Annotated in this window: 44 protein-coding genes and 3 pseudogenes (2 of these 47 only partly in view); 28 read left to right on the top strand and 19 right to left on the bottom strand. The window is 71.6% G+C overall.

Features of this window, described 5'->3' with window-relative positions; genetic code table 11:
* From lnt to ACH4PU_RS11915, 3 genes are all read right to left on the bottom strand, one after another.
* Nucleotides 1-886: the 5' portion of an apolipoprotein N-acyltransferase gene (lnt, locus tag ACH4PU_RS11925; protein WP_398269762.1), read on the bottom strand. 830 nt of this gene lie to the left of the window's left edge; the window shows 886 of its 1716 coding nt (coding positions 1-886); it begins with the start codon at nt 884-886; its stop codon lies beyond the left edge, outside the window.
* 524 nt (nt 887-1410) lie between these two features.
* Nucleotides 1411-3024 (bottom strand): amidohydrolase, encoded by a 1614-nt coding sequence (locus ACH4PU_RS11920; protein WP_398269759.1) that lies wholly within the window; start codon nt 3022-3024, stop codon nt 1411-1413.
* A gap of 250 nt (nt 3025-3274) precedes the next feature.
* Nucleotides 3275-3718, bottom strand: a complete 444-nt coding sequence (locus ACH4PU_RS11915) for an Lrp/AsnC family transcriptional regulator (protein WP_004948875.1) — start codon at nt 3716-3718, stop codon at nt 3275-3277.
* 200 nt (nt 3719-3918) lie between these two features.
* On the opposite strand from ACH4PU_RS11915, the gene ACH4PU_RS11910 reads away from it, so the two are divergent.
* Nucleotides 3919-4302 (top strand): hypothetical protein, encoded by a 384-nt coding sequence (locus ACH4PU_RS11910; protein ID WP_398269755.1) that lies wholly within the window; start codon nt 3919-3921, stop codon nt 4300-4302.
* A gap of 286 nt (nt 4303-4588) precedes the next feature.
* On the opposite strand, the gene ACH4PU_RS11905 is transcribed toward ACH4PU_RS11910, so the two are convergent.
* On the bottom strand, nt 4589-5761 hold the full coding sequence (locus ACH4PU_RS11905; RefSeq protein WP_398269752.1) for an acyl-CoA dehydrogenase family protein: 1173 nt from the start codon (nt 5759-5761) through the stop codon (nt 4589-4591).
* A 328-nt stretch (nt 5762-6089) separates the two neighbouring features.
* Nucleotides 6090-6719, bottom strand: a complete 630-nt coding sequence (locus ACH4PU_RS11900; RefSeq protein ID WP_398269749.1) for a TetR/AcrR family transcriptional regulator — start codon at nt 6717-6719, stop codon at nt 6090-6092.
* A gap of 89 nt (nt 6720-6808) precedes the next feature.
* On the opposite strand from ACH4PU_RS11900, the gene ACH4PU_RS11895 reads away from it, so the two are divergent.
* The 4 genes and pseudogenes from ACH4PU_RS11895 (at nt 6809) to ACH4PU_RS11880 (ending at nt 9710) form a co-directional block, all read left to right on the top strand.
* Nucleotides 6809-7423 (top strand): DUF6230 family protein, encoded by a 615-nt coding sequence (locus ACH4PU_RS11895; RefSeq protein WP_398269746.1) that lies wholly within the window; start codon nt 6809-6811, stop codon nt 7421-7423.
* Complete coding sequence (locus tag ACH4PU_RS11890; RefSeq protein ID WP_398269743.1) at nt 7414-8343, top strand: DUF6114 domain-containing protein; 930 nt, start codon at nt 7414-7416, stop codon at nt 8341-8343. Before ACH4PU_RS11895 ends, ACH4PU_RS11890 begins: the two co-directional genes overlap by 10 nt.
* 233 nt (nt 8344-8576) lie before the next feature.
* Nucleotides 8577-9206, top strand: a pseudogene (gene dhaL, locus ACH4PU_RS11885) (dihydroxyacetone kinase subunit DhaL); the annotation flags it as partial.
* Nucleotides 9207-9338: 132 nt separating this feature from the next.
* Nucleotides 9339-9710, top strand: coding sequence for a PTS-dependent dihydroxyacetone kinase phosphotransferase subunit DhaM (locus tag ACH4PU_RS11880; RefSeq protein ID WP_398269915.1), 372 nt, complete (start codon nt 9339-9341; stop codon nt 9708-9710).
* 10 nt (nt 9711-9720) lie between these two features.
* Here ACH4PU_RS11880 and ACH4PU_RS11875 read toward each other — a convergent pair whose 3' ends face one another.
* Nucleotides 9721-10467 carry a PIG-L deacetylase family protein gene (locus ACH4PU_RS11875; protein ID WP_398269740.1) on the bottom strand — a complete coding sequence of 249 codons (747 nt, stop codon included), beginning with the start codon at nt 10465-10467 and terminating at the stop codon, nt 9721-9723.
* A 145-nt stretch (nt 10468-10612) separates the two neighbouring features.
* Here ACH4PU_RS11875 and ACH4PU_RS11870 point away from each other — a divergent pair, with 145 nt between their 5' ends.
* From ACH4PU_RS11870 to ACH4PU_RS11860, 3 genes are read left to right on the top strand one after another with little or no spacing between them, the layout of a single operon-like run.
* Nucleotides 10613-11683 (top strand): ABC transporter substrate-binding protein, encoded by a 1071-nt coding sequence (locus ACH4PU_RS11870; RefSeq protein WP_398269737.1) that lies wholly within the window; start codon nt 10613-10615, stop codon nt 11681-11683.
* Complete coding sequence (locus ACH4PU_RS11865) at nt 11684-12754, top strand: FecCD family ABC transporter permease (RefSeq protein WP_398269734.1); 1071 nt, start codon at nt 11684-11686, stop codon at nt 12752-12754.
* Nucleotides 12755-12759: 5 nt separating this feature from the next.
* Entirely contained in the window at nt 12760-13572 is an 813-nt protein-coding gene (locus tag ACH4PU_RS11860; RefSeq protein WP_398269731.1) for an ABC transporter ATP-binding protein, read from the top strand.
* Between the two features lie 151 nt (nt 13573-13723).
* Here ACH4PU_RS11860 and ACH4PU_RS11855 read toward each other — a convergent pair whose 3' ends face one another.
* The 4 genes from ACH4PU_RS11855 to ACH4PU_RS11840 all read right to left on the bottom strand — a co-directional run bounded on the left by ACH4PU_RS11855 (nt 13724) and on the right by ACH4PU_RS11840 (nt 17479).
* Nucleotides 13724-14086 (bottom strand): hypothetical protein, encoded by a 363-nt coding sequence (locus tag ACH4PU_RS11855; protein WP_398269728.1) that lies wholly within the window; start codon nt 14084-14086, stop codon nt 13724-13726.
* Nucleotides 14087-14451: 365 nt separating this feature from the next.
* The gene (locus ACH4PU_RS11850; protein ID WP_398269725.1) at nt 14452-14946 is read right to left on the bottom strand and encodes a copper chaperone PCu(A)C; all 495 of its coding nucleotides are present in this window, start codon (nt 14944-14946) and stop codon (nt 14452-14454) included.
* Complete coding sequence (locus ACH4PU_RS11845; protein WP_398269722.1) at nt 14943-17246, bottom strand: heavy metal translocating P-type ATPase; 2304 nt, start codon at nt 17244-17246, stop codon at nt 14943-14945. The genes ACH4PU_RS11850 and ACH4PU_RS11845 overlap by 4 nt, the downstream gene beginning before the upstream one ends.
* Nucleotides 17246-17479, bottom strand: coding sequence for a hypothetical protein (locus tag ACH4PU_RS11840; RefSeq protein WP_398269719.1), 234 nt, complete (start codon nt 17477-17479; stop codon nt 17246-17248). Before ACH4PU_RS11840 ends, ACH4PU_RS11845 begins: the two co-directional genes overlap by 1 nt.
* Nucleotides 17480-17710: 231 nt before the next feature.
* Here ACH4PU_RS11840 and ACH4PU_RS11835 point away from each other — a divergent pair, with 231 nt between their 5' ends.
* Together ACH4PU_RS11835 and ACH4PU_RS11830 are read left to right on the top strand one after the other, a co-directional pair.
* On the top strand, nt 17711-18982 hold the full coding sequence (locus ACH4PU_RS11835) for a cytochrome P450 (RefSeq protein ID WP_398269716.1): 1272 nt from the start codon (nt 17711-17713) through the stop codon (nt 18980-18982).
* Entirely contained in the window at nt 18979-19920 is a 942-nt protein-coding gene (locus tag ACH4PU_RS11830; protein ID WP_398269713.1) for an L-tyrosine/L-tryptophan isonitrile synthase family protein, read from the top strand. Before ACH4PU_RS11835 ends, ACH4PU_RS11830 begins: the two co-directional genes overlap by 4 nt.
* A gap of 108 nt (nt 19921-20028) precedes the next feature.
* On the opposite strand, the gene ACH4PU_RS11825 is transcribed toward ACH4PU_RS11830, so the two are convergent.
* Nucleotides 20029-20622, bottom strand: a complete 594-nt coding sequence (locus ACH4PU_RS11825; RefSeq protein WP_004952195.1) for a sigma-70 family RNA polymerase sigma factor — start codon at nt 20620-20622, stop codon at nt 20029-20031.
* 76 nt (nt 20623-20698) lie between these two features.
* Here ACH4PU_RS11825 and ACH4PU_RS11820 point away from each other — a divergent pair, with 76 nt between their 5' ends.
* Nucleotides 20699-20875 carry a zf-HC2 domain-containing protein gene (locus ACH4PU_RS11820; protein WP_185945735.1) on the top strand — a complete coding sequence of 59 codons (177 nt, stop codon included), beginning with the start codon at nt 20699-20701 and terminating at the stop codon, nt 20873-20875.
* A gap of 235 nt (nt 20876-21110) precedes the next feature.
* On the opposite strand, the gene ACH4PU_RS11815 is transcribed toward ACH4PU_RS11820, so the two are convergent.
* Complete coding sequence (locus tag ACH4PU_RS11815) at nt 21111-21953, bottom strand: hypothetical protein (protein ID WP_398269709.1); 843 nt, start codon at nt 21951-21953, stop codon at nt 21111-21113.
* A 517-nt stretch (nt 21954-22470) separates the two neighbouring features.
* On the opposite strand from ACH4PU_RS11815, the gene aceE reads away from it, so the two are divergent.
* A complete protein-coding gene (aceE, locus tag ACH4PU_RS11810; protein ID WP_398269706.1) occupies nt 22471-25125 on the top strand; it encodes a pyruvate dehydrogenase (acetyl-transferring), homodimeric type in 2655 nt (884 codons plus the stop codon).
* Nucleotides 25126-25156: 31 nt separating this feature from the next.
* Here aceE and ACH4PU_RS11805 read toward each other — a convergent pair whose 3' ends face one another.
* Entirely contained in the window at nt 25157-25483 is a 327-nt protein-coding gene (locus ACH4PU_RS11805; RefSeq protein ID WP_398269703.1) for a holin, read from the bottom strand.
* Nucleotides 25484-25633: 150 nt separating this feature from the next.
* Between ACH4PU_RS11805 and ACH4PU_RS11800 the strand changes: the two genes are divergently transcribed.
* Nucleotides 25634-27157 (top strand): aldehyde dehydrogenase family protein, encoded by a 1524-nt coding sequence (locus tag ACH4PU_RS11800; RefSeq protein WP_398269700.1) that lies wholly within the window; start codon nt 25634-25636, stop codon nt 27155-27157.
* A gap of 535 nt (nt 27158-27692) precedes the next feature.
* On the opposite strand, the gene ACH4PU_RS11795 is transcribed toward ACH4PU_RS11800, so the two are convergent.
* Nucleotides 27693-28400 (bottom strand): TetR/AcrR family transcriptional regulator, encoded by a 708-nt coding sequence (locus tag ACH4PU_RS11795; protein WP_398269697.1) that lies wholly within the window; start codon nt 28398-28400, stop codon nt 27693-27695.
* Nucleotides 28401-28639: 239 nt separating this feature from the next.
* Between ACH4PU_RS11795 and ACH4PU_RS11790 the strand changes: the two genes are divergently transcribed.
* Nucleotides 28640-29227: a flavodoxin family protein gene (locus ACH4PU_RS11790; protein WP_398269694.1), complete on the top strand. Its 588-nt coding sequence runs from the start codon at nt 28640-28642 to the stop codon at nt 29225-29227.
* A 51-nt stretch (nt 29228-29278) separates the two neighbouring features.
* Complete coding sequence (locus tag ACH4PU_RS11785; RefSeq protein ID WP_398269690.1) at nt 29279-30268, top strand: aldo/keto reductase; 990 nt, start codon at nt 29279-29281, stop codon at nt 30266-30268.
* Nucleotides 30269-30420: 152 nt separating this feature from the next.
* Here ACH4PU_RS11785 and ACH4PU_RS11780 read toward each other — a convergent pair whose 3' ends face one another.
* On the bottom strand, nt 30421-31845 hold the full coding sequence (locus ACH4PU_RS11780; RefSeq protein ID WP_398269687.1) for a transposase: 1425 nt from the start codon (nt 31843-31845) through the stop codon (nt 30421-30423).
* Between the two features lie 296 nt (nt 31846-32141).
* Between ACH4PU_RS11780 and ACH4PU_RS11775 the strand changes: the two are divergent.
* Nucleotides 32142-32495 (top strand): annotated as a pseudogene (locus ACH4PU_RS11775) (transposase); the annotation flags it as partial.
* On the opposite strand, the gene ACH4PU_RS11770 reads toward ACH4PU_RS11775, so the two are convergent.
* The 3 genes from ACH4PU_RS11770 to ACH4PU_RS11760 form a co-directional block, all read right to left on the bottom strand.
* Nucleotides 32495-34240 (bottom strand): SpoIIE family protein phosphatase, encoded by a 1746-nt coding sequence (locus ACH4PU_RS11770; protein ID WP_398269685.1) that lies wholly within the window; start codon nt 34238-34240, stop codon nt 32495-32497. The pseudogene ACH4PU_RS11775 and the gene ACH4PU_RS11770 sit on opposite strands and share 1 nt — an antisense overlap.
* Nucleotides 34241-34480: 240 nt before the next feature.
* Complete coding sequence (locus ACH4PU_RS11765) at nt 34481-34753, bottom strand: hypothetical protein (RefSeq protein ID WP_398269683.1); 273 nt, start codon at nt 34751-34753, stop codon at nt 34481-34483.
* Between the two features lie 395 nt (nt 34754-35148).
* On the bottom strand, nt 35149-35391 hold the full coding sequence (locus ACH4PU_RS11760; protein WP_398269680.1) for a hypothetical protein: 243 nt from the start codon (nt 35389-35391) through the stop codon (nt 35149-35151).
* A gap of 260 nt (nt 35392-35651) precedes the next feature.
* On the opposite strand from ACH4PU_RS11760, the gene ACH4PU_RS11755 reads away from it, so the two are divergent.
* The 9 genes and pseudogenes from ACH4PU_RS11755 to ACH4PU_RS11715 all read left to right on the top strand — a co-directional run bounded on the left by ACH4PU_RS11755 (nt 35652) and on the right by ACH4PU_RS11715 (nt 50962).
* Nucleotides 35652-37664 (top strand): hypothetical protein, encoded by a 2013-nt coding sequence (locus ACH4PU_RS11755; RefSeq protein ID WP_398269677.1) that lies wholly within the window; start codon nt 35652-35654, stop codon nt 37662-37664.
* A 217-nt stretch (nt 37665-37881) separates the two neighbouring features.
* Entirely contained in the window at nt 37882-38292 is a 411-nt protein-coding gene (locus ACH4PU_RS11750) for a hypothetical protein (protein WP_398269674.1), read from the top strand.
* Nucleotides 38293-38414: 122 nt separating this feature from the next.
* Nucleotides 38415-39506, top strand: a complete 1092-nt coding sequence (locus tag ACH4PU_RS11745) for a hypothetical protein (protein WP_398269671.1) — start codon at nt 38415-38417, stop codon at nt 39504-39506.
* On the top strand, nt 39503-40291 hold the full coding sequence (locus ACH4PU_RS11740; RefSeq protein ID WP_398269668.1) for a methyltransferase domain-containing protein: 789 nt from the start codon (nt 39503-39505) through the stop codon (nt 40289-40291). The genes ACH4PU_RS11745 and ACH4PU_RS11740 overlap by 4 nt, the downstream gene beginning before the upstream one ends.
* Before the next feature lie 239 nt (nt 40292-40530).
* A pseudogene (locus ACH4PU_RS11735) lies at nt 40531-40710 on the top strand (DUF4158 domain-containing protein); the annotation flags it as partial.
* Nucleotides 40711-41796: 1086 nt separating this feature from the next.
* Entirely contained in the window at nt 41797-47511 is a 5715-nt protein-coding gene (locus ACH4PU_RS11730) for a PA14 domain-containing protein (protein ID WP_398269665.1), read from the top strand.
* A gap of 43 nt (nt 47512-47554) precedes the next feature.
* Nucleotides 47555-48658, top strand: a complete 1104-nt coding sequence (locus ACH4PU_RS11725; protein WP_398269662.1) for an RICIN domain-containing protein — start codon at nt 47555-47557, stop codon at nt 48656-48658.
* 125 nt (nt 48659-48783) lie between these two features.
* A complete protein-coding gene (locus ACH4PU_RS11720; RefSeq protein WP_398269659.1) occupies nt 48784-50070 on the top strand; it encodes an IS256 family transposase in 1287 nt (428 codons plus the stop codon).
* A gap of 77 nt (nt 50071-50147) precedes the next feature.
* Nucleotides 50148-50962, top strand: a protein-coding gene (locus ACH4PU_RS11715; RefSeq protein WP_398269912.1) for an IS5 family transposase whose coding sequence is annotated in 2 segments (ribosomal slippage) — nt 50148-50490 and nt 50490-50962 — 816 coding nt in all. Because the reading frame shifts where the segments join, the coding sequence is not laid out codon by codon here.
* Between the two features lie 1752 nt (nt 50963-52714).
* Here ACH4PU_RS11715 and ACH4PU_RS11710 read toward each other — a convergent pair.
* On the bottom strand, nt 52715-53992 hold the full coding sequence (locus ACH4PU_RS11710) for a PucR family transcriptional regulator (RefSeq protein ID WP_398269656.1): 1278 nt from the start codon (nt 53990-53992) through the stop codon (nt 52715-52717).
* Between the two features lie 698 nt (nt 53993-54690).
* Between ACH4PU_RS11710 and ACH4PU_RS11705 the strand changes: the two genes are divergently transcribed.
* From ACH4PU_RS11705 to ACH4PU_RS11695, 3 genes are all read left to right on the top strand, one after another.
* Entirely contained in the window at nt 54691-56223 is a 1533-nt protein-coding gene (locus tag ACH4PU_RS11705) for a flavin-containing monooxygenase (protein ID WP_398269653.1), read from the top strand.
* Nucleotides 56216-57172, top strand: a complete 957-nt coding sequence (locus ACH4PU_RS11700; RefSeq protein ID WP_398269650.1) for an alpha/beta fold hydrolase — start codon at nt 56216-56218, stop codon at nt 57170-57172. The genes ACH4PU_RS11705 and ACH4PU_RS11700 overlap by 8 nt, the downstream gene beginning before the upstream one ends.
* 228 nt (nt 57173-57400) lie before the next feature.
* A protein-coding gene (locus ACH4PU_RS11695; RefSeq protein ID WP_398269647.1) for an FAD-dependent oxidoreductase crosses the window boundary here: on the top strand, nt 57401-57671 show its 5' portion. 41 nt of this gene lie beyond the right edge of the window; 271 of the gene's 312 nt are visible here — the first part of the coding sequence; it begins with the start codon at nt 57401-57403; its stop codon lies off the right edge, out of view.

Genomic DNA, 57671 nt, shown 5'->3' with positions numbered 1-57671 from the left:
TGGCGTTGACGTGGTTGTTGAGGATCAGCATCGGGCGGCCGAGGAAGTCCATGCCGGGCTTCTGGACGTCGCCCTGGACGACGGCGATGTTCACCGTGTCGTCGGCCTTGGTCGGGACCGGCACCGCGTACCCGGCCAGGAGCACGGCCCCGGCCAGCGCCGCCGCCTCCACCGCCGGGAGCAGCGCCTTCACCGCGCGCGGGCCGCCGACGCCGCGCCGCCGCCACACGGTGAGCCCCGCGAAGGCGAGCAGGCCGCCGGCGAGGGCCACCGCGAAGGACACCAGCGGGGCGCCGCCCAGCGCGGCGAGCGGGGTGAACGGCGAGTGGGTGTTGGCGAAGGCCAGCCGGCCCCAGGGGAAGCCGCCGAACGGCACCCGGTCGCGCGCCCACTCCTCGGCCACCCACAGGCAGGCCCCCCACACCGGCCACCCGGGCAGCCGGGAGGTCCGGGCCAGCCCGGCGCCGAGCGCGGCGACGAACAGCGCCTCCGCCACGGACAGGCCGACGACGGCGTCGTACCCGACGACGTCCAGCCAGCGCAGCAGCAGCACGAAGAACGGCAGGGCGAGGACGAAGCCCGTCCACGCGCCCTGGCGGGCGGTCCGGCCGTGGGTCATCAGGACCAGCGCGGCGACCCCGAGGACGGACAGCGGCCACACGTCGTACGGCGGGAAGGCGAAGGCCAGCCCGACGCCGGTCGCGGCGGCCAGGCCGGTGCGGGCGGCCTCGCGGCGGGCCAGCGCGGCCAGCCGGGCGCGCCGGCCGGGGCGGGGCGCGGCGGGCGCCGGGGCGGCGTCCGGGCGGCTCGCGGCCGGGTCGCCGGCGGTCTCGGCGGTGGTGTCGGAACCCGAGGGCACGGTCGCGCCTTCCTGCAGCTCGTTCAAGGGTCACGTGACCGTACCTCGCGGTGGGTAGGGCTCGTGTCCAGGGTGCGGGAAAGCGGCGCGGAGGCCGAGAGGCGAAAGGCCCGGCCGCGATGCGCGGGCGGACGGGGACGGCGGGTGGGGCTCGGTGTCCTTCGGGCCGGCCGGGGAACCGCTGGCTGCGGGTCGCCCTGGAACCGTTGTCTACTGAACGTCCGGGCCCCACCCGGGTCACACCTGCCGACCCGGCGGAACGTCCCCCGCCCCCGTGCGCTGGACCTGGCTCCCAGTGGCGGCGCGCCCGTACGGCGCGCCACCCCATGGCCCAGCGGCGTTCGACGACTGCGTGGAGTTCTCCGGTCGGGCGTCCTGTGGTGGACCCGGCCGAACTTACCCGCCCCGGACCGCACCCTGTCAACAGCTGCTTGACCTGCGTCGTTGTGCCAAATCAGCAGGTCAGTGCGGAGGGGGTGACGCAGCGCGACAGGCCGACCGCACGTCGTTCGGCGGTACGCGCCGCGCGGACGTCACCCGTTCGGCCGGTCTCAGGCGGCGTACACGGTCCGTCCGGCGACCACCGTGCGGACACAGCGGGGCAGTTGGCCGCCGGGGACCAGCTCCGGCAGGCCCGGGGTGCCCGAGCGGGGGTCGGTGGACCAGTTGGCGACGCGGGCGTCCGGCACCTGCACCACCAGGTCGCCGGCCTCCCACACCGCGTAGTCGGCGGGCGCCCCCGGCACCAGCACCCCCGCGTCGTCCCGGCCGATCGCCCGCCAGCCGCCACGGGTGTGCGCGGTGAAGGCGGCACGGACCGAGATCCGGTGCTCGGGGGTGTGGTGGAAGGCGGCGGCCCGGATCGTGCCCCAGGGGTCGAGCGGGGTGACGGGGCTGTCCGAGCCGAGCGCCAGCGGGACGCCGGCGCGCAGCATCGCCGCGTACGGGTTGAGGGTGCGGGCCCGCTCCCGGCCGAGCCGCGCGGCGTACATGCCCTCGTCACCGCCCCAGGCGGCGTCGAAGGCCGGCTGGACGGAGGCCGTGAGCGCGAACTCCGCGAACGCGGCGATGTGCTCGGGCGTGAGCATCTCGGCGTGCTCGACCCGGTGCCGGGCGGCCCGGACACGGTCCAGCCCGACCTTCGCGGCCGCCGCCCGGACGCCGGTGACGACGGCGGTGAGCGCGGCGTCGCCGATGGCGTGGAAACCGGCCTGGACGCCGGCCTCGGTGCAGGCGGCGACGTGCGCGGCGACGGTGTCGGCGTCGAGATGCGCGGTGCCGGTGCCCTGACCGTCCGCGTACGGCTCGTGCAGGCAGGCCGTGTGGGAGCCGAGGGAGCCGTCCACGAAGAGGTCGCCGGCCGCGCCGTGCGCGCCCAGCTCCCTGACCTTCGCCACCTGGTTCGCGGAGGTGAACGCCTCGGCCCAGTAGCCGACGACGCGGGGGCCCGGCTCCTCGGCGGCCAGCCGCAGCAGTCCGGTCAGGTCGTCCTCGCCGGAGATCATCGGGCCGGCGCACTCGTGCACCGAGCCGATGCCCAGCGAGACCGCGCGCGCCAGCGCGGCGCGCTGCGCCTCGGTCCGCTGGGCGGGGGTGACGGCGGCGTGCGCGGTGGCCCGGACGGCGTGGTGGGCGTCATCCGTCAGGGGCCCGTCGGGGGTGAATCCGCGCAGGTCACGGACGTTGGGGACGAGGTCGAGGAGGGCGGTGGCGGCCACCGCCGAGTGCACGTCGACCCGGGTGAGGTAGAGCGGCCGGCCACCGGCGGCTTCGTCGAGCTCCGCCCGGGACGGGGGCCGGCCCTCGGGCCAGCGGGCGGCGTCCCAGCCGTGCCCCAGCAGGATCCGGTCACCGGGCCGGGCGGCGGCGTACGCCCGCACCCGCTCCAGCGCCTCCCCGAGCGTGGCCGCGCCGGACAGGTCGAGTCCGGTCAGCGCGAGGCCGGTGGCAGTGGTGTGCACATGTGCGTCTGTGAACGCCGGGGTGACGAGCGCGCCCTGAAGGTCGACGATCTCGTCCACCCCGTCGGCGAACGAGTCGGCCGCTCCTTCGGAGCCGACCCAGGCGATGTGGCCGCCTTCGACGACCATGGCGGTGGCGAAGGGGTCGGCGGGGCTGTGCACGTCGCCGTTGCGGAGGAGGGTGGTTCGGGGGCGCTCGCTCATGGGACAAGTGTGGCGTGGCGGGGGGTGCGGCGGGTGGGCGGGGGGTTGGGTGAGCCCCGGTCCCGCCCCTTCGCCGATTCCTGGGGCTGCGCCCCAGACCCCCCTTTTCGCGGCTTCGCCGCTCGTCCTCAAACGCCGGACGGGCTGGAAACCAGCCCGTCCGGCGTTTGAGGACAACCGCGCGAAGCGCGGTTTCGGGGGGTCCGGGGGGCTTGCCCCCCGGGAATCGGCGAAGGGGCGGGCCTGGGGCTCACCCCACTCGCGGCGGCCGCGCCTCGTACGGCGTCGAGAGGACGATCGTCGTCCGCGTCGACACCCCCGCCAACGACCGGATCCGCGCCAGCAGATGCTCCAGCTCCAGCGGCGTGGCCACCCGCACTTTCAGGATGTAGTTCTCGTCCCCCGCGACACTGTGGCACGCCTCGATCTCGGGGATCTCCGCCAGCCGGTCCGCGATGTCGTCCGGGGCGCTCGGGTCGAACGGCTTCACCGAGATGAAGGCGGTCAGCGGCAGCCCCACCGCCTCCGGGTCGACCACCGCGGCGTAACCGCGGATGACCCCGCGCTGTTCGAGCCGGCGCACCCGCTGGTGCACCGCCGAGGTGGACAGGCCGGTGGCCTTGCCCAGGTCGGTGTAGCTCATCCGCCCGTCCTTGACGAGCAGTTCCACGATCTCTTTGTCCAGCTCCTCCACACCGGCCAACCTACTGCGTCGCACGGCGCCCGGCACAGTCGGCGCCCCCCGCGGGCGCGCGGGACGCGTGACGAACGCCACAGGCCCGCGCCCGTGTCCCCCCGGCCGGGGCGATTACCCCGGACCGCCGACGGGAAGTGCTTGCTGTGGCCGGAGCCGAGACGCCCCGGCCAGGCCCAGCCGAGGGGGAAACGAAGATCATGCCGAGCCTGGAACGCCTGGAGAACGACGGCGACAGCAGCCCGTACGGCCTCGACGAGCCGGCGGACTTCACCACGATGTTCCGGGTGACCTGCCCGGACTGCGCCCGTCCGATCGCCCTGCTCGCGGACGAGGACGAGCTGCCGGAGCACGCTCTCTGCCCGTCCCCGTGGAACCCGTTCGGTCTCACGGTCTGCCCGGGCTCCGGGCGCGCCGTGGAGGACGCCGAGCCGGCCGGGGAGGACGAGGGCGCGCTGGAACTGGACACGGCCCTGCTGCTCACCCTGCCGGAGAGCCTGGACTGGCGGACGCAGCCGTTCTCGCACATCGGCGGGCCGGGCTCGCGGCCGGTGCGGGTGCCGGAGACGCGCCACAGGCCCTGAGGCGGAGCCCGACGCGCGAAGCAGGACAGACGCGGACCATCACCGTCGCCCGCCCCGACGGCGGCGGCTCGCGTACGCACGGCGGAGTGCCGGGGGGCGGTCCGGGCCGAAGGCGACGACGCCCGGGTGCGCGGCCGCGGGACCACCGGGCCGCGGCCACCCGGCGGCGTACGGGCCGTCGACGGCCGCAAGGTGCCGGGCGGTTCGGGCGCGGACTCCGTCCGCCCGCGCCGTCCCGGGGCCGCCGGCCCGCCACCGGCCGCGACGTACCGCCTACCGCGACCCGTTACCGCGACTCCGGCCCGGCCAGATGACGGGCGATCACCATCCGCTGGATCTGGTTGGTGCCCTCCACGATCTGGAGGACCTTCGCCTCGCGCATGTACCGCTCCGCGGGGAAGTCCGCCGTGTAGCCGTACCCGCCCATGAGCTGAACGGCGTCGGTGGTGACCCGCATCGCCGCATCGGTGCAGAAGAGCTTGGCCATGGCCGCCTGCCGGGAGAACGGCAGCCCCTGGTCGCGCAGCCGGGCGGCGGCGAGGTAGAGGGCCCGGCCGGCCTCGATCTGCGTGGCCATGTCGGCCAGCAGGAAGCGCAGCCCCTGGAAGTCCACGAGGGGACGGCCGAACTGCCGCCGTTCGGCGACGAAGGCCAGCGCCTCGTCCAGGGCCGCCTGGGCGACGCCGACGGCGCAGGCGGCGATGCCGAGCCGGCCGGAGTCGAGGGCCGACAGGGCGATGGTGAAGCCCTGGCCCTCCTCGCCGATGCGGCGCGCGTCCGGGACGCGTACGCCGTCGAAGTGCAGCTGCGCGGTCGGCGACCCCTTCATGCCCATCTTGCGCTCGGGCGCGGCGGGCGTCAGCCCGGGAGCGTCGCCGGGCACCAGGAACGCGGTGACGCCGTGCGCGCCCTCGCCGCCCGTCCGGGCCAGGACGGTGTAGAAGTCGGCGATCCCGCCGTGCGTGATCCACGCCTTGGTGCCGGTGAGGACCCAGTCGCCGCCGTCGCGGACGGCACGGGTGCGCAGGGACGCGGCGTCGGAGCCGGACTGCGGCTCGGAGAGGCAGTACGCGCCGAGGAGCCCGCCGCCGAGCATCGCGGGCAGGTGCTCCGCCCGCTGCTCCTTGGCGCCGAACCCGGCGAGGCCGTGGCAGGCGAGGGAGTGGACGCTGACCCCGAGGCCCACCGTCAGCCGCGCGGCGGCCAGTTCCTCCAGCATCTGGAGGTAGACCTCGTACGGCTGGCCGCCGCCCCCGAACTCCTCCGGATACGGCAGCCCGAGCAGCCCGGACGAGGACAGCAGCCGGAAGAGGTCCCGGGGGAAGTGCCCCGCCTCCTCCTCGGCCGCCGCCCGCGGGGCGATCTCCCGCTGCGCCAGGTCGCGCACCAGCGCGAGCAGGTCCTTGGCTTCCTCAGTGGGCAGCTGGCGCTCCACCGGCTGCGGGCCGTGGTCGGTCATGCGACGGCTCTCCTCCCTGTCGGGCGCTGGAACGGCGGGGGCCTGGGTGTCGGCCGGACCGCCGGCGATGCCCAGTCGACAGTCCCGTGCCGGATCGCGGAATGGGGATGACCTGCGGCTGTGGCGCTTGGAGTATGCCTGATCGTGGGGGCCTCGTCACGGGTTGACAGATCATGGCCGGACTGCAACTGGAGGGTCCGGCCGTGACTTTCAGGTTGATGTCCCGCATATACCCCGGTCTGCCGCAAACTTCACTGGCGGCGCTCCGAATGGGGGTGCGGGGGCCGCAGCCCCCGCGGGAAACGGGAAGGGGCGGGGCCGGGGCGCCTCACCACCGGGTCCGCTCCGGCGCCGGACACGTCGGCTCGTGTTCCTCGACCATCCGCAGCGCGTCCCCCAACGCTCGCACCAGCACCCCGCACACCATCTCCCGGGGCAGTTCACGGCGGACGAGCCAGTCCAGCGTCACCCCTTCCACCGCCGACAGCCAGCCGACGAGGGCGGTCCGCGCGACGGGCGGGAGGTCGGTGCGCCCCCAGGCGGCGCGGGCCATCGCGGTGAGGAGCTGTTCGCGGACGCGGTCGCGGATCGCGAGGACGTCGGCGTCGAAGCCGACGCCGCCGGTGACGATGGCGCGGTACGCGGCCTGGTGGTGCTGGGCGTAGCGGAGGTAGCCGTCGACGGTGTGGTGGACGCGTTCGGCGGGCGGCAGGTCGTGGGTGGAGCCGGCGCGCTGGACGAGTTCGGCGACGGCGTCCTCGATGATGGCGAGGTAGTAGCCGCGCTTGCTGCTGAAGTAGTAGTAGATCAGCCCCTTGGCGACGCCCGCGTGCCGGGCTATGTCGTCCATGGACAGGGCGTCGTAGGACGTGTCGGCGAACAGCTTCCGCCCGACGGCGATGAGTTCGGCCCGGCGCGCCCGCGCCCGCTCGCTTCCGCGCTGTTGACTATCGTTCAAAATCGGCCCTAGTCTCCAACTCCACGGGAACATCGGCAGTATGGCACCACCTGCACACCACGCACTTCCCTGAGTCGCGGGAGGAAGCAGTGAGCGGATCAGACCGAGACCTGCCGGAGGGCCGTACCGCCTGGCGGCGGACCGCCCTGATCGCCCTGCCGGCGGTGCTCGCGGTGGGGGCGATGGCCACGGGGATGGCGCAGGGCGTGCTCGCGGCCTCGTTCGCCGTCTCCGGCACGCATTTCCAGGTGTCGTCCGGCAGGCTGACCAGCGACGGGCTCGCCTCGTACGTGCAGACCGACAAGTCCGTCGACGGCAAGGGGCATCCGGTCGCCCTGCTGGGCATCGGGAACGCCCGGCTGAGCGACATCTGTCAGGCCGCGTCCGTGCCCACGCCGCTGGGCAAGGTCACGTTCAAGCTCACGGCCGGCGGGCGGGCCGGCGAGGTGACGGCGAGCGATCTGGTCATCGACGGCGAGGACCTCGTCGGGGACGCGGAGTTCGGTACGGCGCAGATCGGCCGGGACGCGTCGACGCTCGACCGGGTGCCGGGGGTGAAGAGCGACGCCGGCGCGTTCGGGCTCCAGGCGGGGAAGGTCACGGTGGCGGGCGTACGGTCGCACGCCTGGTCGGCCACCGGCGGCAACTTCCGGCTCAGGGGCCTGAAACTCCAGGTGAACCTGGACGGCGACCAGTGCTTCTGAGGCGGCCGCGGGCGTTCCCGACGCTGCCGGACGGGCCGGCCCGCCGCCGCTTCCGCGCCTGGCGGCGGACCCGGCCCTTCTGGGCCGGTGCCCTCCTCGTCCTCGGCGGGACGGAGCTGCTGGTGGTCCCGCTGTCACCGGTGACCGTGCTGGTGAGCCTGGGGCTGGGCGGGCTGGCCGCGCTGGGCATCGGGCTGGCGCTGATCGCGGCGGGGCTGTTCCTCTGGTTCCTGCCGTCGGCACGGCACTACGTGAGCGTCAACGCCCTGATCCTGTCGGTGCTGTCGTTCGCGGCCACCAACCTGGGCGGGTTCCTGGTGGGCATGGCCCTCGGCATCGCGGGCAGCGCGATGGGCTTCGGCTGGACCCCGAGGGGCGACCGTACGCTCGCCGTCGCGCTGCCGGCCGTCCTGCTGACGGTCCTGGCCGGGCCGTCGGCGGACCGGGCGGAGGCGGCGGAGGCGCCACCGGGACGGCCGGTGCAGTCGGAGCAGCCGGTCATCGCGGCCGCCACTCCCCCGTCCGTCACCGCCTCCCGCTTCTCCCCGCACGGCTTCACCCTGGCCGGCGTGCGTCACATCCCCACGGCCAAGGGCCGGTTGAAGGTCATCGTCCTCAAGATGCGGGCCGCTTCGCTGAGCGACTACCGGCTGCGGACGCGCGACGGACAGGCGGCAGGGCAACTCGCCCTGCAGGCCCGCGCCTTGGAGCTACGAGGCGAGGTGACGCTCCACCTCACCCGGTTCCACGGCTGCCTGGAGGGCCTCGTCTGCCTCACTTTCTCCCCCGACACCCTCCCCGCGCCCCCGGTGATCCCGCCTTTCGTCTTCATGACGGACGTCACGGCCGAACAGGCCCTCGTCACGGCGGACACCATCACGGCGGACGGGCTGGGGCTGCGCGCCCTGCCGGGAGCGTGAACGGCGTACACCCCGGCGCCCGGACGCTCCGGCCGTTCACTCTCGCGGCGGAGGCCGCTCGTCCGGTCGGATGAGGCCTCACCGTCGCCGTTCCGCCACGGGTGGAGCACGAGGCGTACGCCAACGGCCTGCAGAAGAACGTGTTCGACGTCGTCCGCTGACCCGGTCCGCCCGCGCCTACGCTGGCCGGGACGCAGCCGTCCGTCAGAAGCAACAGGAGCAAGGAGCCGCGCATGACCGCCGCCATCCCGCTTGACCTCGCCTTCTTCCGCCGCTTCCTCGACCGCGCCGTCGAGGTCGTCGTCGCCTCCGCCGACCGCCTGACCGAGCTGGACGCCGCCATCGGGGACGCGGACCACGGCGCCAACCTCAAGCGGGGCTTCACCTCCGCCGCCGGGGCGGAGGCGGTGGCGGAGGCGGGGACCCCGGGGGCGCTGCTGACCGCCGTGGGCGCGCATCTGACGAACACGGTGGGCGGAGCGTCGGGCCCGCTGTTCGGCACGGTGTTCCGGCGGCTGGGGAAGGTGCTGGGCGAGGACGCCGAGGTGGCTCCCGAGGCGCTGGGGCAGGGGCTGGCCGCCGCCGTCCGCAGCGTGCGCCGGCTGGGCGACTCGGCGCCCGGGGACGCGACGATGGTCGACGCCCTCCAGCCCGCCGCCGACGCCCTCGCCGCTTCCCTCGCCGGCGGCGACGACGTGACGGCCGCGCTGCGGGCGGCGGCGCGCGCCGCCGTCGAGGGCGCGGAGGCGACCGTCCCGCTCCGGGCCCGCCGGGGCCGGGCCAGTTACCTGGGCGAGCGGAGCGTCGGCCATCAGGACCCGGGCGCGGCCTCGTCCGCGCTGCTGGTCACGGCGCTGTACGAGGCCACGGACCCGGATCTCGCCCCGCGGCGGCAGGAGGAGCCGGGCCCGCCGGAGGAGCCGCAGGCCGCCGAGGCCGCCCCGGACGCCGCGCCCGCCCCCGCACCCGCCCCCGGCCGCGTCGGCGTCGTCCTCGTGTCGCACAGCCGCGAGCTGGCCGCCGCCACGGCCGGCCTGGCCGCGGCTCTGGTCGGGACCGGTGACCCGGCGCCCGTCGCGCTCGCCGGCGGGCTGCCCGACGGGGGCGTCGGGACGAGCGCCGAGCTGGTCAGGGCGGCCGTCGAGGAGGCCGGTGAAGGGGCCGGCGTGGTGGTGCTGTGCGACATGGGGAGCGCGGTGCTCACCGTGAAGTCCCTGCTCGGCACCGGTGAACTGGCGGACGCCCGGCTGGTGGACGCCCCGTTCGTCGAGGGCGCCGTGGCCACCGTGGTGACGGCCTCGGCGGGCGGCGACCTGGCCGCCGTCCTGGCGGCGGCCGAGGACGCCCGTACCTACCGCAAGCTCTAGCGGTCGCCGGTCACCTGGGGAAGAGTTCGAACGCGACCGCCGGCCGTCCTCCGAAGCGCTCCCCCGCCGCCGCCATGTTGCCCTCCAGGAAGGTCCGGCAGTAGCGCTCCGGCTCCTCGTCCGTGAGCGCCTCGATGTAGGTGCGGTGGCAGAGCAGCGACGCCACCGCGCGGTCGAGGCCGGCGCTCGCGTCCACCGCGTGGGTGGGCCGGGGCGAGCCGGCGACGGCCACATAGCGCACGCCGTTCCACGGGGTGAGGCCGTCGTCGACGAGCTCGGGGAAGATCCAGCGGTTCCCGGCGTCGGCGACGGCGTCCAGGGTGGCCCGGCCGACGGCCCGGTGGTCGGGGGTGTTCCAGGCGACCCCGCCCCAGGTGTCGTGGTGGTTGAGGGTGAGGACGAGTTCGGGGCGGTGGCGGCGGACGGCGGCGGCGATGTCGCGGCGCAGCGCGGTGCCGTACTCGATGACGCCGTCCGCGTGGTCGAGGAACTCGACGGTGTCCACGCCCACGGCGGCGGCGCTCTCCCGCTGTTCGCGTTCGCGCAGCGGTCCGGCCTCGGCGGGGCTCAGGGTGTCGATGCCCGCCTCGCCGCGCGTCGCCAGGACGTAGGCGCAGGTGCGTCCCTCGTCGAGCCAGGCGGCGATGGCGGCGGACGCGCCGTACTCGAGGTCGTCGGGGTGGGCGACGACGGCGAGGGCGCGCCGCCAGTCGGTGGGCATGGGCTGGAGCTGCTGGGGGGTGGTGTGGTCCGGCATCGGTGGTCCTCCGCGGTAGTTGATCTTCCGCAGCCTATGCCGCACATCTCGCCGCCCGCCGGGAACCCGACCGGCGCGCGGTCCGACTACTGGTCAGGGCCCGCACCAGCGGTCCCCGCTGGAACGACCCCCTGGAGTGTTTCTCATGCGCCCTCGTGCGTGGTGCGGTGTGCTGGCCGCGGTGGCCCTGACGGCGACGGCTTGTGGCGGTGGCGGCGGTAACGACGGGGAGGCCGGGAAGGAGGGCGCTTCGGGGGGCTCGGGCGGCAAGGGCTTCCCGGTGAGCGTCACGGACTGCGCGGGTGCGAAGACGACGTTCGACGGACCGCCGAAGAAGATCGTGACGAGCAACGCGGCGGCCCTGGAGCTGCTGCTGTGGCTGGGCGCGGGCGACCGGATCGCCGGTACGGGCTTCCCGCCCGGCAAGGGCGCGGTGCCGCCGCAGTTCGCGGACCAGGCGGCGAAGGTGCCCGTGCTCGGCAAGACCGTGATCCCCAAGGAGAAGATGCTGGGCTCGGGCGCGGACGTCTACATCGACTCGTTCTCCTCCGCGAGGAACATGGGCGGTGCCGCTCACGGGCCGAATCCGGAGGAGTTCAAGGCCGCCGGCATCAAGCACATCTACCTCAAGTCGACGGCGTGCGCGGCCAAGGCCGCGTCGCCGCGCACCGATCTGTCGGGTGTCGAGGCGGACATCGAGGAACTGGGCCGGGTCACCGGCACCTCGGCGCGGGCCGCGGAACTGGTGGCGGACATGCGGAAGAAGACGGACGGCGTCCGGAACGCGCTCAAGGACGTGCCGGAGGACAAGCGGCCGTCGTACTTCCTCTTCGACTTCGACGCGAGTACCAAGCAGCCCATGGCGGTGTGCAACCGGCAGGTCGCCAACGCCGTCATCACCCAGGGCGGGGGCCGCAACGTCTTCGCCGACTGCGACGGCGACTTCAAGCCCGTCGGCTGGGAGGACGTGGTGGCGAAGAATCCGGACTTCATCCAGCTCGCCGTGCGCAACCGGGGCAGCGAGGAGGCGAACCGCAAGGCGTTCGGCGAGGCGGAGGATTTCCTCAAGTCCTTTCCCGCGACGAAGGACCTGAAGGCCGTCAAGGAGGGCCGTTTCCTGCGCATCGGATCCGAGCCGACGACGACCGCCGGTGTCCGCAACGCGGACACGGTGCGGGAGATCGCCCACGTCCTGCACCCGGACCGGGTCAAGTAGATGGCGACGCTCGCGGTGGCCGGCGAGAAAGAGGAACGGGAGAGCGCGCGCGAGCCGCGTACGTTCCTGGTGGCCGGTGTGCTGGTGGTCGTGCTGGTCGTGGCGCTGGTCGCCTCGGTGTGCCTGGGGTCGACCCGGGTGCCGGTGGGTGACGTGTGGTCGGCGGTGGTCCGTGGGGTGACGGGCGACGACCTGGCGCCCGGCACCCACGACCTGATCGTGTGGCGGCTGCGGGTGCCGCGGGCGCTGCTGGCGGCGCTGGTCGGGGCGGGTCTGGGGCTGGTCGGCACGGCCACCCAGGCGCTGGTCCGCAATCCGCTCGCCGACCCGTACCTGCTGGGCATCTCCAGTGGCGCGTCGCTGGGGGCGGTCGCCGCGATCGTCCTGGGGGTCGGCGCCGGCGGGGCGTTCGGCCTGGGCCTGTCGGCCGCCGCGTTCGCCGGGGCGCTGGCGTCGTTCGCCCTGGTGTGGGCGATGGCCCGGCGCGGCGGCGGTTTCTCGCCGCTGCGGCTGGTGCTGGCGGGGGTGGGCATCGGGCAGTTCCTGTCCGGGTTCACCCACTACCTGGTGCTCCAGGCGGGCGACGAGCAGCAGACGCACGGGGTGCTGTTCTGGCTGATGGGATCGCTGGGCGGGGCCCAGTGGTCCTCGCTGACGGCGCCCCTGGTGGCCGTCGGCCTGGGGCTGGCCGCGCTGCTGGCCCGGGCGCGGGCGCTGGACGCGCTGCTGATGGGCGACGAGACGGCGGCCGGTCTGGGCGTCGATGTGGGCCGTCTGCGCCGTGAGTTGTTCGTGGTGACGAGTGTGCTGACGGGTGTGCTGGTGTCGGTGTCGGGGGCGATCGGCTTCGTGGGGCTGATGGTTCCGCACGTGTGCCGGATGGTCGTCGGCGGCGCCCACCGCCGGCTGCTGCCGATCGCCGCCCTGTTCGGGGCCGTACTGCTGGTGGTGGTCGACCTGGTGGCCCGGACGGCCCTGCCGGACCAGGAACTTCCGGTGGGCGTCGTCACCGCCCTGATCGGCGCCCCGACCCTGCTCTACCTGCTCGACCGCCGCCTGGAGAGGGGATAGCCCGCATGCGCATCGCCATCGAGGAGCTGAAAGTCGTCCTCTCCGGGCGGACGATCGTCTCCGGCGTCCACCTGCTGGCCGAGGACGGCGAGATCGCGGGCCTGGTCGGCCCGAACGGCAGCGGCAAGTCCACCGTCCTGCGCACGGTCTACCGCTACCTCAAGCCGCACGCCGGACGGGTGCTGGTGGGCGGTACGGACATCCGCTCGCTGTCCGCCCCCGAGGCCGCGCGCCGGGTCGCGGCACTCCCGCAGGAGCGCGGCAGCGACTTCGAACTGACCGTTCGCGCGGTGGTGGCCATGGGCCGCACGCCCTACAAGCGGGCGTTCGCGGGCGAGGACCGGACGGACGCGGAGGCCGTCGCCGCCGCGTTGGAACGGGTCGGGCTGGCCGGGGCGGGGGGCCGCTCCTTCTCCGCCCTCTCGGGCGGCGAACGGCAGCGGGTGCTTCTGGCGCGTGCCCTGGCCCAGGACCCCAAGGTGCTCGTCCTGGACGAGCCGACGAACCATCTGGACGTCCGTCATCAGGTCGAGTTGCTCGCTCTGCTGCGGGCTCAGCGGCGGACGACGCTGCTGTCCCTTCATGATCTGAACGCGGCGGCTTCGTTGTGCGACCGGCTGCACGTGTTGCACGAGGGGGCCGTGGTGGCTTCCGGGGCGCCTCGGGATGTGCTGACGCCGGAGTTGCTGGCGGAGGTGTTCGGGGTGCGGGCGGTGGTGGTGGAGCATCCGCTGACCGGGGATCCGTTGATCGCTTTCGATCACCGGGAGGTGGCGGAGGACGGTGACGTACCGGTGATCGCCGCTTCGGCGGGGTGAGTCGCCCCGGTGGCGCACCCCGCCCGCCCTTGAGACGGACGGGGCCGGCCTTGACGACGTTCACCCGTCCCCGGGCGCGGCGCGCGGTTCCGCCCTCGCTTTCCGCCCGCTGTCCGGGCGAAGACCGAGGCGGCGAGCCCACCGGTGCCGCTCACCAGGTGATGACGACGGCTCCGTTGCTGCCGTAGCCACCGTAGCCGCCCCCGCCGCCGGCGGTACCTTCGCGCCCGTCCTCGGCGGGCTGGTTGTGCTTGGACTGGCCGCTTTCGCCGTTCCCGCCGGTGCCGCCGTACCCGCCCCTGCCGCCGTTGCCGCCCTTGCCGCCGCGTCCGTAGGGCTTGTCGTGGGCGCCGGGCGCGCCGCGGCCACCCACGCCTCCGCGCCCGGAGCCGAAGGCGCGGCCGCCGTGTCCTCCGTCGCGTCCGTCGCCGCCGAGGTCACCGGGCTTGCCCGGCCGCCCGGGGCCGCCCGCGGCTCCGTCGATGCCTTCAACGGGCAGGCCCGTGCATCGCATGCCTTCGGCGGTCGTGCCGCCGCCCGCTCCGGCGGGTCCCCGTCCGGAGGCCGGCCGCCCTCGCCGGGTGCGCCGTTGCTGTACTTGCCGTTGTAGCCGCCTTCCGTGCTGTCCGCCCGGGGCGCCGGAGGCGCCCTTGCCGAAAGAACCGCCCGGTGCGCGGACGGAGAGCGGGATGCCGCCCGGGCCCCGCACCTCGCAGGGGTACTGGCCGGCGGCGCGGAAGACGGGGTCGTCCGCGCCGCCGCTGCTGTGGCCGTCGGTGCCGGTATCCCGATCCGTGCGGGCGGTGGGCGCTGCGGGGAAGCGGGGGCCTGCCCTGCAGGAAGTGGAGAAGGGGCGGGGCCGGGGCCGGCCGGCGCGCGTCAGCCCCGCGGCAGCGCCCCGCTCCCCGCCCGGACCACCTCCGCCTCCACGCGCACCGTCCCGCTCTCGCGGAACCGCAGCACCAGCGGCAGCCGGTCGCCGACGGCGAGCCGCGGCGGGCGGCTGATCATGATGTCGGTGCCGTGCGGGGACATCGCGACGACGTCCCGGGCGGGCACGGTCACCGAGCGGAGCATCCGCATGCTCCCCGCCCCGTCCTTGACGACGGTCCGCGCGAACATGGCGCCGCCCGCCGACGGCGCGGAGACGGACAGGAGCTCGTCGTCCACGTCGCCCTTGTTGGTGAGCCGCACGAACGCGGCCGTGTCGTCGCGGTCGAAGGGCAGCAGCACGCGGGCGTCCTCGGCGACGACCTCGGCCGGCCGGCCGGCCGCGCCGGACGCCGTCCAGGCGCCGAGACCGCCGAGGGTCACCACACAGGCGGCGACGGGGACGAGCGCGGCCTTGGCGGCCTGGGCCACGGGGTTGTTCATGCGACGGCCTTCCGGGGACGGGGAGCGCCCTTGCGGGCGGAAGCGGTCGTACGGACGGGTGCCGGCTGCCAGCCGCGCAGCCGCAGGCTGTTGCCGACGACGAGGAGGGAGCTGACCGACATCGCCGCCGCCGCGACCATCGGGCTGAGCAGCCCCACGGCGGCGAGCGGCACGGTCACCAGGTTGTAGCCGAAGGCCCAGGCGAGGTTGGCGCGCACGGTCAGGGAGGTGCGGCGGGCCAGTCGGACGGCGTCGGCCAGGGCGCCCATGTCCTCGCGGACCAGCGTCACGTCGGCCGCGCCGATGGCCGCGTCGGTGCCGCTGCCCATGGCGATGCCGAGGTCGGCGCCGGCCAGGGCGGCGGTGTCGTTGACGCCGTCACCGATGACGGCGACCCGGTGGCCCTGCTCGCGCAGCGTGCGGACGAGGTCCGCCTTGCCCTCCGGGGTGACCTGGGAGTGCACCTCGGCGATGCCCAGTTCGGCGGCGACGGCCTGGGCGGCGGCCGCGCCGTCGCCGGTGGCCAGCACCGGCCGCAGGCCGAGCCGCTTGAGGTGGTCGACGGCCCGGTAGCTGCCGGCGCGGACGGTGTCGCCCAGGGCGATCACGGCCTCGGCGGTGCCCTCGACCCGGACGGTCACGACCGTCCGGCCGTCCCGCCCGGCGCGCCGCACGGCCTCGCCGAGCGCGTCGGGGAGTCCGTCGGCCTCCGCCCGGACGACCTCGACGCGCTTGCCGTCCACCACGGCCCGGACGCCCACGCCGGCCGTGGCCGTGAACTCCTCGGCGGCGGGCAGCGGACCGTCCGCCTCCGCCAGTCCGTGGGCGTGCACGGCCCGGCCCACCGGGTGCTCGGAACCCGCCTCGGCCGCCGCCGCGTACCGCAGCGCGGCCACCGGACCGCAGCCGCCCTCGCGGGCCGTCACCTCGGTCACCGTCATCGAACCGGTGGTCAGGGTGCCGGTCTTGTCGAGGACGACCGTGTCCACCCGGCGCAGTCCCTCCAGCGCCTGCGGCCCGCTGACCAGGATGCCGAGCCCGGCGCCCCGGCCGGTCGCGGCGAGCAGGGCGGTCGGGGTGGCCAGGCCCAGGGCACACGGGCAGGCGACGACGAGCACGGCGACGGCCGCGGTGATCGCTGCCTGTGGGGACGCGCCGGCGCCCAGCCAGAACCCGAGGACCGTGACGGCGACCGCCAGCACGGCCGGGACGAAGACGCCGGCGATCGCGTCGGCGAGGCGCTGCACCCGGGCCTTGCCCGCCTGCGCGTCCTCCACCAGCCGGGTGATCCGCGCCAGTTGGGTGTCCGCGCCGACGGCCTCCGCCTGTACCTCCAGCAGTCCGCCGGAGTTGACGGCACCGCCGATCACGGCCGTGCCCGGCGCGACGTCGACGGGTGCGCTCTCGCCCGTCACCAGCGACAGGTCCAGGGCCGAACTGCCCGCCACCACCGCCCCGTCGGTGGCGACGCGCTCGCCCGGCCGGACGAGGAAGCGGTCGCCGACCCGCAGTTCGGTGACGGGGATCCGGCGCTCCTCGCCGTCCGCCGTCCGCACGGCGACGTCCTTGGCGGCGAGGGACGCGAGCGCCCGCAGCGCCGAACCGGTGCCGGCCCGGGCCCGGGACTCCAGCAGCCGCCCGGTCAGCACGAACAGCGGGACGGCGACGACCGCTTCGAGGTAGACGTCCGCCGTGCCCGGCATGGCCTCGGGCCACAGCGTGAACGGCATCCGCATGTCCGGGTCGCCGGCACCGCCGAAGAACAGCGCGTAGACGGACCAGGCGTAGGAGGCGAGGACGCCGAGGGAGACGAGGGTGTCCATCGTCGCCGCCGCGCCCCGCAGGCCGCGCAGCGCCTTGGAGTGGAACGGCCAGGCGCCCCACGCGGCGACGGGCGTGGCGAGCGCGAAGCACAGCCACTGCCAGTTGCGGAACTGCAGCCCCGGGGCCATCGACAGCACCAGCACGGGCACCGACAGCACGGCGGTGATCAGCAGCCGGACGAGGGGCGACGACCCGGCGCCGGCCTCCTCTTCCGGGGCTTCCTCCGTCTTCGGCCGGGGCAGCGCGGCGGTGAAACCGAGGCCCTCCACGACCGCCATGAGCTCGTCGGCGGTCACGGCCTCCGGGTGGCTGACGCGGGCCCGGCCGGTGGCCAGGTTGACGCTGGCGGTCACACCGTCCAGCTTGCCGAGCTTCTTCTCGACGCGGTTGACGCACGCGGCGCAGGTCATGCCGCCGACGATGATCTCGGTCTCGGCGGGGGACGCGGTGGAGGGGGTGGCGGTCGTCGCGCTCATCAGTGCCCCATCCCGGGCATGCCGTCCATGCCGCCGCCCCCGCTGCCTCCGCCGCCCTCGCCGTTCTGGCCGGACCCCGGATCGGACGCGCCCCCGCCGCCGGTGCGGTGCATGCCGGGGGAGACGGGACCGGCCGTCGAACCGACGGCGTAGGCGACCCCGAACAGGGCCGCGAGCAGCAGGACGAAGCCGGACAGGAGACTGTACGGACTGAGGGAATGACGTGCGGTCATCGCCGCATCGTGACATGCCGGAGGCCGTCCGCCGCAGCGGAAGGCGCCGGGACGGCACGTGAGGATTGTCCCTTCCGCTTCGGGGAACTCCCCCGGCCGGTCGGCCGACTACCTGGAGATACAGCCCGTCCGGCAGGCACCCGTGGGCGGAAACCCGCACGAACGTACGGGAACTCACCACTCCTCGCACCCGACTTCCTCAGCGATCAAGATTCAGCGAGGAGCCCGCACGTGCCGACCCCCGACCCCATACCCCTCTCCGGCCCCGCCTACAAGCGCGACCCCTACCCCCTCTACGCGCGGATGCGCGAAGCCGGCCCGATCCACCGCGTCGTCTTCCCCAGCGGCGTCACCGCCTGGCTGGTCACCGGGTACGCCGCCGCCCAGCGCACCCTCGCCGACCCCCGGCTGGGCAAGAACCACGCCCTGGGCAACGACCGCTGGCGCGCCCGCGCCTCGATCATGCCGGAGCCCCAGCACTCCCGCCTCCAGGTGCACCTCCTCCACCAGGACCCCCCGAAGCACACCGGCATGCGCCGCCTGATCACGGATGCCTTCGCCCCGCGCCGCGTCGAAGCGCTGCGCCCGCGCCTCCAGGAGCTGGCGGACGAACTCGTGGACGCGCTCCCGGCCGCCGCCGGCCCGCACGACGACGCGGTCGACCTGGTCGAGGCGTTCGCCGCCCGCTTCCCCTTCCTCGTCCTCGCCGAGGCCATCGGCCTGCCCCCGCACCTCGCCGCCCGCTTCCGGCGCGAGTGGGGCGGCGTCGTGGCCCCCGTGGGCCCCACCGACCCCGGCCGCCCCGCCTACGAGGCGCTGCTGCGCGGCCTGGAGGACTACATCGCCGAGGTGGTCGCCGACCGGCGCGCCGCCCCGGACGACGGGCTGCTCAGCCGGCTGGTCGCCGCCCGCGACGCCGGCGAACTCACGCCCGAGGAGCTGGACTCCATGATCTTCCAGCTCCTGGTGGCCGGCCAGGAGCCGGTCACCAACCAGATCACCACCGCCCTCGTCGCCCTCTTCCGCCACCCCGAGGCCCTGGAACGGCTGCGCGCCGAACCCTCCCTGATGCCCGCCGCGGTCGAGGAACTGCTCCGCCTGGACGGCGCGTTCGAGCTCACCACCTGGCGTTTTCTCGCGGAGGACGCCGAGTTGCACGGCACCCGCGTCCCGGCCGGCGACTCCGTGATCGTCTCCCTCTGCGCCGCCAACCGCGACCCCGAGCGCTTCCCCGACCCGGACACCCTCGACCTCGACCGCGCTCAGGGCTCCCACCTCGCCTTCGGACACGGCATCCACTTCTGCCCCGGCGCCGCCCTCGCCCGGATCGAACTCCAGGTCGCCCTCGGCACCTTGCTCGCCCGCCTGCCCGGCCTGCGCCTGGCCGTCCCCGACGGGGAACTGCGCTGGATCCCCGCCGTCCTCGGCCGCGGCACGGCCGCGCTCCCGGTGGCGTACGACGCGCCGCGCTGCCCGTTCGGGCGTGAGGTGACGGCACCGTGACGACCGACATCGCGCCGACGATCACCGACGTCGCGCCGGCGGTCACCGACACCGCCACCGAGGTGCTGCGCCTCCTCCTGCCGTACCACCGGACGGCCGGACCGGTGTCGCACGACCCCGCCGACCACCCCGAGACGCTCCGGCAGATCCGCCGGTTCACGGACGCCGGCGATCCCGTCGTCCTCACCCTCCCCGGCTTCCCCTGCAAGTCGCCCAACCCCGCCAAGGTGCTGGGACACCTCCCCGACGAAGGGGAACGGCTGTCCCTGACCTTCCTCGACCGGCTCTGCGCCCGCGTCGGAGAGGTGTACGCGCCCGGCGCCCGGATCGTCATCTGCTCGGACGGGCACATCTTCGGCGACGTCATCCACGTCCCCGACGAGCACATCGACGCGTACGGCGACGCCCTGCGCGCCATGATCGACGCCGAGGGGCTGCGGCACCTCGACACCTTCGACCTGCGCGCGGTGCACGGGGACGCCGACCACGACACCAAGCGGCGCCTGGTGACCGAGGCGTACGCGCCGTCCGTGGACGACCTGCGCGCCCTGGTCCGCACCGATGACGAGACCGCCCGGCTCTACCGGGGCATCACCCGCTTCCTCTTCGAGGACACCGCGGACTTCCCCGGCAGCCGGTCGGCCCTCCAGCGTGACTGCCGGGCCCGCGCGTACGAGGTGATCGCCCGGAGCCGGGCCTGGGGCGAGCTCATCGCGGAGCACTTTCCACGGCAGGTGCGGCTGTCCATCCATCCGCAGCCGGCGGGGGCGGAGAAGTTCGGGATCCGGCTGCTGGAGACGGGGGACGCGTGGGCTACGCCGTGGCACACGGTGCTTTTGCTTCAGGAGGGCGCTGCGCGGTTGGTGCGGCGGGAGGAGGCTGAGCGGGTCGGGCGGCTGATCGTGCGAGACGGCAGGCCGAGCCACTTCGTGGGGTGAGCCCCGGTCCCTCCCCCAGAGGGGACACCCCCATTTTGCGGGGGCGAGCCCCCCTACCTCCAGCGCCGGACGGGCCGAGTGGTCGGCCCGCCCGGCGCTCGCGTCATATCAGGCGGCCCCCGCCCCCGCCAGCACCGGCATCCTCGCCGTGCTCTCCCGTTCCGCCGTCTCCAGCTGGTCGATCAGCGCCTCCCGCGCCCGGGCCACCCGTGAGCGGACGGTGCCGATCGGGCAGCCCGCGACCAGTGCCGCCTCCGCGTACGGCAGGCCGAGGAGCTGGGTCAGGACGAACGCCTCGCGGCGCTCGTAGGGCAGCCGGTCGAGCAGCTGCGACAGGGCGACGCCCTCGTCGAAGCCGGGCAGGACGGCGGACTGGGTGCGTTCCGCCGCCGACTGCCAGTCGTCGGTGTCCGAGAGCCGGGGCCGGGCCGCGAGGAAGCGGAGCCGGTCCACGACCGTGCGCCGGGCGATGGAGAGCAGCCAGGTGCGGGCGGAGGACCGCCCTTCGAAGCGCGGCAGCGAGCGCAGGGCGCGCAGGTACGTCTCCTGTACCAGGTCGTCCGCGCCCTGCGGGTCGTTGCTCAGCCGGGCCACGTACCGGCGGACGTCGGTCTGCGTGGCGCGGATGAACCGTTCCACCGCGTCGGCGTCGCCGCCGCGGGCGGCCAGCGCCCAGGCCGTCACCGTCTCGTCGTCACGCACGGCGGCCTCCCGCGCGGCGGCCTCCCGCGTGGGGGGCGGTGGAGCGGCGCGGGCCGGCGCCGGGGACGATGGCCGGGTGCATTGCAGCGACGTACGTACCGCCCTGTCCGCCCGCATCGACGGCGAGGCGCCCCCGCCGGGCGTCACCGGCGTGGCGCTGGAGACGCATGTGCGGGGCTGTGCGGACTGCCACCGGTGGGGCGAACGCGCCCGCCGGCTGAAGGTGCTGGCCGCGCGGCTCGGAGTCGGCTGAGCGGTTCCCGTCCGGCGCGGCGGCCGAGGGGGGGACGTGCCGGCGCGGCGCGTCCTGGTTGCGGGCAGGGGTCATTGCCCGGGGTCCTTCCTGGAATCCGGGCGTCCGGCCGCGGGGGCGGCGGACGGCCCGGGAACGTGTCACGGCCTGTCCGGCGGCCGTCGGCGGAAGCACCCCGAGAAGCACTCCGAGGGGTCCGCGCGGGGCTACCGGGCGGACACGGGTGGTCGGGGGTTCAGCGGCCGACGGCGAGGGCGGCGGGTGGACCCCTGGTGATCAGGGCGTACGCGTAGAGCAGGCGGCGCAGCCGCTGGGCGGCGCGGCCCAGGCCGGCGCGGACGCGCGGGGGGCGCGGGCCGGGGGCCGGGTCGCGGAAGAGGAGGAGCAGCGGCGCGAACAGGCGGGCGCCCACGGCCCGTCCGAGCCGGAAGGCGGCCTGTTCGCCGCCGGACAGCCAGAGACCGCAGACCAGGGCGACGAGCACGTGCGCGGACCACATGCCGACGGGTCCGTGGAGGCCGTGGAGGCCCAGCATGTCCATGTGCATGCCGCTCATGTCGTGCATGCCGTTCATGTCGTGCATGCCGTTCATGCCGCCCGTGCCGTGCGTGGCGTTCATGCCGGACGACGGAATACCGCCCATGGACATGCCGGACATGCCGCCCGTCCCCATGCCGTCCAACGCCCCGGCACCCCCGTCGAGGGCCGTCGTCGGGACGGGCCCGCAGGTCAGCCGGGAGAGGAAGCTCGGGGACTGCGGCGCGCCGGAGCCATGGCCCGCGGCGCCCCCCACGCGGCTTCCCGCCTCGGAGACGTACTGGGCCAGCGTGAAGAAGAAGTGCAGGGCCGTCTGCGCGCCGACGGTGGCGAGGGTGATCAGCAGCGGTCCGCGCTCGCGTCCGGCGAGGAACCAGGCGCAGCCGCCCGTGCCGGACAGCGCGGCGGCGATCGCCCACCACGGGACGTCGGTCCCGGACATGAGCGCGTGGCCGAGCGCGGCGAGCAGCACGCAGACCGCCGCGAACATCGCGGCCCGCAGTGCGCGCGGTGCCTGCCCCGCCTGCTGTGCTGCACTCATGACGTGCACATCGTTGCACCCGCGCCGCGCGGCGCGACGGCGGGGTGCGCATGTTCGCGCGTCCGGCCCCTTCTTCCGCCGCCCCTGCCGTGCTCCCGCCACTCCCCCGTCGCGTCCGTCCCCCTGCCCCTGCCGGGGCGCGGCTCCGCCCCGTACCGTCCGCCCGGCGGTACGGGGCGGCGGGCCGCCGGCTCGGGGGGAAGACCGGCAGTCCGGTCCCGTCGCGCCAGTGGGACTCGCACGCACAGTGTCGCCCGGCGCGCGGACGGTACGGAACGTGTGCGGGGGCCGGTTTGGGGTGCGCGGATCACACCCCGTGTGAAGGGAGGGCTTCCGGTTGCCGGTCCGGCACGCCCGATCCTGAAAAATGATCGATCATCGATCATTACTCGCCAGTAACCGTTGACCGGTCACACATCGCACACCTAGCGTCGACAGGCGGCGGAAAACACATTCCGCTGATCGGAACACGCCTCCCGGCCGCAGCGCACCGGGAAACGCGAAGGGGGGATCACCCATGTCCCAGCTCGACCAGCTGCCCGACCACGACCCGGCCGAGGTCGCCGAGTGGCTGGAGTCCCTGGACTCCGCCGTACGGGCCGGCGGGCCACACCGGGCCGCCTACCTGCTGCGGCGGATGACCGAGCACGCCGCACGCACCGGCGTGGACCTCCCTCCGCTCACCCAGACCCCGTACGTCAACACCGTCCCCACCGCCGACGAACCGGAGCACCCCGGGGACGAGGACCTGGAACGCCGCATCACCGCCTGGAACCGGTGGAACGCCGCCGCCATGGTGAGCCGCGGCAACCACCGCGCCGGGCTCGGCGGCCACATCGCGACCTACGCCTCCGCCGCCTGGCTCTACGAGACGGGCTTCCAGCACTTCTTCCGCGGCAAGGAGGCCGACGGCAGCGGGGACCAGCTCTTCCTCCAGGGCCACGCCTCCCCCGGCGTCTACGCCCGCGCCTTCCTGGAGGGCCGGATCGGCGCGGACCGGCTCGACCGGTTCCGCCAGGAGGCGGGCGGCGACGGCCTGCCGTCGTATCCGCACCCGCGCCGGCTGCCCTGGTTCTGGGAGTTCCCCACGGTGTCCATGGGACTGGGCCCGCTCTCCGCGGTCTACCAGGCGCGCTTCAACCGCTATCTGGAGCATCGGGGCATCAAGGACACCTCGCGGTCCCGGGTGTGGGCGTTCCTCGGCGACGGCGAGATGGACGAGCCCGAGTCGACCGCCGCGCTCACCCTCGCCGCTCGCGAACGCCTGGACAACCTCACCTTCGTCGTCAACTGCAACCTCCAGCGCCTCGACGGTCCCGTCCGCCCCAACTTCAAGATCGTGCAGGAGCTGGAGGCGCAGTTCCGGGCGGCGGGCTGGAACGTCGTCAAGGCCCTGTGGGGCTCCGCGTGGGACGGCGCCCTCGCCCGCGACACCACCGGCGCGCTCGTCCGCAGGCTGGGCGAGGTCCCGGACGCCCAGTTCCAGACCTACGCCACCCGGGACGCCGGCTACGTCCGCGACCACTTCTTCGGCACCGACCCGGCGCTGCGCGCGCTCGGCGCCGGGATGGCGGACACGGAGTTGCTGGAGCTGTTCGGCTCGTCGCGCGCGGGACACGAGCCGCGCAAGGTGTACGCCGCGTACCGGGCCGCCGTCGAGCACCGGGGCGCGCCGAGCGTCGTCCTGATCCAGACGGTCAAGGGGCACACGCTCGGCCCCGGCTTCGCGTCCCGGAACGCCAACCACCAGATGAAGAAGCTGACGGGCAAGGAGTTCCGCGCCCTGCGGGACCTGCTCGGCCTGCCCATCCCCGACCGCGAGCTGGACGGCGACGTGCCGCCGTACGGCCACCCGGGCGAGGACTCCCCCGAGGTCCGCTACCTGCGCGAGCGCCGCGCGGCGCTGGGCGGCCCGGCCCCGGCCCGCCGGGTGACCGCAGTGGCACTGCCGGAACCGGGGCCCAAGCCGTTCGAGGCCCTGGCGAAGGGCTCGGGGAACCAGGAGATCGCCACCACGATGGCGTTCGTCCGGCTGGTCAAGGACCTGATGCGGGAGGACGGGACCGGCCGGCGCTGGGTCCCGGTGGTGCCGGACGAGGCCCGCACCTTCGGCATGGAGTCCCTGTTCCCTTCGGCGGGCCTCTACTCGCCGTCCGGGCAGACCTACGACCCCGTCGACCGCGACCAGCTCCTGTACTACCGGGAGGCGCGGGACGGCCAGATCCTCAACGAGGGGATCACGGAGGCGGGTTCGCTGGCCTCCTTCACGGCCGCCGCCACCTCGTACGCGACGCACGGCGAGCCGATGATCCCGTTCTACATCTTCTACTCGATGTTCGGCTGGCAGCGCACCGCCGACCAGTTCTGGTCACTGGCCGACCAGTTGGGACGCGGTTTCGTCATCGGCGCGACCGCCGGGCGCACCACGATGACCGGCGAGGGCCTCCAGCACGCCGACGGGCACTCCCACCTCATCGCCTCCACCAACCCGGCGGCCGTCGCCTACGACCCGGCGTTCGCCTACGAGGTGGCGGTGATCGTACGCGACGGCCTGCGGCGGATGTTCGGACCGGAAGCGGAAGACGTCTTCTACTACCTGACCGTCTACAACGAGCCCAAGGTCCAGCCGCCGATGCCGCCCGGGGTGGAGGAGGGCATCCTCAAGGGCCTCTACCGCTACCGGGAGGCGGGCGGACTGCCCGCCGACGCTCCCCGGTTGCAGCTGCTGTCCTCCGGCACGGCCGTCCACTGGGCCCTGGACGCCCAGCGGCTGCTCGCCGACGAGTGGGGCGTGGCCGCCGACGTCTGGTCCGCGCCGTCCTGGACGGAGCTGCGCCGCGACGCCCTGTCCTGCGACGCGGCCCGGCTGCGGGGCGAGGAACGGGTCCCGTACGTCACGCGGGCGCTGCGGGGCGCCCCGGGACCGGTGGTGGCGGTCAGCGACTGGATGCGGGCGGTTCCCGACCAGATCGCGCCCTGGGTCGAGCAGGACTGGACGTCCCTCGGCACGGACGGTTTCGGCCTCTCCGACACCCGCGAGGCGGCCCGCCGGCACTTCGGCGTCGACCCGGGGTCGATCGCGGTGGCCGCGCTGGAGGCGCTGGCGCGCCGGGGCGAGGTGAAGCCGGAGACCGTACGGGAGGCGGCGGCACGGTACGGGACGGCCGGCTGAGGCGCGGGGGCCAACCGCCTCCCGGTGCGGCCTACTTGGCGGGAGGACCGGCCTGGCTTACCGCCGCGCCTCCCTCCCCGGCTTCCCCTGCCTTCCCGGCCGTCCCTCTCTTCCCGGCGGCGGACCGCTTGCGCCGCCGCCGGCTCGGCAGCCAGGCCACGCTGTCGTCGTCGCCGACGTACCGTCCGAGCGCTCCCTTGATCACCGAGAGGGCGGCGGGCAGGGCCGCGATGGCGGCGGCCTTGAGCGCGGAGACGTCGGTCAGGTCGAACCCGTCGGCGATGAGCAGGCCGAGAAAGGTGGTCAGGTAGGCGGCGATGGTGCGCTCGGCTATGTCGGCGAGCACCTTCTTGTTCATGGGGTCCGTCCGTCTCTTTCGTCTTTTTCCGCGGGGGTCTGATGATGTGTACACCACACCATCGGGGCCTACCGCAAGCCGTCCGTGGGTAGCGATCCGGCGTCGCCGCCCGTGACGGCACGGGCGGCCGTGTCCAAGGAGGTGGGCCGCATGGCCCGTTACGCGTCCCCCGGCTCCCCCGACGCCGTCGTCTCGTACCGTCCGCGTTACGACCACTGGATCGGCGGCGAGTACCGTCCCCCCGCCCGGGGCGGCTACTTCGAGAACCCGACGCCGGTGAACGGCGAGCCCTTCACCGAGGTCGCGCGCGGCACCGCCGAGGACGTCGAGCGCGCCCTGGACGCCGCCCACGCCGCGGCCCCCGCCTGGGGCCGCACGGCACCGGCCGAGCGCGCGGCGGTCCTGCTCCGCATCGCGGACCGCATGGAGGAGCACCTGGAGGCGCTCGCCGTCGCGGAGTCGTGGGAGAACGGCAAGCCCGTCCGCGAGACGCTCGCCGCCGACATACCGCTGGCCGTCGACCACTTCCGCTACTTCGCGGGCGCGTTACGCGCTCAGGAGGGCGGCCTGTCCCAGCTGGACGAGGACACCGTCGCCTACCACTTCCACGAGCCGCTGGGCGTGGTCGCCCAGATCATCCCGTGGAACTTCCCGCTCCTGATGGCCGCGTGGAAACTGGCCCCGGCCCTCGCCGCCGGCAACGCGGTCGTCCTGAAGCCGGCCGAGCAGACGCCGGCGTCGATCCACGTCTGGCTGGACCTGATAGCCGACCTCCTGCCGCCGGGCGTGCTGAACGTCGTGAACGGCTTCGGGGTGGAAGCCGGCAAACCCCTGGCGTCCAGCCCGCGCGTAGCCAAGATCGCCTTCACGGGCGAGACCACGACCGGCCGCCTGATCATGCAGTACGCCTCGGAGAACCTGCGCCCGGTCACCCTCGAACTGGGCGGCAAGAGCCCCAACATCTTCTTCGACGACGTCTCGGCCGCCGACGACGACTTCCGCGACAAGGCCCTCGAGGGCTTCACGATGTTCGCCCTCAACCAGGGCGAGGTCTGCACCTGTCCGTCCCGCGCCCTGATCCAGCGCGGCCACTACGCGGACTTCCTCGCCGCCGGCATCGCCCGCGCCGAGGCGATCGTCCCGGGCCACCCGCTGGACACGGACACCATGATCGGCGCCCAGGCGTCCAACGACCAACTGGAGAAGATCCTCTCCTACTTCGACATCGGCCGGCAGGAGGGCGCCCGCGTCCTCACCGGCGGCCACCGCCTCGACCCGGGCGGCGACCTCAAGGGCGGCTACTACGTCGAACCCACCATCTTCGAGGGCACCAACCGCATGCGCGTCTTCCAGGAGGAGATCTTCGGCCCCGTCGTCGCCGTCACCCCCTTCACCGACTTCGACGACGCCATGGCCCTCGCCAACGACACCCTCTACGGCCTCGGCGCCGGCGTCTGGACCCGCGACGGCACCACCGCCTACCGCGCCGGCCGCGCCCTCCAGGCCGGCCGCGTCTGGACCAACTGCTACCACCAGTACCCGGCCGCGGCCGCCTTCGGCGGCTACAAACAGTCGGGCATCGGCCGCGAGGGCCACCGGATGGCCCTGGACCACTACCAGCAGACGAAGAACCTGTTGGTGTCGTACTCGGCGAAGAAGCTCGGCTTCTTCTAGACGCACGAAAAAGGGCGCCTGACCTGGGCTTTCACCCGTCAGACGCCTTCCTCGGAGCGTTAACCCGGCGGGGCCGGGATTGCGCGGTAACTCCCAGTTTCTCCCACGCCTATCCCGTCCCTGACCAGCTGTTCCGGTCTATTTCCGGTCCAGGCCGGACCAGATCACCCTGCGGAGGCCCCACCCTTGCTGACGCGGTCCCACTCCTGCATGGCCCCCGACTCCCAGCTCTGTCCCCAGAGGCAAAGTGGATGTTGTCGCGGTCGACGCCGTGGCGGAGCAGTGCGTCGATCTGATGATCGGGGTTCTGGTCGGCCGTCGATGTGCAGCAGTAGCCGATGAGCATGTGTCAGATTCTCTCGGCTGGACCGTTCACCGACGTTGATTCTCGACGCGAGTTGCCGACCCTGCTCACCTGCGGGTTCGCGATCACGGGGTCGAGTGTCGACATACGGTCGTTTGCCGACACGCACATCGAGTTCTGGACGGCCGGCGTAACCGACTACGCCCACCGCCTGCAGAGTAGGCGGCCCCTTCAGTCTGCCAACTGCTGTAGCCATTCGCGCAGCAGAGCCGTCTCCGTGTCTCGCAGAGGTACCCCGGTGCTGAGGGCGGTTTCAAGTGCGGCATCGAGGGCGAGTGCGTGCGAGGCCAGGTCGGACCCGGATGAGGCGGGCGAGTCCGTGGTGACCGAGGCCATGACGGTGTCCCGCAGCCGCGCCGAAGTGGTCAGGTCCCGCTGCGAGGGCTCTTCGCCGATCAGCGCCAGCGTGGCACCCGTCGTCGCCGCATGGATGACGCGGGTCGCCTGCTCCACCGGAACCCGGAGGCGCCCGGCCTCAGCCGCCCGGCCTAGCAGCCTCACCAGCAGGGCGTGCGCCTCGTCCGCGGCCGGGGGCCGGTGCCCGGGCCGCGCAGTGCCATACATGAGCACGTAAAACGCGGGGTGCCGCAGTCCGAAGTCGACGTGCAGGTCCCAGCCGCGGTAGAGGTCGGTCACTGGGTCGTCCGGGGTCAGCGCCAGTGCCTCCCGTTTCTCGGCCAGGTACATCCCGAACCCGTAGGCGGCCAGCTCGGCCAGGAGTCCGTCCTTGTCGTCGAACATCCGGTAGAGCGCGGGGGCCGTGATGCCCGCGGCTGCGGCGACCGCGCGCGTGGAGACCGCTTCGCTGCCGCCCTCCTCCAAAAGCTTGGCGGCCACCTGCAGTACCTGGCGTCGCGCGGCGCGTCGTCCCTCGTTCATGGAACAACGATATCCCATATTGCGTATCGCCGCCTTATCGGTGTTACTGTTCAAAGCGGAACGACGATCCATGCTGATGGTGGTCGGCGCCGGCCCGCGACACCTGGGCATGCCCCGCACCCCGGCCCGGGACGTCGGTCCCCACTCGTAGAGCAGTGCGGCCGACCGCCGCACCGGGCAGCTCATCGTCTGCCGGCACACCACCGAACACACCGCATCGCGGCAGGATAGGAACACCCGTGTCCGATATCTCGATCGTCATCGCGTCGCATTCCGGCTACGGCCACACCGCGCAGATTGCCACTGCCGTCGCCGACGGCGCGCGCTCCATCGGCGGGACGCACGTCCACCGCGTGGACGTCGCCTCCCTCAGCGACGCCGACTGGGACCTGATGGACGCCGCGGACGCCATCATCTTCGGTACCCCCACCTACATGGGCACCGCGTCGGGGGCGTTCCACGCCTTCGCCGAGGCCACCAGCAAGCGGTGGATGACCCGCGCCTGGAGCGACAAGCTCGCGGCGGGATTCACCAACTCCGGCTCCATGAGCGGCGACAAACTGCACACCCTGCAGTACTTGGCGCTCCTGGCGGCCCAGCACGGAATGCTCTGGGTGAGCCTGAACCTCCTGCCGGGCTGGAACACCACCACATCCAGCCCCCAGGACGACAACCGCCTCGGCTTCTACCTCGGCGCCGGCGCACAGAGCTTCAACGACACCCCCGCCGTCCACGACGCAGACCTCAACACCGCCCGCCACCTCGGCCGGCGCGTCGCCGAGCACACCCGCATCCACCGCGCCGGACTGACCGCCGCAGCGCACTGACACAACGGTTCGCCAGAAATTGCCTTCTAGTTTCTTTCCGAGGAGTGAGTCATGCAGCACCGGACACTCGGAAGGCAGGGCCTTGAGGTCTCGACGATCGGCTACGGCGCGATGGGCCTGACGATGGCCTACGGACCCACCGACGAGGAGGCCGGCGTCGCCGCCCTCCGCCGCGCACACGACCTGGGCGTCACCTTCTTCGACACCGCCGAGATGTACGGCTGGGGCACCGGATCCAACGAGATCCTCGTCGGAAAGGCAGTCAGGGACTTCCGCGACGACGTGGTCCTGGCCACCAAGTTCGGCGTCGACATGTCGGTACCGCCCGAGCAGATCGGCGGCCCTCTCAACAGCCGGCCCGACAACATCCGCAAGGTCGCCGACAACAGCCTGCGCTACCTCGGCGTGGACCACATCGACGTCTTCTATCAGCACCGCGTCGACCCCGAGGTGCCCATCGAGGAGGTCGCAGGCACCGTCAAAGAACTGATCGACGCGGGCTGGGTGAAGTACTTCGGTCTCAGCGAGGCCGGGCCCGAGACGATCCGCAGGGCGCACGCCGTGCAGCCGGTCTCCGTCCTGCAGACCGAGTACTCCCTGTTCGAACGGGACGTCGAGCAGCTTTTCCCCACCCTGGACGAACTCGGCATCGGCTTCGTCGCCTACTCCCCCCTCGGCCGCGGGTTCATCACCGGCGCCGCCAAGCCCGCCGGCCAGTACGAAGCCACGGACATCCGCAACGTCGACCCGCGCTGGCAGCCGGGCAATTTCGAGAAGAACATCGAAGCCGTCGACCGGCTCGCCGAGCTCGCGGCGGCCAAGGGTGCCACCGTCTCCCAGCTGGCCCTGGCCTGGCTCCTGACCCGGGGCGAGCACGTCGTGCCGATCCCCGGCACCCGCAGCCCGAAGCGCATCCAGGAAAACGTCGGCGCCGCCGACCTCACCCTCACCGACACCGACCTCAAGGCCATCGACGAGATCCTGCCTCAGGGAGGCTTCGGCGCCCGCTACGCCGAGGGGCACGTGCCCACCTGGATCTGAGACCACCCTGGGACAGATGCACTCGGACACCGACGGCGGCACACGGGCCCGGGAAGGCCCGGATCACCGGAGTCTTGCAATGCCAGCCACGGCGAGAGTGCCCGAAGCCGTTGGAGCTGGCTTCGGGCACTCTCTTCGACGGCGCCGAACACTCAGCTGGGCATCGTCGCGGTGGGCTCAGGGAAACGCGGCCGGGGCACTGTGATCGATAGCCCCAAGTCGAGCCGCTTGTCCATGTCGAGGCGGAACGTGCCGTACGGGTTGATGTTCGACCAGAACAGCGCGGACAGCCCACGCCGGTCCTCGGCACTCAGCTTCTTCGCCCAGGCGGGCTCGGCGAGAACCTGCTGGAGCAGCAGGGTATCGATGTGCACGAGGCTCGACTGAAGGAGGTGCAGGGCGAGCATGGAGGTCTCGGCGTGATCCTTGTCCGGGCCGGTCAGGGCGCCGTCCTTGCCGTAGTGGAGCACTGTGTTCGCGCTGTTCCAGTTCTCCACGACCTGGAGCCCACCGTGGATCTCGCGGCGCAGGCCGGGGCTGGCGAGGTAGTCGCAGGCGAAGATCGTGCGTACCGCGCGGCCGAGTTCTTCGAGCGCGGCGTAGGTGGGGTGCTTGGGGCCACCGCGAGTGAAGCACCGCAGCACCTGCTCGGCCTCTGCCGTACCCAGGCGCAGGGCGGTGGCGTACTTGACCATCTGGTCGTACTGCTGGGCGATCAGGTCCCAGCGAATCGAGCGGGTCAGGGAGCCGTCGAGCGCCGGCCAGCCGGGCGGGTCGTCGTCGGGCCGGTACAGGCGGACGCTGCCGATGTTCTTCAGCCTCGGCAGCAGGCGGAAGTTCAGCAGCTCAGTGAAGGCGAACCCGACCACGGAGGCGCCGTGGGTGTCGACGTAGTTCGACTCGATCTCGGCGTCCGTGCAGTGCCGCAGCAGGCCCTCGATCATCGCCGCGACCTCGGACGACGAACAGGACTTCAGCTGGGAGTAGATGCAGACGTTCTTCCGCTCCACGTGCCAGTAGATCATCACGCCGTTGCCGCCGTAGCGGGCGTGGTATTCGGTCATGAAGTTCGAGGACCAGGACCCGAACTTCTTCGAGTCCGACGCGCATGCCGTGCCCTGCCCCCACCATGCGGTGTCGCGGGCCGCGAAGGTGGCGTTCACCAGTTTCGTCACGGCGGCGCGGAGGTTGTCGACGGTGATGAAGTGCCGGCGCACGTGCCGCAGCGCGGCTTCGGTCTCGCCGTGCTCGCCGGTCGCCACGATGGCGCGGATGCCCATGTTCGTACCGAGAGCGAACAGGGCGAGCAGCAGCCGACGCTGGAGGACGGCGCGGTCGATGCGCTCGTAGGCGGCGACGGAGGCGAACTCGTCCCACACGTCGGCGGAGTTCGAGACGTCGAGCAGCTCGACATTCACCGCCCGTCCCCCGCCGGAGCGCGTGCCGAACGTCAGCCCCACTACCCCGGCGACCCACAGCCATCCCAGTGCCGCGCACACGCGACGGGAGATCCGCCGGGGGCGGCCCACCAGAAACGTCACTGCCGCACAGCCGAGGGCGCCGATGCCGAGGGCCATGGAAAGGACACAGGGACGCTCTCTCCTTCGATTCCCGACGCGGCCGGGGTGGGGCCGCAGCCGCTGGGGGCAGAGACGTAAGGGGTGAAAAGTAAGGTTCTTGGGCGAACGGTGACTTATCTTACCGGGCGAGGACGTGGGGTGGCGGCGCCGTTCCGTACCGGGCGCATCGCGTCGGCGGAGTGCGGTGCGCGCCGGCCGCCGCCTCCGGGCCGGGCCCGGGTCCGTGCGATGAGCGATCCCTCATACCTGTGACCATGAACGAGGCACGACGGCTCTTCAACCGCGTCGTCTTTCCTGTTCGCCAAGCCGTCCAGCACGTCTTGCCTGGTCGCTATCGCCGTGGGCACGGGGCTCTGTACGGCGGCCTCAACCAGGGGCGGATCGACGTCGCCCGGCTGCGTCGGGCCCTGGCCAAGGTGCCGCTGCCGAGGGCGGCGGACGGCCGGCTCGTGCTGGCGGTGGATGTCTCGCCGTGGCTGCGGCCGCACGCCAACACGTGTGCTGACCGGGCCTTTTGTCACACGTTCGGCCGGGGCGAGGGCAAGCACCAGATGATGCCCGGCTGGCCGTACTCGGTGGTGGCCGCGCTGGAGACCGGCCGAACGTCCTGGACTGCGGTGCTGGATGCGGTCCGTCTGGTAGCAGGTCAGCGACTGCCGGTCGGCGTCCGGCCGGTGTGCTGCCAGGGCGGCGTGCGGACGGCGAGGAGCGCGACGTCGTCGATGCCCGGGGGCTGGACACGGCGCAGGAGTTGGTCGGTGAAGGACGGCAGGGGGCGGTGGGCGAGGGCGGCGGCGTGCTGCCGGAGCCGGTTGAGGCCCTCGTCGAGGCTTTGGCCGGGGGCTTCGATGAGGCCGTCGGTGTACAGCAGCAGGGTGGATCCGGGCGGGAGCTGTGTGGTGGCGTCGGGGCGCTCGGTGTGCACTCCGGTGCCGAGCAGGAGGCCGTGGCCGTCGGTGAGGTAGTGGGCCAAGCCGTTGTGGTCGATGAGCAGGGGCGGGGGGTGACCGGCGTTGGTCCAGGTCAGCCGCCACTGTCCGGCGTCGGTCCCGGTCATCCGGGCGAAGATGAGCGTGGCCATGGCGACATCGGTGATCGGCATGATCGCCTCGTCGAGACGGTTGACGATCCGGCTGGGGGGCTCCTGCTGGGACCAGGCGTAGGCGCGGAGCATGTTGCGTAGCTGGGCCATGCCGGCCGCGGCCTCCAGGTCGTGGCCGACGACGTCGCCGATGGCCAGCGCGGTGGCGCCGTCGGGCAGGGTGAACGCGTCGTACCAGTCGCCGCCGACCTGTGAGGCGTCGGGAGCGGGAAGGTAGCGGACGGTCATCTGCAGGCCGGGCACGCTCGGCATCTGTGGCAGCAGATGGTTCTGCATGGTCTCGGCGACCGCGCGCTGACGCTGGTAGAGGCGGGCGTTGTCCAGGGCGACGCCGGCGCGGCGCGCGATGTCGTCGATCAGCGGCAGGTCGGCGACGGTGAAGGCGCCCGGCCGCTTGGCGCGGCCCAGGGTGATCGCTCCCAGCACCTCGCGGGTGCCGCGCAGAGGCGCCATGGCCGCGGAGTGGATGCCGGTGGCGTCGAACAGGCGGCGCTGCTCCACCGCGATGCCCGAATCCGGCGGACCCTGGTAGGTCTCGGGCCCCGCCAGGGTGGAGGCGACGCCGCGCAGGGCGCGCGACAGGGGCATGGGGGAGTCCTCGGGGACCGGCGGCATGGGCCCTTCCAGGTCCTCGTGGTGCACCAGAGTGTCGCCGTCGGCCTGGACCACGGCGGTGCGCCACACCTCGTCGCGCTCGGCGATCAGATCGATGACGGCCCAGTCCGCCAGCCGGGGCACGACCAGGCGCACCAGCCGGCGCAGTGCCTCGTCGATGTCGAAGGTGGAGGTGAGCTGCGTGGTGGTCTCGGCCAGCAGGGCCAGCCGCTCGAAATCGCTCAATGGCTCGGCGGCGTGCTCCGGGCGCGGCCCGGCGCTGTGAGCGGGTTCGGGAGCGTGGAAGACCACGAGTGTGCCGGCCCAGGTACCGTCGATGGCGTAGGGCGCGACCAGCCACGAGACGCGCAGCAGGGAGCCGTCGGCGCGGGCGAGGTAGTCCTCTTCGGCCTGTGCCGGGTACCCGCCGTGGAAAGGCTGCCGCATGGCGCACTGGGTGGTGGGCAGCGGCTGGCCTTGGGGCCCGCGGTGCAGCAGCTCGTGAGCGTCCTGGCCGAACAGGTCTTCGGCGGGCCGGTCCAGCAGACGCTCGGCGAGGGAGTTGACGGCGACGATGCGGCCCTGCTCGTCGACGAGGTAGGCACCGGCACCGATGGCGTCCAGCGCGTCGGTGAGCCGACGGTCGGGAACCGGCGACTGACCAGCACCGGTCTCGCCGGCCTCCGGATCCGTCATGACCTCGCCTCCCGCAGATCGCTTCTCCGTTCGCAGCGCCGCGGTACGCACAGCGCGCGATGTCCTGACGCTACCTTTCCCGTCCGCCCCCGCAGGGACATCCGACCTCGCGGAACAGCCTTTTGGACCGGTGGGTGCGCAGCCGCGCCGAGGACAGGCTGCTCGCTGGGCTGGAGCAGGCGTCTGAGCGGCTGGGCGCCTGGCTCCAGCGACTCTCTGAGCAGACACCCTCCATGGAAACTATTCTCCGCACCCCGGCCGAGGACGCATCAGACCGCATCCGAGGGATGGTGGCAGATGCGTCAGCAGTTCGGCCCCTTGTACGACCACCCGTTGGTTGACTGCCTCCGGCTTGTCGCGCTCGCCCGGGTCGATGATGAAGCCGGCATCGATGAGCCGGTGGCCGAACGACGCGGGAGCGAATTCCGTCTCATCCGGGCCGAGGTCCAGGTAGACCGGGAACTGCGGGGGCTCGTACTCGGCATCGGCGCGTATTTCGACGAGCGGCGCCACGATGAGCTTCCAGCGGCCTTCGTGTACGTACGCGAGGGCGCTGTGCGGACCGACGGGGATCGTGCTGCTGACTCCAGTAGTGAAAGAAGGGGGCGGGCGGCCGGCCGCTCACCAGAGGCTCAGCGGCCGTCCCTCCTCGGCAGCCGCCCGGATGCGCCGCTCGATCTCGGCTTCCGACTCGCCGTTCGCCCGACTGGCCCGGATCGCCGCTCCGATGGCCCGGGACCGGCCCGCCGGCCCGCCGGCCCGCGAAGGTCGGCCAGGTGGCTCCCCGGATCGCGGCGCCGGGCGAGCCACTCGGCCCGGTTCTCCGCCGGGGTGCCCAGCCGAAGGTGCGCCGGCCGCCGGCACGAGTGGTTGTCGCAGGTGTGGCAGACGGTCGGGCTGCCCACTCCTCAGCCCAGGCGCGGGATCACCCCTTGGGCCACCTGGTAGCCGTACAGGTGGCCCGGCACGGTCCCCCGCCGCGTCCGGCCCGGGAGGGAGGCCGCGCGGAAGCTCGCGTGCCCGGTGTCCGAGATGGCCCCGAAGAAGAACCAGCAGCCGCCCGTCGAAGTCCGGTGGACCTTGGCCCAGTACCGGGCCCTGACCGAGTCGTCGGCCGGCCAGAACGCCCACTCCGCCGCCGGAATGCGCACCTGCGAGGGCTCTCCGATCAGGGCGAGCTGTTCGGGGTGGACTCGGCCGGAAGGGGCCCGGACGCGTGCACCGCGGACGGCGGGACAGTCCGGGCCCCAGGGCATCGTCAGGCCGCATCGTCATGGACGGCGGGCGGAGCACTGGCGGCGGGCTCGTCCCCGGCCGCCGGCGCGGGCTGTTGTCCGGACACGCGCGTGTGGGACGCTCGTTGGTGCTCTCCGGCCGGTGTGTGCCGGGCCTTTTCGTGGGAGGGGAACCCATGACGGAGCGTGGGGACGCACCGCCGCAGGAGCGGCTGGAGCGGTTACGTGCCTCGCTGAGAGGGACGTCCACCAGCGAACGGGACGCGCGGTTCGCGACACAGGGGCATACGAACGTGCTGATCGGCGCCTCGTTGCACGCTGCAGACCGGTTGCGGCAGAACAAGACGCTCACCGATCTGGAGCGGTGGCTGCTGGATGTGCTGAAGGCGGTGCTGCCCGAGCAGGAGGTGAAGGACTGGGGCCGGGAGTACCGTGAGGCAGTACAGGAGCTGGGGGACAAGGTGGCCCTGGTGCCCCCGGTCATCTCCGCCCTGCCGGTGGGCACCGGCTTCGGGATCGATGCCCTGGGGCGCGTCCTGCCCGATGCGGGACGGGAGCACCGGGCGTTGCCCAACACCTCGGTTGTGGACCGGGAAACGGTCGCGGCCGGGGGGAGCGTCGACAGCCCGTCTTTCGTGGAGGGCCTGTCCCAGTACCGTTTCGGTGCCACGGTCCTCGAGCGGCCCAGGCCGACAGCCGATACGCCACCGGCACGGTCGTTCCGGGTCAAGCTGGAGATGGAGAGCTTCCGCTGCATCCGGGCGGTGGGCGACCAGTGGGGCGGCAAGGACGAGATCTACTGGTGCTCGTCCGTCGGCAGCGACAAACTGGCCGGACCCGGATTCATCTCGCAGGAGTTCGGCAAGATGACCGCGGGACGGTCCCGCACCTTCGATCCGGCACGCCGTACCATCTTCGACGGCCAGGTCAGCAAGGGCACGCTGCTGTGCATCTCGTGCTGGGAGGCCGACCAGAGCCCCCCGGCGTGGGTCCGGGCCCTAAAGATCTTCCTGACCGAGCTCAGTGGCCGGCTCTTCGACCACTGGGGGTGGATTCTTGTCGGCCTGCTGCCCGGCGGCTATCCGGAGATGCTGATCGGCATCGCGGCAGAAATCGCCAAGATGTTCGCCTGGGTCATCAACAACGTCCGCAACGACGACGACCTGTCGTGCGCACGCACCATCCTCCTCGACCAGTACGACTTGGCACTGATGGCCCGCGGCAAGCTGCGCAACTGGGACTTCAACGGCGACGGCCACCACGTGCTGACGGTGAAGTACAGCGGCGACACGGTGCCCTTCCCCGCCGGAACACTGGAATACGCGGTGCGCACCGGTGACAACTGGGGGATGCCGGTCACGCTGCCGTGGGACAGCATGACCGCCCCCGTCCTGGCCACCTACAAGGGCAAGCTTCATGCCATGTACGTCCGGCCCAAGGATGGGGCGGTCATGTGGACCGTCCGGGACGCGGCCACCTGGAGCGAGCCCAAACGGATCCACTCGTGGTCTGTCCACTACACGCCCGCCTTGTGCGCGTTCGCGGGCAAACTCCACTGTGTCCTCGTCGGCAAGGACGACGTGCTGCGATGGGCCACCACCAGCGACGGTATCTCCTGGACCGAGACGACCAAGCTGCCCTGGACAGCGGAGAGGGCCCCGGCCATGACCAACGGCGGTGGCCTGAACACGGTTCTGTGGGTCAACCACGTCAAGGACCAGCGACTCAACACCGACTGGTACCGCAGCGTCGGATCCCAATGGGACAACAGCTGGGCCGACAACCTCGGCTGGGTCGTCAACCGGCCACCCGCCATGGCCTGGTACCAAGGCGTGCCCTGGCGCGTGGCCACCGGAGCCGACCAGTTCCTCTACACAGCCGTCGGGGAATACAAGCTCGTCGGAACCAAAACACGCCCCAACTGGATCAACCGAGGCCAGATCAGCAAATGGCGCTCCACCCACGGCCCCGCCCTCGCCGTCCATCAGGGCAAGCTATGGATCTTCCTCCGCGACATGGACGGCTACCTGCGCTACTCCACGTACTACAACAGCTGGGCTGAAACCCAGCACGTCAGCCCGCAGAAACTCATGGCGCCCATGGACGAACCCTCGGCAACTTCCCACAACGACAAGCTGTACGTGATGTACCGCCGAAACCCATCCCTTGGCGGAGGGAACCCGACATAACGTCAAGCCCCGCCCTGACTGGGCGGGGCTTCACGGTACCGAAACTCGTACCCGGTGCCATGAGCTTGCACACGCCGCCAGCGAGTGAGCCGTACATGCGGCTCTTCCCAGCCGGCATCCGAGAGACGACTTCCCAGCACTCAAGACCCGTGCCCTCAGCGTCGGTTCCCGAGCAGCCGGTATCTACGACCCCACCGGCCCGGGGAAGCCGCTGTTCGTGTTCTTCGCCGCGATGGCGGAGAAGCGGGACAACATCCGCGAGTCTGCGCTCGAAGGACTCGACACCACCGCCCGCAAGGGCAAGCACGGCGGCCGGCCGGCTGTCATCACCGACGACATGCTCCACACCGTGCTCCGCCGCCGGGCACTCGGCGAGTCTGTCGAGCAGGTCCAGCCCAACCTGATCATCCCCACCGGCAAGCGCAAAGGACCAAGCCCGTCCGTCGCGACACCGTCCGCTGCTGGTCATCCGAGGAGCAGGAACGGCACGGGAGTTACCTCACCGTGGATCAGGTCGTTGGCCCGGCGTGAGCGAGATCTCTTCATACGTGCGGGCCGCGCTGTTCACGTCACTGTGGTGTCCGCCATGGGCGAGGAACAGGTCGCACTGGCTTCAGGGACGGGTTGATGTGGGCGGCCCTCTCGGGGCCGGAGCTGGTTCGGCTTGGTGAGACCGTGCGACGGATCACTACTGAACGCGCCTCCGCAGAGGAAGGTCAGGATTCCACTGAAAGGACAGGACACGCCTCCATGGTCGTCGCCGTCGTCGCAGACCCGATCGCCCCTGGCTCGTGGTCGAGATTCGGATGCGAGGTCAACGCGCTGTCACCGGCCGAGCTCTTCGACCGGTACATGCGATCCCGCTTCCTCTACCCGGACAAACGGGCCAGGCTCGCCCCGTACTGGCCGCTCATCCTCGACAACTGGCAGCGCGCCGGCTTGGCCGGCGAGCTGATCCACTGGGTGGCCAGCCACGACGATCCCGATGGTGGCTGGGCCTCGGTCACCTGCTGGCGTTCCACGCATGGCGGCTGGCATGTCCAGCACCTGGTCAGCTCGGACACCATCCTCGGCGGGCGAGCGGTGATGCTGGCCGCGCAGGCGGCCCGCAATACCGAGCCGCAGGACGCCGCCGCGCAGAACTGGTTCAGCCCTTCCAACCGCTACGCAGCACTGGCCTTCGGCACCATCTCGCGCAGCCTCGGCCCGGAACGCTCCCTCGTGGCCCCTGGCGCTTACACGATGGTCCCGCTGGAGCTCGCCTGTGCCCTCCGCCCGGACGGTCCGCAGTGGTCCGTAGCCGAGTTGGACGGCGGCGCCTGCCCCGAGCTGGCGGAGCTGGCCCGGCACTGCCGGGGTGAGGTGTACGTACGGGCCGAGGGCCTGGACCGCGACGACCTTTGCCTCACGGACGTGGACCGGCTCTACCGTCTCGTCGGGCTGCGCCGCTACCGCCGCATCTGGGTGCTGTGCGACGCCTCTGGTACGGCGCGGGCGGCCGCACTCGCCTACCGTGGCCCGCTGGGATTCAACTTCTCCTTCTTGGAAAATCGGTGCGATCTGCTGATCGCGCCGGACCTCGACGCGGACGAGGCCAGGCGGGCGACGGACGCGCTGCTTGCGGCGGCCTGTCCCGCCTACGGGGACTTCGAGCCCGCCGCCATCCCCCTCACCACCGCCACCCCGGTCGACCACCTGATCCAGGCCGGGGCCGAACCGATGCGCCCCTACACCCGCGCGCTGTGGCTCGCGGAGGCGTGTCCGGATTTCTATCGGCACATCGATGAGCTCTACACCCGGCGGCTGCGCGGCCGGGGCATCCACCCGAGGAGTAGCGCGTGACCGTCCCTTACCTGATGGAGGACCAACGCGAGGCCAGCCGATTGGTCGACAAGGTCGATCCCGACGCCTGGGTGCACACCTACCTTGGTCCCGTGCTGCCGAATGACCCCGGTGTCCGCGTGCTCGACGTGGGCGCGGGACCCGGCCACATCGCCGCTGCCGTGCTGCGGGCTCGCCAGACAGCACAGGTCGTTGCGTTCGACGGCAATCCCGGAAGGCTCGCGGCGGGCGGCCCGGACGGTGCGGGCCTGCTGCGGCGCTCCGGGGACGCCCGCGCGCTGCCTTTCGACGACGGCTCCTTCGACGTCGTCTACTCGCGGCTGATGCTCCAGTACGTCGCCGAGCGGGACGTGGCCGTTGCCGAGATCGCCCGGGTCACCCGGCCCGGCGGCACGGTCGTGCTCTTCGACCTCGACGGCCAGCTCATCTGGCACGACCCTCTCGGCCCCGAAATGCGCACGCTGCTCGACAGGGTGACGGCCGCACTGGGGGCGGCCGGATTCGACCCGCACACCGGGCGTCGTCTCTACGGGCTCGCTCGCCGGGCAGGGCTGACGGACCTGGACGTCCGGGTCGATCCGTACCACCTGATCGCCGGGCGGATCGACCCGGTCCAACGAGCTCAGTGGGAACTCAAACTCGACATCGCGCGTCCCCTCATCTCGCGCGCCCTGGGCTCACCCGAGGCGGGTAATGAGGCGGTCACCGCGTTCATGGCGTACCTGGACAGCGAGGAGACGCTGACATACTCGGTGGCCTTCACGGTTACCGGCCGCCGTGTCTAGCGCTGTCACCGCCGAGGCCCGCGCCCGCCAGGACTTCACCAAAGCCGGCCGGTACCTCGTCCCCGTGATCCAGACGTGCTTCACGCTGTTCCCGGGCTTGGGGAACATCGGTACAGCGGTTGGCACTGAGATCGATCGTGGTCGGCGTGTGGTGATCCTTTAGCACAGGTGATCCGTTTCACGGGAGGCTTCGGCCAAAGATCCACGCTCTGTCGTGGCCGGGTGGTTGGCTCCACCGTATGCCGGTGGAGTTTCTGACGGATGACCAGGCCGAGGCGTACGGCAAGTTCGCCGAGGAGCCGACGCGTCCGGAGCTGGAGCGGTTCTTCTCCTTGGACGACGTGGACCGCGATCTGATTGCGCTGCGGCCCGCGCGATACCACCAGCTCGGCTTCGCCTTGCAGATGCGCACGGTGCGCCCCCTGCCCGCCGACGCCAGGGTGAGGCACGGGCCCCGCTCCACCGGCGTGGCGGCGCGGCCGAGCGGCTGCTGGTGCCGGACCCGCTGGGCATGGCGGTGCTGCCGGCGGTCGAACCGCCAGCACCGCGCACCGGCCGCCGTCCGCTGGCCGGTGGCATCGACCGGAGCGGCGATGGCCCGGCCGCCGGTCAGTAGCCGGCGGCCACTTTCAACGGTGCCGGAGGCAGAGCCGTCATAGTCATTGGATCACTGGCGACCTGAGCTGCGGCGTTCAACCCTGCCAACCCGTCTCCACTTGAAGGCGGAGCCGGTGCGGAGAGGTTGTGACGCGCGGACAACTCTCCGACAGCAGTAGAAAGGGCGACCGAGCCGTTTCTGTTGATAGGCGGGTACTGCCCATATCCCGAGCGGCTGTGAGGATCAGTTCAAAGGGGTGATCTGGCGGCTCAGGACAGGCTCGCAGTGCCGGGAGGCCAGGCGAGGTTGGGCCCTCCTGCCAAGTGGAGTCCGCCGTAAGGTGCTTGGCGCAGGGCCCTGGGCAGAAGTGAGCCATCGCCGCGTGAACAGGGGCGGCCGGCGACTGTCGTTGATCACCTTCTGGCCGGGCGTGTTGAGCCTGTAGGTGTGGCAGTGGGCGCTGCCCTCGGTGTCCAGGCTGGCGGCCTTCATGTCGAGCCTGCGTGACATCCGAAACCGGAATGCGTAGCACTCGATCCACTACGCCTTGTCCTGGAACACGCCCTCCGGCAGCCCCGCTGGGAGATTCCCGAGCACCCATTCTTGCGCATGCCCCTGACAATGCGGTGAAGTTGACGGTGACCGGACCGCCTGGGGACGGAGTGTTCCGCAGGGGCCTGGCGGCTTGGTGTTCCGGCCGAGGTGTACCGCACCCGTCCCCCAAGCCCCGCCGGTCGCGCAAGAGCTTGTCGCTGCCCTGACCGACCGGTCGGGCGCGGAAACCGGAGGGCGCGCGGTCTGCCAGGTCGCGGGTTCCGACGGACGTCGACGCGGCGTTGGGGGAGGCCTTGTGTCCGGGGACAGTGGCAGAGCTCGGTTATCCATGCGGACACGGTCGCGGGCGCTCATGTGCGCGCTGGCGATGGTGTTGGTGGTTCCGCTGGCGCAGGGGAAGACCGTGCCGTCGGCATCCGCGTCGGGGGCTTCGAGGGAGGTGCCTCGGGATCTGCCGCTCCTGTCGGTACCGTCAACGAGCAAGCACACACCCGAGGCTGAGCCGAAGCAGCCGAAGGCCGACTTCTCGCCGTTGGCAGCCGGTAAGCACAACCGGTTCGATGCGCGAAGATCGGCGCACGACGCCGGTCCTGCGCCGCAGACGAGCCTGGTCGCCCCGGTCGATGACGCGGTGGTGGGCACGGAAACACCAGTGTTGCAGGTGGCTGCGGCCGGCGATGGCGTGCTGTACTGCTTCAAGATCTCCACTGGGTTCGATGGCCGCTCGGGCAGCGTGGTGGACTCCGGCTGCCTTGACCAGCCGCAGTGGACAGTGCCCAAGCACGTGTTGCACGACGGTGGCCGCTACACCTGGACAGCGGCCACCGCGTTGGCCGGTGCGACGTCGGCGACGCCGCCGCAGTGGGTGGGGCACTTCACGGTCAACCAGCGGGTGGGCGATCCGGGACCGGCACCGACCGACCATCTGGGGCCGGTGACGGTGAACCTGTTCAACGGCAACGCACATGTTGAGGCCGCCGGGCCGGCGTTCCAGACCGTCGGCGGGCCGGCAGGGGTGAACCTCGCCTACAACTCCCGAGAAGGCGCCCCGCATGGTGTGCGTGCCTCGTATTTCAACGACTCGCGGCACGCGGGCAGCCCGGACGCGCTTCCTGTGATGGTGCGCGGCGAGTCGCAGGTCAACCTGGACTGGGGTGTCACGTGGAGCGGCAACCCGGACAACCTGCCGTGGCGGGACAATCCGATGCCGCCGGCGCTGGACAAGAACTGGTTCGTCGTGCGCTGGGAGGGCCAGTTCAAGGCTCCGGTCACCGGGGACTTCCGGTTCGCAGGCGGGCACACCGACGGCGCGCGGATCTGGCTGGGCGACAAGCTGGTCTACGACAACCCCAACCCCGGCGATCCCGGTGACGACTTCCTGCTGCCCGGCCCGCACCAGGACCACGACGTCGCCTTGAAAGCCGGCCAGCTGGTGCCGATCCGCATCGAGCTGTACCACCACTCCGACCAGCGTCCCCGCATGGTGTTGTGGGCCAAGAGCACCATCGGCGCCGATGGCCAGCGCAGTCACAACCTCGAACCGCGTATCGTGCCCACGGAATGGCTGTTCTCCGCCGACTCACAGTCGTTGCCGGCGGGTTGGACGCTGTCGGCGCAGTCCAGCGGCTACAGCCACGCCGAGATGCTGGATGGCTCGGTGGTGCTCACCGATGCCGCCGGCGGCAAGCACACCTGGGCCAAGGCCTCCGCAGGCGGCTACACGCCGCCGGTGGGTGAGGACGGTGTGCTCGCCTTCGACAGCACGGGCCGGATCACGGTCACCGAGGGCGACACTGTGTCGGTGTTCAACACCGATGGCACGCTGGCCGCGGTGGAGTCCGTGCTGGACGGCAAGAAACCCGCCGCCCTGCAGTACCTCTACAGCGGGTCGCCGCCGCGGCTCACCCGAATCAAGGACCCGGTCTCCGGCCGGTCGCACCAGCTGTTCTACAACACCGATGGCAGCGACAGCTGTTACGGCGGGGTGTCCCGCCCGCCGGGCTCGGACCCGGCTCCACAGCAGATGCTGTGCCGCATCCGGTACTGGGACGGCACCGAGACCCGGCTGTGGTACCTGATGGGCACCCTGGCCCGCATCGAGAACCCCGGCGCGGCCATGGAGGACTTCGACCACATCGGCCGTGCCTCGGCCAAGCAGCGCTACGACCAGGCCGGCGACAACGAGGAGGAGAAGCAGAAGGCCCTGGACAGCATCGGGCCGCTGGCCACGCTCCGCGGCAGCCTGGCCTACGACTGGGCGGCCCGCCAGGCCCCGTCCGCGGAGAACGGGTGCACCAACACCGGCGACACCGCCGCGGCCTGCACGGTGATCGGCTACGACTCCGTGATCGAAGAACCTCGGGAACCACCGGCCCTGCGCGCCGTCCAGGTGCTGGCCCCGGCCCCGGACGGCCGCAGCGGGCAGCGGGCCGAGCACTTCTACCAGTACTACCTCGAGCGCAAACAGGCCACCGTGGCCGTGGCGGGGGTGTACGACGCGACCCGCTCGCGCATCGCGACCTATGACGACGCAGGCCGCGCGTTGGTCACCACCGACTTCACCGGGGCGAGCATCGCCGCGGAGTGGAACGCGAAGGACAAGGCCACCGCCGCGGTCGACAGCGCCGGCCGGCGCTTCACCACGGTCTACGACCACGCCGACCGCCCGGTCGACAGGTACGGGCCGGCGCCGTCATCCTGTTTCAACGGCCAGACCCCGACACCGGCGTGCGCGGCGAAGATGCCGCACCACCACACCGACTACGACGAGGGGCTGGTGGGGTTATCGGCCGCGTTCTACGACAACCCAGAGCTGTCCGGTGTTCCGAAGGCGTTCGCCACCGGAGTCGGCGCCAGTGACGGGGCACTGTCACGGTCGTGGGGAACGAGTCCGCCGGTGGCGAACACCAACGGCTGGTCAGGCCGGTTCACCGGCGAGGTCCGTTTCCCCGACACCGGGAAATACGGTCTCGGGTTCACCGCGGTCGACGGGGTGCGCCTCTGGGTTGACGACGTGCTGACCGTCGACAGCTGGGGGGACAAACCCGCCACCGCGGTCACCGGCAAGTACTACGACAACACCACTGCGGGCAGTCGGCATCGTATCCGCGTCGACTACTACAACCGCTCCGGCACCACCGGAGCACTGGACTTCACCTGGACCCCGCCCGGCGCCAACGCACCGGTGCCGGTGCCGGGAACGAATCTCGCACCCCGGTACGGGTGGGCGACCGGCTCCACCACCGAAGACACCTCGGGCGGGGACAAGGAACGGGCGCCGTCCAAGCGCACCGCGAGCAACTACTCCGACCCGGCGGCGGGAATCGACCCGGTGTACGGGCTCGCCGTGTCCACGACGGCGGACCCCCGCGGGCTGGGCCTGACCTCCCGTACCAACTACGAGCGACCGGGCGAGGGCTATCTGCGCAAGCTGGCCACTACCAGGCCCGCCGGCGACATAACCGACCAGGACAAGCGCTCCACGACCGCCTACTACGGCGGCACCGAGACCCGGGCCAATCCCTGCGACGCGAGCGCGTCCGCCGCCGGTCAGGGCGGTATGGCCAGGACCACCACCGAAGCCAGACCGGGCAACGGCCCAGCGCTCACCAGCGAGACGGTGTACGACGAAGCCGGCCGTGTGGTGGCCCAGCGCATCAACGACGAAGCGTGGACCTGCACCAGCTACGACGCGCGCGGGCGGGTGATCAAGAAGAGCTTTCCGCCCTACGGCGACAAACCGCAGCGCACTGTCGTCACCGACTACGCCGTCGGCGGTGATCCGCTGACCTCGAAGGTGTCCGACGAGAACGGCTCGATCACCAGCGTGATCGACCTGTTGGGCCAGGAGGTCAGCTACACCGACGCCAACGCCGTGACCTCCACGGCCACTTACGACCGGGTCGGACGGCTGACCAACGACACCACCACCGTCAAGGGCGTGTCCAGCACCGTGGCGTACGCCTGGAACGACGCCAACCAGCTGACCGGCGTCAAGGTGGATGGCGCTACCGTAGCCACCCCGGCCTACGACACCGCCGCCGAACTGGCCGGTGTCGTCTACGGCAACGGATCCCGCCTGGAGTCGTTGGCGCGCAACGACGCGGGCAAACTGACGACGTTGACGTGGAAGACGGCATCGTCCACCGTCGCCGACACGGTGACCCGTTCCCGCGACAACCGTGTCACCGACGACGTGGTGACCGAAGACGGGAAGCGCGTCGCGAACTACTCCTACACCTACGACGCCGTGGGCCGGCTGACCGCAGCGGCCATCCCGCACCACCAGCTCACCTACCGGTTCGATCCGGCCGACGGCTGCGGGCCGGCCAGGGCGGCCGGACTGAACACCAACCGCACATCGTCCACCGACAGCCTCGATGGCGCCCGGGCGGTCACCACCGCCTACTGCTACGACGGCGCCGACCGGCTGACCTCCACCAGCGGCGGCCTCACGCTGGCGGTCACCTACGACACCCACGGCGACACGGTCAAACTCGGGGGCGACACCCTGGGGTATGACTCCACCAAGCGTCACATCGCCACCACCACCGCCGACGGGACGACGATCTCCTACGCGCGCGACCCAGCCGACAGGCTGACGGCCCGCACGGTGACCGGCAACCGGGACGGGTCGAAGAACGGGACCACGCGCTACTCCTACAGCTCCAAGCACGACGACGCGGACCTCATCCTGGACAAGGACGGCGGCCTGCTGCAGCGCATCGTGGCGCTGCCGGGCGGGGTGCTGCTGACCAAGAACTACGACAAGGCCGCCACCACCAACTGGTCCTACCCCAACCTCCACGGCGACGTGCTGTTCACCGCCGACGGCGCCGCCACGCGCACCGGCGACATCCGCCTCTACGACCCCTACGGCCAGACCATCGACGCAAACACTGGCGCGTTCACCGACATCGCCAGTCCTTCCACCGCCGCCGGTGGTATGGACTTCGGGTGGCTGGGCCAACACGAGCGCCCTGTAGAGCACTTGGCCGGACAGCAGACCATTGAGATGGGCGCCCGTGTCTACCTGCCGGTACTCGGCCGCTTCCTGCAGGTCGACCCGGTGCCGGGCGGATCGGCCAACGACTACGACTATGTCGGCGCGGACCCGGTCAACGGCCTGGATCTGGCCGGGACGTTCTCCATGAAGTCGGTGGTTCACGGCGTAACCATCGCGGCCGAAGTGGTGTCCTTCGCGCCGGGCCCGATCGGAACAGTCGCCTCGGGGGTGGCCGTGGCCGGTCAGCTCGCGCAGGGCAACAAAAAGGCAGCCGCCGCGGACGCGCTCGGCCTCCTTCCCGGCGGCAAGCTCGTCGGCACCGTGGCCAAGGACGTCGCCAAAGAGTCCTCGACACTCGGAAAGGCCGTCGAGGCCGTTGAGAAGACGTGCAATCCCAATTCCTTCGCCCCCGACACCCCGGTCGTGATGGCCGACGGCACCGCCAAACCGATCGGTGACATCCACGAAGGCGACCAGGTCCAAGCCACCGACCCCACCACCGGTCACACTGCGGCCGAACCCGTCATGGACGTCATCACCGGCCATGGCACCAAGCACCTCATCGACATCGGAGTCGAGGGGCCGCGACCGGGAAAGATCGTCGCTACCGCGAGCCACCCGATCTGGGTCCAGGGCCATGGCTGGGTCGACGCCGAGAACATCAGAACCGGTGACCTCGTCCGCAGTGGGCCCGGCTCCGCCGTCATGCGGGTCACCTCTGTCCATGACCGTGGCCAGGTCGCCGGCCAGACCGTCTACAACCTCGGTGTCAGCCGCATCCACACCTTTTACGTGCACGCCGGCGGCACTTCCCTCCTCGTCCACAACTGCGCGGCCAAGAAGGAATCCACGCGGAATGTCCTGAATGTCATCGGGCTGGGGGACGAGAAAGTCGTCGGAAAAACGGCAGAACGGATAGAGACGCGCGTGAATGGCGCTGAGAAGCTGGTCAAATTCGAGAGCGACCATAATCCGGTGGGCGCGGCGTGTATTGCTGTCGCCATGTGTGCAGCAGCAGGAAAGAACCTGTGGAACAAATTCTCGGGGAGGGCCAGCAGATGAACTGCCGTTTCCTTCGGGATGCCAGCAGAAAGGGATTGAATCCGTGGCAAAAAACCCGGTGAGGCGCAGAAGATCCTTGCGGGCAAGGATAATTGCCATCATCGCGGCGGTAGTCGCGGCGATGGGGGCCATCTCGGCCCCGGCCACCGCTGCACCCCAGGTGAGCGCCAAGCCGTTCGGGCTGATCAAGGTGACGTTCACCAACGTGAGCAACGGCAAACTGCTCGACGTCCAGGACGCATCCCCCGACAACAGCGCGCCCATCTCCGTCAACCCAGCCCCCGGCTTCGCCACTTCGTGGCGTATCAACACCGGTACGAGCCTTGGCTCAGGATTCGCCATCGTCAACGCGACTACCGGAAAGTGCGTCGACGCGGACCGCCCGTATTACCAGCTGCGGCAACAACCCTGCGATGGGCGCGCGACCGAGCAATGGTACTTCCAACCGGTCGCCGGATCGACGCAGAAGGCATTCATGATCCGCCACACCGGCGACAATGTCTGCCTCACTCCAGAAGTCCCGCCGTACGACGACAACTGGGCGTTCACCAACACCTGCGACAACAGCCAGCTGCAGCAGTGGACCCTGCCCGCTGACGCCTACTCGACCGCATGGAACACCGCCATCGACTACGCCGCCGCCCGGTGCGCCAAGGACACTTCCACCTGCTCATGGACCACGACCAACCAGACACCGCCCTTCACCCTGCCCGAGGCGTGCGTTTCCCCGGTGTGGTTCAACGACAGCTCCACCTCGATACCGTGGGAGTTCACACTGACCACCACTACGGGCTGGACCAACACCATCGGCTTCAAACTGTCGGGAAGCCTGAGCGGCGGCGGCACCGAACTCCTTCCCATCAAGCTCGAAGTCACCGGTGATATTCATGGCGACACCACGCTGGACCTCAAGCAGGAGCTCGGCAACAAACTGACCGTGAGCGTGCCCCCTCGCCAGTACGGGTGGGTCACATTGTCCGAACTGGCGACGAAGGCCACCGGCACGTGGACGTTTGACACACAGGGCTTCCCATGGACCGCCGACGACACCATCACCGTGCCCCTCAAGCACGACCCCAACGGCGGCGCGAGCATCTACAGCGCGCGGACCAGGCCGGTGTTCACCAACTGCGCCGGAACCGCATAGCAGCGCCTGACCCGCCTGCAACTGGTCTCCTTAACAACGCCTAACACAATGAGGTGTGTTGGTGCTGGTGGCCGTGTCGGGTCTGTACGGTCAACGGTGGATCTTCGAACAGGAAGTGACACCTGATGACAGACGTGACCGTCTCGGCTGAGGCCGTGGAGGAAGTACAGCCCGCCGGGGCACCGGATGCTCTGGACGACCAGCTGATCAGCCAGCTGGTGGACCGGGCCAAGGCCGACGGGATCAGGCTCACCGGCCAGGGCGGGTTGCTGCAGCAGCTGACGAAGAAGATCCTCGAGTCCGCCCTGGAGGGCGAGATCACCGACCATCTCGGGCACGAGAAGCACGAGAAGACGACCTCGGGCAATACCCGCAACGGAACCCGTTCCAAGACTGTGGTGACCGAGGTCGGCCCGGTCGTCCTCGACGTGCCACGGGACCGTGAGGGCAGCTTCGAGCCGCAGATCGTCAAGAAGCGGCAGCGCCGGCTGACCGGCGTCGACGAGATGGTGCTCTCACTGTCCGCCAAGGGGCTCACCCACGGGGAGATATCCGCCCACCTCGCGGAGGTCTACGGCGCCGAGGTGTCGAAGACCACCATCTCCACGATCACCGACAAGGTGATCGACGGCATGCACGAATGGCAGAACCGGCCGCTCGACTCGGTCTTTCCGGTTCTGTTCATCGACTGCGTGCACGTGAAGCTGCGTGACGGCCAGGTCGCGAACCGTCCGATATACGTCGTGCTCGCTGTCACCGTCGAGGGCACCCGCGAGATCCTCGGGCTGTGGGCCGGCGACGGCGGCGAGGGCGCCAAATACTGGCTCCAGGTGCTGACCGAGATCAAGAACAGGGGCGTTGACGACGTCTGCATGGTCGTCTGCGACGGCCTGAAGGGCCTCCCGGACGCGATCGGGACGGTCTGGCCGCAGGCGATCACACAGACGTGCGTCGTTCACCTGCTGCGGGCATCGTTCCGTTACGCGGCCCGGCAGGACTGGGACAAGATTTCCAAGGCCCTCAAGCCGGTTTACACCGCGCCGACGCAGGACGTCGCCGAGGAACGGTTCCTGGAGTTCTGCGAGACGTGGGGCAAGAAGTATCCCGCGATCGTGAGGCTGTGGGAGAACGCCTGGGCCGAGTTCGTGCCGTTCCTCCAGTTCGACACCGAGATACGGCGGGTCGTCTGCACGACGAACGCCATCGAGTCGGTCAACGCCCGCATCCGCAAAGCCGTCCGGGCCCGCGGTCATTTCCCGAACGAGCAAGCGGCCATCAAGTGTGTCTACATGGCCGTCATGAGCCTCGACCCTACCGGGCAGGGACGCAAACGCTGGACCCAGCGATGGAAGGCCGCCCTCAACGCCTTCGACATCACCTTCGACGGCCGGCTCTCCGCCGCCCGACGCTGAACCTCAACAACCCCAGAGCCACCGTTTACTGGACAGACCCGCCGTGTCCGGCGGGTGGGTTGAGCGTTGTCCGGCTCGTGGGGGGGGCTTCGCCGTGGGTTGTGTCGGATGAGCTGTGGGAGCGGGTCGAGCCGCTGCTGCCGAGGAAGGAACGTCAGTTCCGGTACCCGGGCCGCAGGCCGTTGCCGGACCGGGAGGTGCTGTGCGGGATCCTGTACGTGCTGCACACGGGCCTCCAGTGGGAGCATCTTCCCCAGGAGCTGGGGTTCGGCTCGGGGATGACGTGCTGGCGTCGGCTGCGGGACTGGAACGAGGCCGGCCTCTGGCAGCGCCTGCACGAGGTGCTGCTGGCGGAGCTGAACGCCGCCGCCCGGCTCGACCGGTCCCGTTGTGTCGTGGACTCCAGCCACGTCAGGGCGCTAAAAGGGGGATCGCGACGGGCCCGTCGCCGGTCGACCGGGCCCGGCCCGGCTCCAAGCACCACCTGGTCACCGACGGGCACGGCACCCCGCTCGCTGTGATCCTGACCGGCGGCAATCGCAATGATGGCACCCAGCTGCTGCCCCTGCTCGATGCCATCCCGCCTGTCAGAGGCCGGCGTGGCCGTCCTCGTCGCAGGCCGGAGGCTGTCTTCGCCGACCGCGGCTACGACCACGACTGCTACCGCGTAGAGGTCCGGGCCCGAGGAATCCTGCCCGTCATCGCGCGCCGCGGCACACCACACGGCAGCGGACTGGGCGTCCACCGCTGGGTGGTAGAGCGCACCTTCGCCTGGCTCCATGGCTTCAGACGCCTGCGCATCCGCTGGGAACGACGCGCCGACATCCACGAAGCCTTCCTCAAACTCGCCTGCTGCCTCATCACCCTCAGACAAATCAACTCATTGTGTTAGCTCCTGTAAGACAGGTCACCCAGGCCGGCGCTCCTTGGAGCGACAAGCGGATACGCGCATGTACGCGCGTGTGCGTACCCGCGACAGGCCGGGCGGGGGGGGGCAGCCGGGGCTGGGGCCCCGGTTCCCCGCGCCCGGCTCATAGACCAACCGCACCGCCTCCCGGAAAGCGCCACCACCTGGTGCTCGTCACCGCCGAAGGTCACCCAGCCGTCCGGCCACAGCATCCCCGAGCCCCCGCCCCTGGTCACCGGCTCACCCGCCGCCGCGGCCCCTCCATCAGCGGCTACGGCTCGGTGAACACCTGCCCCAGCCGCGGATCCACCGGCCCGAGCCGGTGCCGGAGATGGCGGTATTCCGCCAGCCACCGCACACTGCGCACCAGCACCGCTTCCGGGGGCGCCCAGCAGCCGGCACTTCCATCCCACCTGACCGCAGGCCGTCCCCGTCGCGTCGAACTTCGCCCAGTCCCGCGGACCCCGGCGCTCGGCCGGGCGGCAGTCGACGACCGCGGCCGTCCCGTCCCCGGCGGGCCAAGGAGTCCGGCGCGTGAGACCGGCCGGCCGTTCGCCGCCGACCAGAACAACCAGAAGGGCTGTGACGAGATCCCCACCACCGCCGGATGGAAATCCAGCAGCATCACCTGGTCATGCTCCAGCCAGGACTTACCCGACGTGGCCGCCCGTCGTCGCGAACCACCACGGACCTGGCAGGTTGCGCTGCCGCCGGTACGACGCGAAGGTCCGTACGGGGAGGGCGTACTTGAACGGCACCGCCTACGCGTCCGCCAGCGGGCGCCGTGACTCCGCCCCGTCCGGGGCGACGTACGCGACCTCGAACCCGTCCGTCGGCGGCCCGGCCCAACCACCCGGCAGGACATCTAACGCATGCACCACGTCCGGCTAACCCCGCCCCTCACTGCAAGGTAACTCTTCCGCCGCAAGATCCCCCGCAAAGTGAAGCTTCAATCTGCAGACTTCGACGTCACTGGACAACGAGCGCAGCTCCACCGACTGACGACTGACATCTCATCCGCCTTCGCGAGTTGGTTGCCCGCCGCTGACAGGCGACAGCAGCCCGAGGAAGCCGGACTGACAGACCAAGATCCGGACCATTCCCGGACCAGCACCGCCCGAGAAGCCGTCCGCACTAACGTTTGCCCAGGTCAGCCTGGTGCCACTGCTGTACCACCAGCAGACGAAGAAGCTCCTGGTGAACTACTCCCCCAAGAAACTCGGCTTCTTCTAGGGGCGTGGCGTCCGGTGCTGGGCGCGACGTTCCCGCCCGGGCGGGTAGGCCGCGGAGGCTCCCGGCAGGGTAGTCCGCGGAGGGCTGTCGGCGGGCCGTCGGCGCGGCTTGTTGCGGAATGACGGGGTGGCCGGACCGGGCCGCCCGCCTGCGCACGGAGACCAGGGGAGCCGCGAGCAGCCCGTCGTCGCTCGTCTCGATGAACCGGCGGTGTACTTCTGCTCCGGGCCCGTCATGAGGTGCCGGTACACGGGCGGATCGCCGAGGCGAAGCCGAAGCAGTACGGTCCGCGAGCGCTGCCGCGTTCGCGGGCCACCTGCCGCCAACCGGCCTGAGACCGTCGCGTCGGCGCGGGGTCGGGCGCATCGCGGTGCGTCGTCGTGCGGGAGGATCGGCTGTCGGCCCGCCGCGGTGAGCGTGAGGTGCTGCGGCAAGGGTCTGGGCACTGGCAGCGGCGCGGCAGCCGTACTCAACCGGATGGCGGGCAATCCATGGGTACGCTCGTCACCCGGCGAATCCCGGGCACCGCGACCCCGTGGTGTGAGTTCGGCTCTGAGGGGACGCCACGATGTCCGGTGCGAGGTCCAGGAGCAGGAGCGCCGCCGCCACATGGGCCGGGTTGTCCTCCACCTTGACGGCCGAGAACTCGTTGGCGCGTGAGACCCGCCGTTCCACCGTGTTGCGGTGCGCGTAGAGGTTGGTGGCCGCCCGGGTGGTGTTGAAGCCGCACTGAACGTAGGTGAGGAGTGCCTGCCGTAGGGCCGGGTCGGCTTCGGCCAACGGTCCGAGGGTGTTGATGACGAACCGACGTGCACCGGCGCGGTCCTTGGTGAGCGCGTCGATCAGCTCGACGTCGGCGTAGGCGGTGTGTCGCCGGTCGCACCCCAGCCGGATGATTAACGCCTGTGCCGCGAGGGCGTCCTGGTGGCTGGACCGGAACCCTTCGAGTCCGCGCCCAGGTCGTCCCACCGCTACACGGACCCCGTCGGTCGTCGCGAGGGCCTTCTCCACGTGGTGGAGGTCCGGGGCGGCCTCTCCCGAGAGCCAGACCCACCGCGACGTTGCGGTGGCGCGCGCCACCAGGACACTCCGGTCTCCGGCAGCGGAGCGCACGGCAGAGATCGCCTCTTCCAGGACACCGGCCTGCTGAGGGTCGGCGATCCACAACACGAGGCCCACGTGCCACCGCGCCATCTTGTAGCGCAGGCGCCCCTCGACGAAGTCCTCCGCCATCGGTGCCCCGCCGGCGATCAGCTGGATCAGTGCGATTCCCTCGGCGTCCGTGGTGCCCATCGCCGCGGCGAGGCCGGCTTGGCGCAGGGCCGCGACCGAGTCGAGGGCGTACTGTGCCAAGGACTGCCCTGTCACGTCCAGGACCTCTACGAGAAGGCCGGGCTCCGCGCAGTGCGCCACGCACTCCTCCAGCCAGCGCCGCCAGCCGATCCCCAGTGCCACCCGCCAGGCGACGGCGAAGTCGGGCGCGATGCCCCGGGATACGAGATCGTTGATGTACGCCGTTGTCCTCGGACCTACGTAGGGCGCCACCCGCCGCCCTGGTTGCTGAACGTTCGCGGTCAGCCATTGGACGAGGTCGGAGCGGTTGAGCTCGCGGTCCTCCCCCACCAGCGACGCGTCCGCGAGGAGGGCGGGGTCGTTCTGGGCCACGAGAGAGGGCCTCGCGAAGGCGTCGACCAGGGCGTCCGTTTCCGTCAGCAGGCGCTGGCACAGTGACCTGATCGCATCAGCGACCTCGCGGGAGGGCGGGAGCCACAGCTCTTCCATGTCCTCAGCGTCCCCTTGATCCCGTGAAGCAGACGCTCCGGGCGTGCCGTGTCACGGGCACGGGCACGGGCACGGGCACGGACCGAGGATTCCGCGCCTCGGCCTCGGTCGGCCCCAGCGGGCTCGGACTCCGCCAAGGCACCGGCCGGCGGGGCCCCATGGCCACCACCACGGCGTCTTCGCACACGCCCGCGGTGGTGCGAACCCGGGCTTCCCCCGTCCGCGGATCGGCGAGGCCGGCATCCGCCACCTCGACGGGCGTGGCCGGGTCTGTGAGAACAACCGCGCGCATGGATCCTCAAGAGTTCAGGAGGTGTTTAGTGGTACTAAACGCCGCAGAACTATCACGCCGTTGGTGGCGTCGCAAGGGGCCCGGCGCCGTCGCCTCGTGGACGGCCGGTCGGCTCGCCGATCGTTGAGACGCTCTCGGTGGTGCCGGCGAGGAGCGGGATGCCGGCACACAGCAGTCGCCGCCAAGGCGTCCCGCTCCTCGGAAAGTCTCGGAAAGCTTCGGAAAGCCAGGGTGCGGTCTCGGCCGGGACCGCGCCCGGCTGCCGACCACCCTGTGAAGGCGGCGGCATGACCGGCCTGTGCATCGTGCACCAGGCCCGGGCGAAGCAGGTGCCCGCTGTCGTTCCCGCCGGCGGTCGTGGCCGGAGACAGTGAGGCTTCCGCCATGGGACAGCGAGGAAACCGCCATGACAGCCGAAGTGTTGGGCGCCGTTGAGGAGTTCGACGTGGTGATCATCGGAGCAGGGATCTCCGGGATCGGCGCGGCCGCCTATTTCAGCCGGGGGCTCCCCGACAGGTCGCTCGTCGTGCTGGAAGCGCGCGACGACATCGGGGGCACGTGGGACCTGTTCCGCTATCCCGGAATCCGCTCGGACTCCGACCTCCACACGTTCGGGTACGAGTTCAAGCCGTGGCGTCACGAAGCCGCGATCGCCGACGCTCCCCTCATCAAGGAGTACCTCCGGGAAGCGGTCGAGGAGAACGGCCTGGAGCGCGTCCTCAGACTCCGCCACCGGGTCGTCGGCGCGGAATGGGCCTCGGCGGACTCCCGGTGGACCCTCACCGTCCGGACGTCGGACCCCGACACGGGAGAGACCCGGACCAAGACGATCCGCGCCGGATGGGTCTTCGCCGCCACCGGCTACTACCGGTACGACGAGGGATATTCCCCGGAGTTCCCGGGGTGGGACGACTTCGAGGGCCGGATCGTCCATCCGCAGCACTGGCCCGAGGGTCTCGACTACCGGGGCAAGAAGGTCGTCGTCATCGGCAGCGGCGCGACCGCGGTCACGCTGGTGCCGGCCCTGGCCACCGGGGCGGACGCCGCCCGGCACGTGACGATGCTGCAGCGCACACCCACGTACGTCATGGCGTTCCCCCGAGTCGACAGGGTCGCCCTGGCGCTCACGAAGCTGCTTGGAGAAGAGCGCGGGTACGCCGTGACGCGGTTCAAGAACATCTGGGCCGACCGAGCCGTCGTCAAGGGTCTGCGGGCCTTCCCCGGAGCCGGACGAGCCCTGATCCGGCGCGGGAACATCAAGCGCCTTCCCAAGGGATTCGACGTCGACAAGCACTTCAACCCGCCGTACGACCCGTGGGACCAGCGGCTGTGCCTGGCACCGGACGGCGACTTCTTCGACGCGATCACGGCGGGAAGGGCCTCCGTCGTCACCGACGCCGTGGTGCGGTTCAGCAGGCGCGGAATCGTCCTGGCGTCGGGCGAGGAGCTGGAAGCCGACGTCATCGTCACCGCGACGGGGCTGAACCTCCGGCTCTTCGACGGGATGCCCCTCGTGGTCGACGGGCGCCGGGTCGACATCGCGGACGCGCTCTGTTACCGCGGAACGCTGCTGAGCGGGATCCCGAACTGGGCGATGGCGATCGGTTACACCACCTCGTCCTGGACGCTCAAGGTGGGACCGGTGTGCCGATACTTCATCGATCTGGTCCGGCACATGGACGCCCGCGGATACGACACGGTGGTTCCGATCGCACCGTCGGGCACGAAGCGCAGGCCCGTCATGGACCTTCAGGCCGGGTACGCCAAGCGCGGCGAGAAGCTCCTGCCCAAGCAGGGCCTCGAGAAGCCCTGGCGGATGGCGATGTCCTACCCCGAGGACGCCAGGGCTCTGCGCGGTCCGGTGGCCGACGAGCACCTCGTGTTCGGCGCCGCCCGGTCGTCCGCTCAGCGGACCGGGAGGTGGGCCGCCCATGCCTGAGACGAGCTGCGCCGAGAGCACCGATCAGTACGCCGAAAGCACCGACCGGTACGCGCCCCTGCCGTCCGGGATGACGATCTGTTTCCGGGACTTCGGAGACAGGGCCGGCCCCGCCGTCCTGCTCATCGCGGGACTGGGCGAGGACCTCACCTTCTGGACCGGCTCGTTCGTCGGCTCACTCGTCGACCGCGGCTTCCGGGTCGTCGCCATCGACAACCGCGACGCCGGCCGGTCGACGTTCGTCGCCGCTCCCCCTCCCGGACTCTGGCGCCGGATCGCCGCGCGTCCGCGCGACGATGCGTACGCGCTGGCCGACATGGCCCAGGACGCCGTCGGCGTACTCGACCATCTCGGGATCTCGCGGGTCCACCTGGTCGGACGGTCGATGGGCGGAATGATCGCGCAGACGATCGCTGCCGCGGCACCCGAGCGGACCCTGTCCTTGACCTCCCTCTACTCCACCACCGGGGCACGCGGGGTCGGTCAGCCGGCTCTGTCGACGCTGAGGCTCCTCGCCGCCCCGCCGGCGCGGACCAGAACCGCGGCCGTCCGCGCTCATCTGCGGCTCACCGGGCACATCGCGGGGGTGGGACATCCCATCGATGACGCGGCCGAGGCGGCCGTCGCGGCTCGTGGCTGGGATCGCAGCGCCGGTGATCCGGCGGCCGGCACGGCGCGCCAGGTCCAGGCGATCCAACGCTCCGGAGACCGAACGGCCCAGCTGAGCCGGATCACGGCCCCGGCGCTGGTCATCAACGGCGACCGGGACCCCCTGGTGCATCCGAGCGGCGGCGCCGCGACCGCCCGGGCGATCCGCTCGGCCCGGCACGTGGTCATCCCCGGCATGGGCCATCACCTCCCCGAGGCCCTCGTCGGTCCCATCACGACGTACATCTCGCAACACGCGAACCGCGTGGGTGAAGGAGGACGTCATGTCCGGATCCCGTGAGACCCACTCCAGGAACACCACGGTCGACGTCGTGGTCGTCGGTACCGGCTTCGCCGGTCCGGGCGCTGCCGGGCGACCGGTGGGCGCCGGGCGGTCCGTCCTGGCCGTGGAAGGCCGCGACCGGGTCGGCGGCGGATCGCTCTCCGGCGAGGTGGCAGGCGTGCCGGTCGGCCTCGGAGCGACGTGGGTGGCACGGCGCCACACTGCCACCGGGACCTCGCGAGCCGAGTGGGCTGTACGACGACCGACCGGTTCGGCCAGGACCGCAAGGTGGTGTGGACGGGAGGCCGGCGCCGCTACGGTCCGCGGGCCCGGACCCCCATCGACTCCGTGGACCACTGCCGGGGAGCGGAACCTTTTGCCCCTGGCGGCCCCCATCCTGCCGTCACCGCCTACGCGACCGTGAGCTACGGCAAGGCGCTGACCGAGCCCCACGGGCGCGTCCACTGGGCCGGCTCCGAAACCGCCGGCGAATGGGCCGGCACCTTGAACGGCGCGG

This window comes from Streptomyces sp. NPDC021100 (assembly GCF_044333095.1).
Taxonomy (GTDB): domain Bacteria; phylum Actinomycetota; class Actinomycetes; order Streptomycetales; family Streptomycetaceae; genus Streptomyces.
The sequence above is the reverse complement of the archived record's forward strand: the minus strand, read 5'-3'. Positions and strand labels throughout refer to the sequence as shown.

Excerpts from the sequence above, each read along its gene's own strand:
- ACH4PU_RS11815 (WP_398269709.1), bottom strand. The coding sequence starts at position 21,953 with ATGAGTGCAGCACAGCAGGCGGGGCAGGCACCGCGCGCACTGCGGGCC.
- ACH4PU_RS11845 (WP_398269722.1), bottom strand. The coding sequence starts at position 17,246 with ATGAGCGCGACGACCGCCACCCCCTCCACCGCGTCCCCCGCCGAGACC.
- ACH4PU_RS11705 (WP_398269653.1), top strand. The coding sequence starts at position 54,691 with ATGACAGCCGAAGTGTTGGGCGCCGTTGAGGAGTTCGACGTGGTGATC.
- ACH4PU_RS11805 (WP_398269703.1), bottom strand. The coding sequence starts at position 25,483 with ATGAACAAGAAGGTGCTCGCCGACATAGCCGAGCGCACCATCGCCGCC.
- ACH4PU_RS11780 (WP_398269687.1), bottom strand. The coding sequence starts at position 31,845 with ATGGCCCTCGGCATCGGCGCCCTCGGCTGTGCGGCAGTGACGTTTCTG.
- ACH4PU_RS11865 (WP_398269734.1), top strand. The coding sequence starts at position 11,684 with ATGGCGACGCTCGCGGTGGCCGGCGAGAAAGAGGAACGGGAGAGCGCG.
- ACH4PU_RS11910 (WP_398269755.1), top strand. The coding sequence starts at position 3,919 with ATGCCGAGCCTGGAACGCCTGGAGAACGACGGCGACAGCAGCCCGTAC.
- ACH4PU_RS11855 (WP_398269728.1), bottom strand. The coding sequence starts at position 14,086 with ATGCGATGCACGGGCCTGCCCGTTGAAGGCATCGACGGAGCCGCGGGC.
- ACH4PU_RS11850 (WP_398269725.1), bottom strand. The coding sequence starts at position 14,946 with ATGAACAACCCCGTGGCCCAGGCCGCCAAGGCCGCGCTCGTCCCCGTC.
- ACH4PU_RS11875 (WP_398269740.1), bottom strand. The coding sequence starts at position 10,467 with ATGCCGGACCACACCACCCCCCAGCAGCTCCAGCCCATGCCCACCGAC.
- ACH4PU_RS11840 (WP_398269719.1), bottom strand. The coding sequence starts at position 17,479 with ATGACCGCACGTCATTCCCTCAGTCCGTACAGTCTCCTGTCCGGCTTC.
- ACH4PU_RS11870 (WP_398269737.1), top strand. The coding sequence starts at position 10,613 with ATGCGCCCTCGTGCGTGGTGCGGTGTGCTGGCCGCGGTGGCCCTGACG.
- ACH4PU_RS11700 (WP_398269650.1), top strand. The coding sequence starts at position 56,216 with ATGCCTGAGACGAGCTGCGCCGAGAGCACCGATCAGTACGCCGAAAGC.
- ACH4PU_RS11720 (WP_398269659.1), top strand. The coding sequence starts at position 48,784 with ATGACAGACGTGACCGTCTCGGCTGAGGCCGTGGAGGAAGTACAGCCC.
- ACH4PU_RS11730 (WP_398269665.1), top strand. The coding sequence starts at position 41,797 with ATGTGCGCGCTGGCGATGGTGTTGGTGGTTCCGCTGGCGCAGGGGAAG.
- ACH4PU_RS11795 (WP_398269697.1), bottom strand. The coding sequence starts at position 28,400 with ATGAACGAGGGACGACGCGCCGCGCGACGCCAGGTACTGCAGGTGGCC.
- ACH4PU_RS11920 (WP_398269759.1), bottom strand. The coding sequence starts at position 3,024 with ATGAGCGAGCGCCCCCGAACCACCCTCCTCCGCAACGGCGACGTGCAC.
- ACH4PU_RS11710 (WP_398269656.1), bottom strand. The coding sequence starts at position 53,992 with ATGGAAGAGCTGTGGCTCCCGCCCTCCCGCGAGGTCGCTGATGCGATC.
- ACH4PU_RS11785 (WP_398269690.1), top strand. The coding sequence starts at position 29,279 with ATGCAGCACCGGACACTCGGAAGGCAGGGCCTTGAGGTCTCGACGATC.
- ACH4PU_RS11745 (WP_398269671.1), top strand. The coding sequence starts at position 38,415 with ATGGTCGTCGCCGTCGTCGCAGACCCGATCGCCCCTGGCTCGTGGTCG.
- ACH4PU_RS11860 (WP_398269731.1), top strand. The coding sequence starts at position 12,760 with ATGCGCATCGCCATCGAGGAGCTGAAAGTCGTCCTCTCCGGGCGGACG.
- ACH4PU_RS11755 (WP_398269677.1), top strand. The coding sequence starts at position 35,652 with ATGACGGAGCGTGGGGACGCACCGCCGCAGGAGCGGCTGGAGCGGTTA.
- ACH4PU_RS11770 (WP_398269685.1), bottom strand. The coding sequence starts at position 34,240 with ATGACGGATCCGGAGGCCGGCGAGACCGGTGCTGGTCAGTCGCCGGTT.
- ACH4PU_RS11800 (WP_398269700.1), top strand. The coding sequence starts at position 25,634 with ATGGCCCGTTACGCGTCCCCCGGCTCCCCCGACGCCGTCGTCTCGTAC.
- ACH4PU_RS11905 (WP_398269752.1), bottom strand. The coding sequence starts at position 5,761 with ATGACCGACCACGGCCCGCAGCCGGTGGAGCGCCAGCTGCCCACTGAG.
- aceE (WP_398269706.1), top strand. The coding sequence starts at position 22,471 with ATGTCCCAGCTCGACCAGCTGCCCGACCACGACCCGGCCGAGGTCGCC.